This is a genomic window from Variovorax sp. CAN15, from assembly GCF_030462475.1.
Classification (GTDB): Bacteria; Pseudomonadota; Gammaproteobacteria; order Burkholderiales; family Burkholderiaceae_C; genus Variovorax.
The window spans coordinates 1-42,975 of the sequence record NZ_JASMRZ010000044.1 but is presented as its reverse complement, the minus strand read 5'-3'; the positions used below and the strand labels follow the sequence as shown (position 1 = coordinate 42,975).

40 protein-coding genes and 1 pseudogene are annotated in these 42,975 nt (G+C 66.6%); 19 read left to right on the top strand and 22 right to left on the bottom strand.

The genetic code is table 11. The features are described from left to right. The 10 genes and pseudogenes from QMO14_RS22335 to QMO14_RS22290 all read left to right on the top strand — a co-directional run. A pseudogene (locus QMO14_RS22335) lies at positions 1-1,635 on the top strand (hypothetical protein); the annotation flags it as partial. Continuing rightward, a complete protein-coding gene (locus QMO14_RS22330; protein WP_301509822.1) occupies positions 1,632-5,942 on the top strand; it encodes an OmpA family protein in 4,311 nt (1,436 codons plus the stop codon). The pseudogene QMO14_RS22335 and the gene QMO14_RS22330, both read left to right, overlap by 4 nt. Positions 5,943-5,953: 11 nt before the next feature. Then, positions 5,954-6,259 (top strand): hypothetical protein, encoded by a 306-nt coding sequence (locus QMO14_RS22325; protein ID WP_301509821.1) that lies wholly within the window; start codon positions 5,954-5,956, stop codon positions 6,257-6,259. Positions 6,260-6,266: 7 nt separating this feature from the next. Then, on the top strand, positions 6,267-6,515 hold the full coding sequence (locus QMO14_RS22320) for a hypothetical protein (RefSeq protein ID WP_301509820.1): 249 nt from the start codon (positions 6,267-6,269) through the stop codon (positions 6,513-6,515). Between the two features lie 72 nt (positions 6,516-6,587). Continuing rightward, positions 6,588-6,929, top strand: coding sequence for a helix-turn-helix transcriptional regulator (locus QMO14_RS22315; protein WP_301509819.1), 342 nt, complete (start codon positions 6,588-6,590; stop codon positions 6,927-6,929). Beyond that, positions 6,926-7,360, top strand: a complete 435-nt coding sequence (locus QMO14_RS22310; protein ID WP_301509818.1) for an ArsI/CadI family heavy metal resistance metalloenzyme — start codon at positions 6,926-6,928, stop codon at positions 7,358-7,360. The genes QMO14_RS22315 and QMO14_RS22310 overlap by 4 nt, the downstream gene beginning before the upstream one ends. Positions 7,361-7,383: 23 nt before the next feature. Further along, positions 7,384-7,893: an arsenate reductase ArsC gene (locus QMO14_RS22305; protein ID WP_301509817.1), complete on the top strand. Its 510-nt coding sequence runs from the start codon at positions 7,384-7,386 to the stop codon at positions 7,891-7,893. A 6-nt stretch (positions 7,894-7,899) separates the two neighbouring features. Beyond that, positions 7,900-8,982: an ACR3 family arsenite efflux transporter gene (gene arsB / locus QMO14_RS22300; protein ID WP_301509816.1), complete on the top strand. Its 1,083-nt coding sequence runs from the start codon at positions 7,900-7,902 to the stop codon at positions 8,980-8,982. 148 nt (positions 8,983-9,130) lie between these two features. Next, positions 9,131-9,916 (top strand): exodeoxyribonuclease III, encoded by a 786-nt coding sequence (gene xth, locus QMO14_RS22295; protein WP_301509815.1) that lies wholly within the window; start codon positions 9,131-9,133, stop codon positions 9,914-9,916. A 4-nt stretch (positions 9,917-9,920) separates the two neighbouring features. Beyond that, positions 9,921-10,433, top strand: coding sequence for a hypothetical protein (locus QMO14_RS22290; RefSeq protein WP_301509814.1), 513 nt, complete (start codon positions 9,921-9,923; stop codon positions 10,431-10,433). 282 nt (positions 10,434-10,715) lie between these two features. On the opposite strand, the gene QMO14_RS22285 is transcribed toward QMO14_RS22290, so the two are convergent. From QMO14_RS22285 to QMO14_RS22200, 18 genes are all read right to left on the bottom strand, one after another. Next, on the bottom strand, positions 10,716-10,961 hold the full coding sequence (locus QMO14_RS22285; RefSeq protein ID WP_012436242.1) for a DUF2274 domain-containing protein: 246 nt from the start codon (positions 10,959-10,961) through the stop codon (positions 10,716-10,718). Continuing rightward, entirely contained in the window at positions 10,958-12,229 is a 1,272-nt protein-coding gene (locus tag QMO14_RS22280; RefSeq protein ID WP_301509813.1) for a TrbI/VirB10 family protein, read from the bottom strand. Before QMO14_RS22280 ends, QMO14_RS22285 begins: the two co-directional genes overlap by 4 nt. A 2-nt stretch (positions 12,230-12,231) precedes the next feature. Beyond that, on the bottom strand, positions 12,232-13,227 hold the full coding sequence (trbG, locus tag QMO14_RS22275) for a P-type conjugative transfer protein TrbG (protein WP_012436240.1): 996 nt from the start codon (positions 13,225-13,227) through the stop codon (positions 12,232-12,234). Then, positions 13,224-13,928 carry a conjugal transfer protein TrbF gene (gene trbF, locus QMO14_RS22270; protein WP_012436239.1) on the bottom strand — a complete coding sequence of 235 codons (705 nt, stop codon included), beginning with the start codon at positions 13,926-13,928 and terminating at the stop codon, positions 13,224-13,226. Before trbF ends, trbG begins: the two co-directional genes overlap by 4 nt. Positions 13,929-13,946: 18 nt before the next feature. Beyond that, positions 13,947-15,299 carry a P-type conjugative transfer protein TrbL gene (trbL, locus tag QMO14_RS22265; protein WP_301509812.1) on the bottom strand — a complete coding sequence of 451 codons (1,353 nt, stop codon included), beginning with the start codon at positions 15,297-15,299 and terminating at the stop codon, positions 13,947-13,949. Between the two features lie 12 nt (positions 15,300-15,311). Beyond that, positions 15,312-16,067 carry a P-type conjugative transfer protein TrbJ gene (gene trbJ / locus QMO14_RS22260; RefSeq protein WP_012436237.1) on the bottom strand — a complete coding sequence of 252 codons (756 nt, stop codon included), beginning with the start codon at positions 16,065-16,067 and terminating at the stop codon, positions 15,312-15,314. After that, positions 16,064-18,541 (bottom strand): conjugal transfer protein TrbE, encoded by a 2,478-nt coding sequence (trbE, locus tag QMO14_RS22255; RefSeq protein WP_012436236.1) that lies wholly within the window; start codon positions 18,539-18,541, stop codon positions 16,064-16,066. The genes trbJ and trbE overlap by 4 nt, the downstream gene beginning before the upstream one ends. A gap of 19 nt (positions 18,542-18,560) precedes the next feature. Continuing rightward, complete coding sequence (locus QMO14_RS22250; protein ID WP_012436235.1) at positions 18,561-18,845, bottom strand: VirB3 family type IV secretion system protein; 285 nt, start codon at positions 18,843-18,845, stop codon at positions 18,561-18,563. Next, positions 18,842-19,234, bottom strand: coding sequence for a TrbC/VirB2 family protein (locus QMO14_RS22245; protein ID WP_012436234.1), 393 nt, complete (start codon positions 19,232-19,234; stop codon positions 18,842-18,844). The genes QMO14_RS22250 and QMO14_RS22245 overlap by 4 nt, the downstream gene beginning before the upstream one ends. Then, positions 19,231-20,268: a P-type conjugative transfer ATPase TrbB gene (gene trbB, locus QMO14_RS22240; protein ID WP_012436233.1), complete on the bottom strand. Its 1,038-nt coding sequence runs from the start codon at positions 20,266-20,268 to the stop codon at positions 19,231-19,233. Before trbB ends, QMO14_RS22245 begins: the two co-directional genes overlap by 4 nt. Then, on the bottom strand, positions 20,265-20,729 hold the full coding sequence (locus QMO14_RS22235) for a CopG family transcriptional regulator (RefSeq protein WP_012436232.1): 465 nt from the start codon (positions 20,727-20,729) through the stop codon (positions 20,265-20,267). Before QMO14_RS22235 ends, trbB begins: the two co-directional genes overlap by 4 nt. Beyond that, complete coding sequence (locus QMO14_RS22230) at positions 20,726-22,744, bottom strand: conjugal transfer protein TraG (RefSeq protein ID WP_012436231.1); 2,019 nt, start codon at positions 22,742-22,744, stop codon at positions 20,726-20,728. The genes QMO14_RS22235 and QMO14_RS22230 overlap by 4 nt, the downstream gene beginning before the upstream one ends. Before the next feature lie 217 nt (positions 22,745-22,961). After that, a complete protein-coding gene (locus QMO14_RS22225; RefSeq protein WP_012436230.1) occupies positions 22,962-23,192 on the bottom strand; it encodes an EexN family lipoprotein in 231 nt (76 codons plus the stop codon). 25 nt (positions 23,193-23,217) lie between these two features. Continuing rightward, a complete protein-coding gene (locus tag QMO14_RS22220; RefSeq protein ID WP_012436229.1) occupies positions 23,218-24,132 on the bottom strand; it encodes a LysR family transcriptional regulator in 915 nt (304 codons plus the stop codon). Between the two features lie 17 nt (positions 24,133-24,149). Continuing rightward, positions 24,150-25,082 (bottom strand): electron transfer flavoprotein subunit alpha/FixB family protein, encoded by a 933-nt coding sequence (locus QMO14_RS22215; protein ID WP_012436228.1) that lies wholly within the window; start codon positions 25,080-25,082, stop codon positions 24,150-24,152. Beyond that, complete coding sequence (locus tag QMO14_RS22210; protein ID WP_012436227.1) at positions 25,083-25,832, bottom strand: electron transfer flavoprotein subunit beta/FixA family protein; 750 nt, start codon at positions 25,830-25,832, stop codon at positions 25,083-25,085. 24 nt (positions 25,833-25,856) lie between these two features. Beyond that, positions 25,857-27,638, bottom strand: coding sequence for an acyl-CoA dehydrogenase (locus tag QMO14_RS22205; RefSeq protein ID WP_012436226.1), 1,782 nt, complete (start codon positions 27,636-27,638; stop codon positions 25,857-25,859). Positions 27,639-27,662: 24 nt separating this feature from the next. Next, on the bottom strand, positions 27,663-29,030 hold the full coding sequence (locus tag QMO14_RS22200; protein ID WP_012436225.1) for an MFS transporter: 1,368 nt from the start codon (positions 29,028-29,030) through the stop codon (positions 27,663-27,665). Positions 29,031-29,297: 267 nt separating this feature from the next. On the opposite strand from QMO14_RS22200, the gene QMO14_RS22195 reads away from it, so the two are divergent. After that, the gene (locus QMO14_RS22195; RefSeq protein WP_012436224.1) at positions 29,298-29,576 is read left to right on the top strand and encodes a transposase; all 279 of its coding nucleotides are present in this window, start codon (positions 29,298-29,300) and stop codon (positions 29,574-29,576) included. A 188-nt stretch (positions 29,577-29,764) separates the two neighbouring features. On the opposite strand, the gene QMO14_RS22190 is transcribed toward QMO14_RS22195, so the two are convergent. Beyond that, positions 29,765-30,814 carry an MBL fold metallo-hydrolase gene (locus QMO14_RS22190; protein WP_012436223.1) on the bottom strand — a complete coding sequence of 350 codons (1,050 nt, stop codon included), beginning with the start codon at positions 30,812-30,814 and terminating at the stop codon, positions 29,765-29,767. Between the two features lie 347 nt (positions 30,815-31,161). Continuing rightward, positions 31,162-32,190 carry an AraC family transcriptional regulator gene (locus tag QMO14_RS22185; RefSeq protein ID WP_012436221.1) on the bottom strand — a complete coding sequence of 343 codons (1,029 nt, stop codon included), beginning with the start codon at positions 32,188-32,190 and terminating at the stop codon, positions 31,162-31,164. Positions 32,191-32,384: 194 nt separating this feature from the next. Between QMO14_RS22185 and QMO14_RS22180 the strand changes: the two genes are divergently transcribed. The 8 genes from QMO14_RS22180 to QMO14_RS22145 are packed head-to-tail and all read left to right on the top strand — an operon-like array spanning position 32,385 to position 39,923. Next, positions 32,385-33,530 (top strand): acyl-CoA dehydrogenase family protein, encoded by a 1,146-nt coding sequence (locus QMO14_RS22180; RefSeq protein WP_012436220.1) that lies wholly within the window; start codon positions 32,385-32,387, stop codon positions 33,528-33,530. 2 nt (positions 33,531-33,532) lie between these two features. Next, complete coding sequence (locus QMO14_RS22175; RefSeq protein WP_012436219.1) at positions 33,533-34,582, top strand: CaiB/BaiF CoA-transferase family protein; 1,050 nt, start codon at positions 33,533-33,535, stop codon at positions 34,580-34,582. An 11-nt stretch (positions 34,583-34,593) separates the two neighbouring features. After that, on the top strand, positions 34,594-36,270 hold the full coding sequence (locus QMO14_RS22170) for a long-chain fatty acid--CoA ligase (protein ID WP_012436218.1): 1,677 nt from the start codon (positions 34,594-34,596) through the stop codon (positions 36,268-36,270). 28 nt (positions 36,271-36,298) lie between these two features. Continuing rightward, positions 36,299-37,480 (top strand): thiolase family protein, encoded by a 1,182-nt coding sequence (locus QMO14_RS22165; RefSeq protein ID WP_012436217.1) that lies wholly within the window; start codon positions 36,299-36,301, stop codon positions 37,478-37,480. Further along, positions 37,477-38,277, top strand: coding sequence for an enoyl-CoA hydratase/isomerase family protein (locus QMO14_RS22160; protein WP_041672598.1), 801 nt, complete (start codon positions 37,477-37,479; stop codon positions 38,275-38,277). Before QMO14_RS22165 ends, QMO14_RS22160 begins: the two co-directional genes overlap by 4 nt. Before the next feature lie 34 nt (positions 38,278-38,311). Beyond that, positions 38,312-39,094: an SDR family NAD(P)-dependent oxidoreductase gene (locus QMO14_RS22155; RefSeq protein ID WP_012436215.1), complete on the top strand. Its 783-nt coding sequence runs from the start codon at positions 38,312-38,314 to the stop codon at positions 39,092-39,094. Positions 39,095-39,127: 33 nt separating this feature from the next. After that, positions 39,128-39,499 carry an enoyl-CoA hydratase/isomerase family protein gene (locus tag QMO14_RS22150; protein ID WP_230965136.1) on the top strand — a complete coding sequence of 124 codons (372 nt, stop codon included), beginning with the start codon at positions 39,128-39,130 and terminating at the stop codon, positions 39,497-39,499. A gap of 31 nt (positions 39,500-39,530) precedes the next feature. Continuing rightward, complete coding sequence (locus QMO14_RS22145) at positions 39,531-39,923, top strand: enoyl-CoA hydratase/isomerase family protein (RefSeq protein WP_253279287.1); 393 nt, start codon at positions 39,531-39,533, stop codon at positions 39,921-39,923. Between the two features lie 47 nt (positions 39,924-39,970). On the opposite strand, the gene QMO14_RS22140 is transcribed toward QMO14_RS22145, so the two are convergent. Then, positions 39,971-41,953 carry a relaxase/mobilization nuclease and DUF3363 domain-containing protein gene (locus QMO14_RS22140; protein WP_012436214.1) on the bottom strand — a complete coding sequence of 661 codons (1,983 nt, stop codon included), beginning with the start codon at positions 41,951-41,953 and terminating at the stop codon, positions 39,971-39,973. Positions 41,954-42,389: 436 nt separating this feature from the next. Beyond that, positions 42,390-42,926: a S26 family signal peptidase gene (locus QMO14_RS22135; RefSeq protein ID WP_301509823.1), complete on the bottom strand. Its 537-nt coding sequence runs from the start codon at positions 42,924-42,926 to the stop codon at positions 42,390-42,392. Positions 42,927-42,975 lie beyond the last annotated feature (49 nt).

Genomic DNA, 42,975 nt, shown 5'->3' with positions numbered 1-42,975 from the left:
CCCGACGGCCGCGTGGTGGGCGGCGTGTGGCCGACCGACGCCGCGCAGAACGGCGCCAACGGCCCCTACCCGACGCCGGCCGCGAGCGACCCGCGCTACAGCATCAAGGTGCGCGTGAACGCGGGCGCCAACGTGCAGAAGCAGGACCTGCCCTACGACCCGGGCGGCGTGGTCTACGACAGCGTGAGCGGCACACCCGTGCCCGGCGCCGTGGTGAAGCTGGTCGGCCCTCCCGGCTTCGACCCCGCGCAGCACCTGCTCGACGGACGCGACAGCTACACCACCGGCCCCGCCGGCTACTACGACTTCTTCGTGCTGCCGGGCGCACCTGCCGGTGAATACCGCCTGGTCGTCACGCCGCCGGGCGCCTACCTGCCCTCCACCATGTACCCGGCTGCGGCCGGCGCGCTGGGCACGCAGTCGTGCGCCGCGCCCGCCAACGGACCGGCGCCCGCGCAGACCAACCCCTGCGTGGTGAGCCCCGGCGCGGCACTGGTGACCGGTGCGGGCTACTACATGGTGTTCCAGATGCCGGGCGGCGGCGGCCAGCACGTGGTGGCCAACAACATCCCGCTCGACCCGTCGAACGCCACGCTCATCGAGCTGCGCAAGACCACCTCGAAGCTGACCGTGAAGAAGGGCGAGCTGCTGCCCTACCGCATCACGGCGCGCAACACGCGAGGCACCAGGGTGCCGGGCGTGGCCGTGGTCGACACGCTGCCGCCGGGCTTCCGCTACATCCAGGGCTCTCTCAGCGTGCGCACGCTGCCCGGCGGCGTGGCGCTGCCGGTGGTGCCGCAGGTCAGCGGCCGCCAGGTCGTGGTGCCCGGCCAGAACTTCGCGCCCAACGAGACCAAGGAATACCTGATGGTCGCGGGCGTCGGTGTCGGCGTGGGCGAAGGCGAGTTCGTCAACCAGGTCGTCGCCACGCAGGGCGTGGGCGGCCGGACGCTGTCGAACCAGGCCACCGCCGCCGTGCGCGTGGTGCCCGACGCCCTCTTCGACTGCACCGACGTGATCGGCAAGGTCTACGACGACAGGAACGCCAACGGCTACCAGGACGACGGCGAGCCCGGCATCGCGAACGTGCGCATCGCCACCGTCAACGGCGTGCTGGCCACCACCGACGCCGAGGGCCGCTACCACATCGCCTGCGCCGCCATTCCGAAGGAAGGCACCGGCAGCAACCTGGTGCTCAAGCTCGACGAGCGCACCCTGCCCTCGGGCTATCGCACCACCAGCGAGAACCCGGCGGCCGAGCGCGCCACGCGCGGCAAGGTGCTGAAGATCAACTTCGGCGCCACCGTGCACCGCGTGGTGCGCCTCGCGCTGCAGGGCGCGGCCTTCGACGACGGCGCCGCCACGCTGCGCGCCGCCTTCGCGGGCGAACTCGACCGCACGGTGAAAGTGCTGGCCGAGAAGACCGCCGTGCTGCGGCTGGCCTACAAGGCCGCGCCGGGCGAGCCCGCATCGCTGGGCCGCGACCGCACCGACGCGGTGAAGGCCGCGGTGCTCTCGCGCTGGAAGCAGCTCGGCGAGCAGCGCGCCGCTCGCAACGAGCCGCCGCTCTTCAACCTGGACGTCGAGATCGAGCTGGTGCCTGCCGCCGCCTCCGAACCGGAGGCCAAGCCATGACGCGAGGAAAAGACACCGCCGCCATGACCCGACCACAGACACCGAACCCGATCGAGCGAGCCGACATGAAAAGAAAGAAGAAAGCGCTTCCGAAGCGCATGGCCCTTGCGGGCGCCGTGGCCGCCGCCTGCCTGAGCATGGGCCTGGCGTCCGCGCAGGAATCCGCCGTGCGCGGCCGCATGCTGGATCGCGCCGCGGCCGACCCGCGCGCGGTGGAGATCGACGGCGCACGCCGCCTGCCGCGCAGCAGCGAACGCGAGCTGCCCAAGGCCACCTTCGTGCTCGGCGACGAGCGCGCGGCGCAGCCGTCAGCGGTGGCCGCCGCTCCCGCTGCGACGCCCGTCGAACGCAGCCAGGCCGGCACGCCGCATTTCGATTCCGGCGCCGACGGCCTCTCCCCCGCCGACCGCGCGCAGCTCGACCGCATCGCCGGGCAGGTGAAGGGCCGCGACGGCCTGCGCTTCGAGATCGTCGGCCATACCGACACGCAGGCACTGAGCGCGAAGTCGCGCGAGCGTTTCGCCGACAACCACGCGCTGGGCCTGGCCCGCGCGCAGCAGGCCGCGCGCTACATCACGCAGCGCCTCGGCCTGCCGGAGACGGCCGCGTCCGCGAGCTCGCGCGGCCCCGACGCGCCCGTGGCGACACCCGCCACCGACCCCGCCAACTGGGCAGCCAATCGCCGCGTGGAGGTCCGCGTGTACTGGCGCGATGCGCCCGTTGCCACAGCCCCCGTCGCCGCGCCCGCCGACCCCGGCGTGTGCCGCACCTTCACCGCCTTCGGCACCGACGACGCGCCGCTTCGCCTGAGCGTGGACGGCCAGTTGCTGCCGGCGGACGGCAAGCAGCCCGCGGCCGATGGCACCACCAGCGCCGACCGCCAGCGCTGCGTCGACGTGCAGCTGGAGCGCAACCAGCTGCGCCTGCAGTACGACAACCTCTCGCAGCCACGCCGCCTGAGCGCCAGCGCATGGCCCACCACCGTGGTGGCCGGCGACACGGTGCGCTTCGCGGGCTACAGCAACTACCTGCTCTTCACATCGAAGGCCGAACTGCGCGTGTACACCGCCAACGAGGCGATGCAGCGCCGCCTGCTGGCCACAGTGCCGCTGGACGCCGGCCTGCGCGGCGAATGGCAGGTGCCCGAGGGCCTGCTCGACCGCCTGCCCGAAAGCGCGAGCGGCAAGCTCTATTACCGCGTGCGCGTGTACGACCGCCAGGGCCGCTTCGACGAGACCGATGACCTCTCGCTCACGCTCGCAAAGCGCCACAAGCCCGAGACTGGCACCCCGCCCGACGCGGCGCGGGAGCTGCTGCGCGGCTATGGCCAGAACAACATCGCCATCGCCAACATTCCGCTGAGCGCGGGCACCGTCACCGCCAGCGGCGCGGCCATCCGCCCCGGCGAGAGCGTGCGCGCGCTGGGCTTCGCGGTGCCGGTGGACGAGGCCGGGCGCTTCGTGTTCCAGCAGCTGGTGCCGCGACGCGTGCAGACCGGAGAGATCGCCGTCACCGACGCGCAGGGCGCCACGCGCGTTTACCGGCGCGACTTCGACCTGCCCACCAGCGACTGGTTCTTCGTCGGCCAGGCCGACCTCACCGTGGGCAGCAACAGCGTGAGCGGCCCGGCCGCGATCATGACCAACGACAAGAACCGCTACGGCGGTGGCGGCTGGAGCGAAGGCCGCATCGCCGGCTACGCCAAGGGCCAGCTCAACGACCGCTGGACGCTCACGGCCAGCGTCGACACGGAAGAGCGACCGCTGAAGGAGCTGTTGCGCAACCTCGACCGGAAAGACCCGACCTCCCTCTTCCGCCGCTTCGACCCGGAGGACTCGTGGAGCACCTTCGGCGACGACTCCACCACCGTCGAGGACGCGCCCACGCAGGGCCGCTTCTACCTGCGCGTGGACGACGGCCGCTCGCAGGCGATGTGGGGCAACTTCAAGCTCAACTTCGGCGACACCGAGCTCACCCGCGTGAGCCGCGGCCTCTACGGCTTCCACGGCCGCTACCTCGGCGAGGAGTCGACCTCCTTCGGCGAGGCGCGCCTGAAGGTCGACGCCTTCGCGGCCGAGCCCGGCACGCTGGCCGCGCGCGAGGAGTTCCGCGGCACCGGCGGCTCGCTCTACTACCTGCGCAACCAGGACATCACGCGCGGCGCCGAGCGCGTGACGCTGGAGATCCGCGACCGCGACTCGGGCCTGGTGCTCAAGCGCACGCAGCTCGTGCCCACCACCGACTACGAGATCGACTACCTGCAGGGCCGCGTGCTGCTGTCGGCACCGCTGCCCAGCCTGTCGGACGATGGCTCGCTGGTGCGCGCGGGCGGCTTCACCGGCATGCCGACCTACCTGGTGGTGGACTACGAATACACGCCGCTGGCCACCTCGCTCGACACGCTGGCCGTGGGCGGCCGCGTCTCCTGGTGGGCCAACGACCACGTGGGCGTGGGCGTCACCGCCTCGCGGCAGGACCAGATCGGCGGCGACCAGCGCCTGGCCGGCGCCGACATCACGCTGCGCAAGACCGAGAACACCTACCTCAAGGGCGAGTTCGCGCGCAGCCGCGGGCCGGGCACCACGCAGCTCGACTCGATGGACGGCGGCTTCAGCTTCACAGGCCGCAACGGCTCCCTGACCAACGGACTGGGCAACGGTCCCACCGGCAGCGCCAGCGCATGGCGCCTCGAAGGCCAGGCAGACCTTGGCGACTTCGACATCCGCGGCGGCGGCCGAGTGAGCGCCTATGCCCAGTCGCGCGATGCCGGTTTCTCGGCGCCGGGCCAGTACGCGAGCAACGCCACGCGCCAGGCCGGCGTGCAGGCCACCGTGCCCTTCGGCGAGAAGGCGGAGAACGGCGAGCTGCGCCTGAAGGCCGACCGCCGCGACGAACAGAACGGCTACAACAGCAGCGTGCTCGACGCGCAGTACTCGCTGGCCCTGTCGCCCGAGTGGAAGCTGGGCCTGGGCCTGCGCTACGACGACAAGACCGGCGACGCGCTCATCACCAGCCCGTCGCTTCCGACCACGCAGGCGGTGTCGGGCGAGCGCGCCGACGCGGCCGTGCAGCTCGAATACACCGGCGCCGACCGCTGGAGCGCCTACGGCTTCGCGCAGAAGACGCTGCGGCGCACCGGCACGCGGCTGGAGAACGACCGGCTGGGCTTCGGCGGTCGCTACCGCGTCAACGACAAGCTGGCGCTGCGCGGCGAGCTCTCTACCGGCGACGGCGGCTTCGCGGGCAAGGCCGGCGTCGACTACCAGTACGACGACCGTTCCAGCGTCTACATGACCTACGTATCGGACACCGGCCGCACCGACGAGAACCTCATCGGCCGCGGCGGCAGCCTGGTAACGGGCGTGCGCTCGCGCGTGGGCGACGGCCTCACGCTCTTCACCGAGCACCGCCAGGCCACCGGGGCGCAGCCGGGCCTCACGCACGCCTACGGCGTGCAGTACGCACCCGACACGCACTGGACCTTCGGCGTCAACTTCGAGAACGGCTGGGTCGGTGCCGAGACGCTCGGCGCCACGCGCCGCCAGGCCGTGGCCTTCACCAGCGGCTATTCGAGCGAGCGCCTGAAGTACAGCGGCGGCCTCGAATACCGCAAGGACCGCACCACCGCCGAGACGCGCACCAGCTGGCTGGTGAAGAACTCCTTCAGCTGGAAGGTGGACGACGACTCGCGCTGGATCGGCAAGTTCAACTGGGCCGACAGCGACAGCACCACCGGCACGCTGGCCGCCGCCAAGTACACCGAGGCCATGCTCGGCTACGCGCTGCGCCCGGCTCTGAACGACCGGCTGAACCTGCTGTTCAAGTACACCTACCTGTACGACCTCTCGTCGCCGGGCCAGGTGGTGTCGGGCGGCGTCGACTCGACGCTGGGCACGGTCTCGACCACCGGCATCGACTACCAGCAGCGCAGCCACGTTTTCGCCATCGACGCCACCTGGGACCTCAACGAGCGCTGGACGCTGGGCGGCAAGTACGCCTGGCGCCGCGGTGAGCTGCGCGCGAGCCGCGACAACTCGGCGCCGTGGTTCAAGAGCTCGGCCGAACTCGCGGTGCTGCGCGTCGACTGGAAGCTGGTGCGCAACTGGGACTGGATGCTCGAATGGCGCACCCTGCGCGCGAAGGAACTCAAGGACCGCAAGAGCGGCTGGGTCACCGCTGCTTACTACCACGTCAACGAGAACCTGAAGGTGGGCATCGGCTACAACTTCACCGACTACTCCGACAACCTCACGGACATGAGCTACCGCAGCAAGGGGTGGTTCCTGAACGTGCTCGGCAAGTTCTGACGAGGCCTCTCATGCGCGAACGCAACGACGAGATTCCCATCACGGTTCCGCTGGTCGACATCGCGCAGACGCTGGCGCGCGCGGGCCTCCTCGATACACGAGGAGACCGCTACCGGCTCTACGAGGAATGGGCCCGCGACTTCCAGGCCGACTTCGAGGCCCGCGCGGCCGCGGGCCGCGAGCCGGGCAGCACCTACCTGCGCGACGTGACCACCTTCGCGCTGCGCCGCGCGGCCGCCTACGGCTTCGCGACGCGCTGCGAGGACTACGGCCCGCGCCTTTGCAGCGAAGTGCGGCTGGTGGCCGGCGTGCGCTGACACCGAAATGAAGAAGACCGACGTTCTCGTGACGGTGATCGGCATGGCGCGCGAGGGCCTGGGCTTCACGCCCACCGACGCGCTCGCCTGCATCAGCGAGCTGATCGAACAGGAAGACAAGCAGAACCCGCTGCACGACGCCAACGTGGAACGGCTGCTGCGGCTGGGCGCCTGCGTGTGGAGCCTGAGGCACGGCATGCTGGCGCCGCCCTCCTCCAGGGGTCTGCCGCGGGAAGCGCTGAAGCAGCCGGAATAAATAGGCAGGGGCGACGCAGGCACCCGCGACATGGCGCTTGCATTCATTCAATAATTCAAATATTCTCGAATCATGGAAGAATCAAAAGCCATCCAGTCGCTCGCCGCGCTTGCCCAGCCGCTGCGCCTTCGCGTCTTTCGCGCCCTCGTCGTGGCCGGCCCCGAGGGCCTGACGCCCGGGGCCCTGGTCGAAGCGATGGGCGTGCCGGCCACCAGCCTGTCGTTCCACCTGAAGGAGCTGACCAACTCCGGCCTCATCACGCAGGAGCGCAGCGGCCGTAACCTGGTCTACCGCGCCGCCTTCGAGCAGATGGATGCACTGCTGGGCTTCCTCACCCAGAACTGCTGCGCGGGCGCCCCCTGCGCGGTGGAAGACAGAACCAGGTCCTGCAACAGCCAAGGAGCCACCCCATGAAGCGATTCCACGTTCACCTGCACGTCGACGACCTGCACAAGAGCATTGCGTTCTATTCCCGCCTGTTCGCCGCCGAGCCCGCGCGCGTCGAGGCCGACTATGCCAAATGGATGCTCGAAGACCCCCGCGTGAACTTCGCCATCTCGACCTTCGGCAGCGGCAAGGGCATCGACCACCTGGGCATCCAGGCCGAAGACGAAGGCGAGCTGCTGGAGCTGCGCTCGCGCGCCGAGCTGGCCGATCGATCCTTGCTCGACGAAGGCGAAACCAGCTGCTGCTACGCCCGCAGCGACAAGCACTGGGTGACCGACCCGCAGGGCATCGCCTGGGAGCACTACCGCACGCTCGACACGGTGCCCGTGCACGGCATTCCGCGCGAGCAGGCCTCCGCCTGCTGCGTCACCCCCGGCAAGGCCAGCGCCTGCTGCTGAGCCACCAAGAAAACCCGCCCCTCATGACCGACACCACCACCGCCCCCCTCAACGTGCTCTTTCTCTGCACGCACAACTCCGCGCGCAGCATCCTCGCCGAAGCGGTGCTCAACGACATCGGCGCCGGGCGCTTCAGGGCCTACTCGGCCGGCAGCAGCCCGCGCACGAACCAGCAGCCCAACCCGATGGCCATCGAGGTACTGCAGAAGGCCGGCATCGATACATCGGGCCTGCGCAGCAAGAGCTGGGACGAGTTCGGAAAGCCGGATGCCCCCCGCATGGACCTCGTCGTCACCGTGTGCGACAACGCAGCCGGCGAGACCTGTCCCTACTGGCCCGGCCAACCGGCGACTGCACATTGGGGCTATGCCGATCCCTCGGAGACGGTGGGCGACGACGACCGCAAGCGCGAAGCCTTCCGCCAGACCCTGCACGCCATCCGCCGTCGCCTCGAGCTGCTGGTGAACCTGCCGGCGGCCAGCCTCGACAGGATGGCGCTGCAGGCCACCGCGCGCGAACTGGCCAGGTCCTGAAGCGCGATGTCGTCCTCCATCGCACCGGCCCGCGCGGACCAGCCCGCCGCGCAGCCTTCCATCGGCGGCTTCGAGCGCTACCTCACCGTATGGGTGGCGCTGTGCATCGTCGCCGGCGTGGCACTGGGCCAATGGTTTCCGGCCGCATTCCAGGCGGTGGCGCGCCTCGAAGTCGCCAAGGTCAACCTGCCGGTGGGCCTGCTCATCTGGGTGATGATCGTGCCGATGCTCCTGAAGATCGACTTCGCAGCGCTCGGGCAGGTCAAGGCGCATTGGCGTGGCATCGGCGTGACGCTGGTGGTCAACTGGTTCGTCAAGCCGTTCTCGATGGCGCTGCTGGGCTGGCTCTTCGTGCGCCACGCGTTCGCGCCGCTGCTGCCGGCGGACCAGATCGACAGCTACGTGGCCGGCCTGATCCTGCTCGCGGCGGCGCCCTGCACCGCGATGGTCTTCGTGTGGAGCCAGCTCTGCCGGGGCGATCCGTACTTCACGCTGTCGCAGGTCGCGCTCAACGACGCGCTGATGGTCGTCGGCTTCGCTCCGCTGGTGGCGCTTCTGCTGGGGCTGTCGTCGATCACGGTGCCCTGGGCCACGCTGCTGATCTCGGTGGGCCTGTACATCGTGGTGCCAGTCGCCATCGCGCAGATGCTGCGCCGCCATCTCCTGAAGAAGGGCCAGGCGCAGCTGCAGGCCGTGGGCGCCCGCCTCGGCCGCTGGTCCATCGGCGCGCTGCTGCTGACGCTGGTGCTGCTCTTCGCGTTCCAGGGCGAGGCGATCATCGCGCAGCCGCTGGTGATCGCGCTGCTGGCCGTGCCGATCCTCTGCCAGGTGGTGCTGAACTCGGGGCTGGCCTACCTGCTGAACCGCAAGCTCGGCGTGGCGCACTGCGTCGCGGGGCCATCGGCGCTGATCGGCGCGAGCAACTTCTTCGAGCTGGCCGTCGCAACAGCCATCAGCCTCTTCGGCTTCCAGTCGGGCGCGGCGCTGGCCACGGTCGTCGGGGTACTGATCGAAGTGCCCGTCATGCTGGCCGTCGTGTCCATCGTGACCCGGTCCCGGGATTGGTACGAGCGGGGGCTGCCGCGCTGACGAACGCCTGTGGCACCATGCCCTGCCCCGGGGGCCATCGGCCTACAGGGGAAAGCGACAACCGGATACAAAACCGGACGCCCGAAAATCGGATGAGTCGATTCATCGCTGATAGAAATCGGCGCAATCAACCCCTTTGGAGAATCACTTGCGCATAGCCACCTGGAACGTCAACTCCCTCACCGCGCGCCTGCAGCACGTGCTCGACTGGCTCATCGCCAACCCGGTCGACGTGCTGTGCCTGCAGGAGCTGAAGATGACGGATGACAAATTCCCGCTCGACGTGCTGAAGTCGGCCGGCTACGAGGCCGCGGTGTTCGGCCAGAAGACCTACAACGGCGTCGCGATCCTGAGCCTTGCGCCGGTGCGCGACGTGGTGAAGAACATCACCGGCTTCAGCGACGACCAGTCGCGCGTGATCGCGGCCACGGTGGAGACGCCCTCGGGCCCGCTGCGCGTGGTCAACGGCTACTTCGTCAACGGCCAGGCGCCAGGCACGGACAAGTTCGAATACAAGATGAAGTGGCTCGACGCGCTGCGCGACGCGCTGCGGCAGGAACTGGCGGCCAACCCGAACCTCGTGCTGCTGGGCGACTTCAACATCACGCCCGAGGACCGCGACAGCTTCGACCCCGTTGGCCTGAAGGAAACGATCCACCACACGACCGAAGAGCGCAACCACTTCAAGGCGCTCCTCGACCTGGGCCTGAAAGACAGCTTCCGCATGTTCGAGCAGCCCGAGAAGAGCTACTCGTGGTGGGACTACCGCATGCTGGGCTACCAGAAGAACCGCGGCCTGCGCATCGACCACATCCTGGTGAGCGAGCCGCTGGTGCCGCGCGTGAAGGGCTGCGTCATCGACCGCGTGCCGCGCAAGTGGGAAAAGCCCAGCGACCACGCGCCGGTGGTGCTCGACCTGGACCAGGGTGCCTGAGGCCATGGCCGCGCGCAAACTGGCGCTGGTCGCCATCGCGCTGATGCTCTCGGCCTGCTCGCTGCTGAAGCCGTCGGACAAGGCCAGGGAAGACGACAAGGACACCGCGACCCCGCCCACGGGCGAGACCGCGACCAGCGGCCGCGAGGTGCCGACCGTGCGGCTCATCACCGCGCAGACGCCCGCCGTGCGCGCCTATCGCAAGATCGGCGCACGCCACCTCTACAACAAATACGCGAGCCGCATCTACAAGGGCAAGCTGCCGCCGCTGATGTATGCCGTGGTGGTGGTGGAGACCGACATCGATGCGACGGGCAAGGTGGTCAACGTCACCTTCAGCCGCACGCCGAGCCACGCGCCGGAAGTGGCGCCGATGATCGCGGAAATGATCAAGGCCGCGTCTCCCCTGCCCAACCCGGGCAAGCTCGGAGGCCACACCTACGTGGACACCTGGCTCTGGGACAGGAGCGACAAGTTCCAGATCGACTCGCTGACCCAGGGGCAGAGAAGCCGCTGAAATGAAAAATGTCCGCTGTCAAGTCTTCCATGCAGACATGCAGCGGGGCAAAAGGTCTTATGGGGTAGTAGGTTAGGCTAGATTTCAGCCGTTGTGTGCTCTTGCTGCTTTTCGAGCTAGGTGTCGCATAGGCGCTTCGCGGTGGTAAGCGCAAGGGCACCGCAGCAGGCAAGGTCGCATCGGTCGTCATAGTCCTGCACTCCCAGAAAGCTCCTCAAAAGCGAAAGCGCAGCCAGTGGGCTGCGCCTTCTTGGTGAGTGGATGGCGGATACGCCCGCATCGTCAACCCGACTTCGGCGGTGCGGCCTTGCTCCCGCTTCCCTTCCTGAATCCCCGATCCCCCGCCATGAACGCCTCCAGCATGTGCGGAATCAACGTCGTCGCATCGACCGCTTTGCCGTATGCCTGCGCGTGCAACGCGGCGTAGCGGTCGAGGTCGGCTTTCAGGCTGGCCGGGCAAGCGAAGGTCAGCTTCACATTCTCGGTCTTGGGCAGCGGCCCGAGCCGCAGCCTCTTGGTCGCGCTCATCGCATTGCACCCCGATTGAAGAACAGTGGCTGGTACGGCCGCAACACCAGATCGCGATTGACGATGATCCGCACCGGCAGGCCCGGCCGTTCGGTCAGCGTCGGCTGGATGTTCATGTTGCGCCGGATCATCTCCTGGCCGACCTGGTTGATGCTGTCCTGCGCGCTGTCGCGWCCGGCGATCACGATCCGGTTGCCGTTCTGCCGGTTCTCCGGCGCGGCCAACTCGGCACCCACGCCCAGCAACGTGGTCAACGCCGCACCCGCGAAGACGCGATCCCAGTGCCAATCGACGCCATCCTCCAGGCCGGCGTAACCGGCCGGGTCGGTGCCCGCGAGGTTGTCGAGCTTCAGCGAAGACGTGTCCGGCAGGATGACGCGGTTCCACACCACCTGCACGCGGCTCTGCCCGTAGCTCACCTGGCTGTTGTATTTGCCCAGGATGCGCGAGCCTTGGGGGATCAGCAGAAACTTGCCCGTGGCCGTGTCGTAGACCGGCTCCGTCACCGTGACGATCACGTCGCCCGGCAAGTCCGACTTGATGCCCGTCACCAGCGCCCCGGCGATCACCGTTCCCGCCATGACCTGATACGGCGAGACCGGCATTTGCAGATTGCCGGAGTTGCGGGTTTCCGTAGAACCGCCTTTCAGGAACGCCTCTTTCTGGTCTTGCCGGTTCTGCACCGCGGTGGGGTCGGCAGGCTGGGCCGCCGTCGAGGCTGGCCCGGCGGCCAGCGGGTCGAAGCCGGCCAAGGCGCTGCCAGGCGCARCCGCAGCGGCTTGCGCTGTTCCCGGTGCGGCGGCCTTGCCCTGGTTGCCCGAGCGGAAGAACACCGACGAACCCGCCGCCGCATCAGCCTCCTTGCGCCGTGCATCCTCCGGGTCGTGCCCCGGTGGCGCATACGTCGGCGTCACCGGCTGCTGCGACTTCACGATGGCCGGGCCGAGATCGCCCGGCAGCGGCGGCCCCAGCTCGGGCACCTTCGGCGGCAGCTTCGAGTAGTCGGCCGGCAGGCCATCCAGCCCTTCGGACTTCGACACGCGATCGACGTTGTACAGCTCGGTCTGCTCGCCCGCGCCACGCCGATGCGGCTGCAATGACCAGATCGTGGCCCCCAGCACGGCGACCGACAGGCCGCCGACGAGGATGGCCAGCGTGCGCCGGTTCAAGCGTGTGACCGGACGCGGCTGGGCGCGCAGCGCCACCGCCTCGGGTGCTACCTTGCCCGCCTGCGGCGCGGCGAGGTCAGGAGTGTCGTCCTGGCTCATGGTCAGTTCCTCCGCGCCACGCCATCCGTGCGCTCGATCCGCACCACGTCACCGCCATCACCGCCCAGGCGCAGTTCGGCCGCGCCGAACAGCCGATCCACGATGTAGTACGGCGGGCGGAAACGGTAGTTCACCAGTTGCCCGTCGCCCTGCGCGCCGATCACGAACAAGGGCGGCAACTCGCCTTGCGCGATGCCCGGCGGGAACTGGATATAGACCTTCTCGCCGTCATCGAAGGCGCGCAGCGGCTTCCACGGCGGATTGCTGCCCGACACGGCGTAGCGGAAGCGGATCTTCTCCAGCGACAGGCCGGTATCGACCGGCGCGGCGGCGCTGGCCGCCTGCGACTGGCGCTGCAAGGCCAGCATCTTGTCCTTGGGATATTCCCAGGACACCGACGCCATCCACGTCTTCTCTGTCGATGTCAGTTCCAGCAGGTAGGTGCGCCGGCTGGTGGTGATGACCAGATTCGTCTTCAACCCCGAGCGGATCGGCTTGACCATCACATTGACGCGCAGCGCATCACCGCTGCCGCTCGATGTGTCCCCGACGATCCAGCGTACCGTGTCGCCCGCCGCCACCGTCACCAGCTCCTCACCGGGCTGGAGCGCGATTACCGTCACGCGGCCTACGGCCGCATAGACCTGATACAGCGCGCCGTCCGTGAAGGGCCAGACTTGAATTGCGTTGACGTAGCCCTCGCGCGTCGGTGCAATGCGCGCTTCGGCATTGGCGCGGGACACGCGCACGGTTTCATCGGCGGGTTCCGGCGTGGGCTTGGCATCCGGCACACTTTTCATCTGCGCCGGCATCGGCAGCACCTGCGGCACGGTCACCACCTCCACAGGCGCAGGCGGCTCTGGCAGCGGCTGGGCCTGTACCGGCTCATCAAGCGAAATGGTCGGCGGCGGCTTGCCCTGCGTGGCGCAGCCAGAGAACAGCACGGTCGAAGCCAGAAGCATCACCGGCAAGACGGATTTACGGAAAAGATCATTCATGGTTTTGCTCCTTCGTTTCCTTCCAGTTCGCGGCTCCACGACAGGCCGTTGACGTAGATGCCCAGGGGGTTCTTGCGCAGGCGCTGCTCGGTGCGCGGCGTCTGCTGCACGATGGAAACCACGGCGTTCCAGCGTTCGGTGCGATCCAGCGCGCCATTGACGAAGCGCGTCTCCGTCCAGCGCACGTTGAAAGACGTGTCACTGGCGCGGGTCACGCTGGTGATCTGCACCGTCACTGACTCCTTGCCGATGCGCGCGAACGGATCGTTCACGCGGGCGTACTCGTTGAGCACAACAGCGCCCTTGTCGGTCGTGTAGTCGTAGGCATCGAGCCAGTTCTGCCGCACCACGATGGGGTCGATGGACAGGCTGCGCACCAGGCCGATGAAGCGGCCCAGGTGGTAGGCGATCTGCGCATCGCTGGGCCGGTACGGCGTGGCGGCCTCGCCGACCGCGCGCACCTGGCCCGCGTTATCCACCTCGATGACGTAGGGCGTGACGATGGATTGCGCGGAGCGCCAGACCAGACCACCGGCCATCAGCACGGCCAAGGTGAGGCAGCCAAAGGCCATGAAACGCCAGTTTCTAGCCTGCACGCGGGCCGAGCCGATGCGCTCGTCCCAGACTTGCGCGGCGGATTGGTACGGGGTGGCAGGCTGCGGCGTGTCGGCGTAGCGCACCTGCGGTCGTTTGAATCGCATGGGAGTTCTCCTTGAAGATCAGGATTCGGAATCGCGCAGGCTTGGCCCCTGGCTGGAGCTGCCGCCATCGCCGCCGCGCAGCGTGTGGGCGGCGGTCGTAGCGGCATGGGTGAGTTGCTGCCTGCGGTGCAGGCGCTTGGCCCAGGCGGGTTGTTCGGTGGATGGGGTTGGCTCGTTTGCCGCCTGGGCGGCACCGGCCCCAGACGCCGATCCGGCGTCGTCGGGTCGAAAGGCCGCCGCCATGCGCTCCTTCATCGAACGCGCGCCATAGGCCACCTTCTGCCCGGCCGCCTGCGCGCCGGTCTTGGCGACATTGCCCACGCCGGCGGCAGCGCCCTTGAGGCCACCGCCGGCGGATGCAGAACCTGCCTGAAACGCTGACCGGGCGCTGCTCGCGGCTCCGGTGGCGGCACGCGCTCCGCTACCGGCCAGCTTGGCGGCTGCGGGCGCCATGCGCGCCCCGGCGGCGACTGCGCCGCCGACGCCCGTGGCCGCAGCGCCCACGGCAACGGCAGCGCCGGCCGCGCCCAGCGCCGCACCGGCCATCGCACCCGCGCCGAGTTGCGGCCCGCCGGACACCAGCCCGGTCGCAATGCCCGGCCCGAAAATGCCCAAGGCCAGCAGCGTCAGCGAGGCCAGCATCACGACCACGGAGTGGTCGATGGATGGCTCGGCGGGCTGTACCTGAAACTCCGCGAACAGCCCCGAACCAATGCCCACGATCACCGCCAGCACCAGCACCTTGATGCCGGACGACACCACATTGCCCAACACCTTCTCGACTAGGAACGCCGTCTTGTTCCAGAGGGCGAACGGCACGAGCACGAAGCCCGCGAGCGTGGTCAGCTTGAACTCGATCAGCGTGACGAAGAGCTGCACCGCCAGCACGAAGAAGCTGACGATGACCACCAGCCACGCGAGGAACAGCACGACGATGGGCGCGATATTGATGAACACCTCGGGGAAGCCCGCCATCTCCCGGATCTGGTCGAGGATGGGCGCCGCCGCGTCGATGCCGGCCTTGGCCAGCCGTCCCGGCTGCAGGAAGTTGCCCATGCTCAAGGTCGAGCCGCTGGCCGTCAGGCCCAGCCCGGCGAAGGAACGGAACAGGATGCCCGCCAGGGTGTTGAAGTTGCCGATGATGTAGGCGAAAGCACCCACGTATAGCACCTTGCGGATCAGCTTGGCGATCACGTCCTCGCCCTGGCCGGTGGCATGCCCCATCGCCCAGAACAGCMCGGCCAACGTCATGTCGATGACGATCAACGTTGCGGTCAGGAACGCCACCTCGCCCTGCACCAGGCCGAATCCCGAGTCGATGTAGCGCGAGAAAACGTCGAGGAAGCGGTCGATGACCGAAACGTCGTTCATGGCCCGGCTCCGTCAGCGGCTGTAGAAGTTCACGGGCTGCGGCGTGTACGGCGTGCCAGTGCCCACGAAGCGCCGATTCACCTCGCGGCCACGCTCCACTGCGGCGGCCTGCCGCGCCAGCTCCAGCGAGGCCGCGCGGTCCTGCGTGATCTGCAAGCGCTGGGTCTGAATGGACTGCTTGGCCTGCAGGGCCAGCAACTGGTTCATGGCCTGCATCGCCTGGAGAGCGCCCACGGCGGACTGGCTCTTGCCCACGAGGTCGGCCAGCACGCCCTCGTCATCGCTCAGGTTCTGCGAAGCCTGGGCCTGCATCTGCATGGTGGTCTGAAGGCCAGTGAGCGTGTTCTTCCAGCGCTCCTGCGCATCGCGGTACATCTGATTGCCGCTGACGGTGGCGGAGTACTGTTCGGGGTACAGACGCTGGAACATCTGGTCCATGTTCGCCACGTCGTAGGCCATGCCCTTGGCCTGGGCGATGAGCCGCTGGGTGGTCGCCAGGTTGGCGCGCAGCTGGCCCACCACGCTGGACGGCAGGCTGGCCAGGTTGCGCGCCTGGTTGATGAGCATCTGCGCTTCGTTTTGGAGCTGGCGGATCTGGTTGTTGATCTGCTCCAGCGTGCGAACGGCGGTGAGCGTGTTCTGCACCAAATTGGTCGGATCGAACACGATGTCGCCAACGCCGAACAGTGCATGCGCGGGCTGCGCAATGCCGAAGGCGAGCACGCAGGCGGTGGTCAGCGCGGCGAGATTGTGGGCATGGGGTTTCATGGCAGGTTCTCCTGGGAATGGCTGGGGATGGGGGCGGCACCCGGCGCGGGGCCGGGGAAATCGCGCAGCAGATCGGCCGCCCAATCGAGGCTGCGGTGGCGCAGCCATGCGGCTGCGAACGGGGTGGAAGCGGAAGGTGTGGAGGTGCTGGCGGCAGCGAGCACCGCGTCGATGTCGCGCTGGTCCTGCGCCGTGGATGCGCCCGCGAAGGCCAGCGTCGCCGGTCCCAGGTCGAGGTCGAACAGGCGATTGCCGAGGCGGGATTGGTAGTAGTAGTCGCGCTTGGGCTGCGCGGTGGCGACGATCTCGATCTGGCGCAAGTTCAGCCCAAAGCCTTCGTAGATCGTGCGAATCTGCGGCTCGGTCGCCTGCGGGTTCGGCAGGAAGATGCGGCTCGCGCAGCTTTCGATGATCGCGGGCGCGATGCTCGAATCCTTGATGTCGGCCAGGCTCTGCGTGGCGAAGATGACCGACACGTTCTTCTTGCGCAACGTCTTGAGCCACTGGCGAATGCGCGCGGCAAACACCGGGTCATCGAGGAACAGCCAGGCTTCATCGAGGATCAGCAGCGTGGGCGCACCGTCAAAGCGCTCATCGAAGCGCGCAAAGAGGTAGTGCAGCACGGCCATGACGGCGGCCTTGCTGTGCATCAATTCCTCCATCTCGAAGCACTGCACGGAGCCAGCGCCCAGGCGATCCGAATCCGCATCCAGCAGCTTGCCGTGGGCGCCGCCCAGCACGTACGGCGCAAGCGCCTGGCGCAGCGCATTCGATTGCAGCAGTACCGACAGGCCCGTCATCGTGCGCTGTTCCATCGGCGCACCGGCGAGACTGCCGAGCGCCGACCAGATAGCGGCCTTCTCTTCGGGGCCGACGGCCACGCTCTCATGCCGCAAGCGCCCTTCGATCCATTCGGCGGCCCAGGTGCGGTAGCCCTCGCGGTCGATGCGGGCGAGAGGCTGAAACGCGATCTCGCCATCCATCCCGAGGTCGTAGTGCTCACCACCCAGCCCGAGGATGGTGGCGCGCATCGAGCGCCCCATGTCGAAGGCAAAGATGCGCGAGCCGCGATAGCGCCGAAACTGCATCGCCAAGGTGGCGAGCAGCACCGACTTGCCCATGCCCGTAGGGCCAGCCACCAGCGTGTGGCCCACGTCGCCGATGTGCGTCACCAGCCGGAACGGCGTCGCGCCCTCAGTGCGCGTGACGATCAGCGGCGGGCCGTCGAGGTGCGCGTTCTTCTCCGGCCCGGCCCATACCGCCGACACCGGCATCAGGTGCGCCAGGTTCAACGTGGAGACGATGGGCTGGCGGACGTTGGCGTAGGCATGGCCCGGAATGGACGACAGCCACGCATCCACGGCGTTGAGCGTTTCGGGGATGGTGACGAAGCCACGCCCCTGGATGACGCGCTCCACCCTGCGCAGCTTCTCGTTGGCCACGGCGGCATCCGCGTCCATGACGGTGACGGTCGCTGTCACGTAGCCGAAGGCCACTTGATCGCTGCCCAGCTCCTGCAAGGCGGCATCGGCATCGGTGGCCTTGTTGCTGGCGTCGGTATCGACCAGCGGGCTTTCCTGCTGGAAGATCGTCTCGCGCAGCAGCGCGATGACGTTCTTGCGTTTGGCGAACCACTGACGGCGCAGGCGGGCGAGTTCTTTTTCCGCCTCGGCTTTGTCCAGGCAGAGAAAGCGCGTACTCCAGCGATACGCGAAGCCCAGACGGTTGAGGTCGTCCAGAATCCCCGGCCAAGTCGAGATCGGAAAACCGCGCACCGACACCACGCGCAGGTGCTGGTCGCCCAGCATCGGCGCCAAGCCACCGATCAGCGGCGCGTCGGCCAGCAGCGCATCGAGGTGGAATGGCACCTCGGGCACGCCCACGCGGTAACGCCGTGTAGACACGGTGGCGTGCAGGTAGGTCAGCGTCTGGCTATCGTCGAGCCAGGCGATCTCCGGCATCACGCCGTCGAGCAGGTCAAAGATGCGTTCCGTCTCCGCGATGAAGGCAGTCAGGCGCTCGCGCCAATCGACGCCTTCGGTCAGCCGGTTCTCGTACAGCAGGCCCGCGGCACGGGCACGGGCCTCCTCGGGCGGCAGGTACACCAGCGTGAGGTGGTAGCCGCTCTCGAAGTGATTGCCCAAGTCCTCAAAGGCGGCCCGTCGCTCCTCGTCCACCAGCCACGACAGCGGCTCGGGAAACTCCGAGTGCGGGTAGTTGGCGGCGGGCCGGCGCTCGGCTTCGATGAACAAGGCCCAGCCCGAACCCAGCCTGCGCAGCGCGTTGTTCAACCGTGCTGACGTAGAGATCAGCTCGCCCTGCGTGGCACTGTCGAGGTCTGGCCCCCGAAAGCGCGCCGTGCGCTGGAAGGAGCCATCCTTATTCAGCACGACGCCCGGAGCGATCAGCCCGGCCCAAGGCAGCCAGTCAGCCAGCAAGGCCGGGCGCTGGCGGTATTCGGCAAGGTTCAGCATGCGATATCTCCCTTTGCCCCTACACGTCCAGCAGCGGCCGGTGCTTGATATGGCGCGCGAAGACTTGCATGAACCGCGGATCGACACGCGCGCCCCAGACCGCCAACGCATGGCCGGCGATCCAGAGCACCAGGCCCGGAATCCACAGTTGCAGGCCCAAGCCCACGGCCGCGGCCAAGGTGCCATTGGCAATCGCCACCGTGCGCGGCGCGCCGCCCAGCAGGATCGGCTCGGTCAGCGAGCGGTGCAGTGGCACTTCGAACCCCGGAGCGAACCCCTGCACGCCATCGTGGGCCGCGCTCATACGACAGCCCCGCCCGAGAAGCTGAAGAACGACAGGAAGAACGAGGACGCGGCAAACGCGATCGACAGACCGAAGACGATCTGGATCAGCTTGCGAAAACCGCCCGAGGTATCGCCGAAGGCCAGCGCCAGGCCCGTGGCGATGATGATGATGACCGCGATGATCCGGGCCACCGGACCCTGGATCGACTCCAGGATGGATTGCAGCGGCCCCTCCCAAGGCATCGAGGAACCGGCGGCCTGCGCGGTGCCTGCGAGCAGCAGCATCAGCGCCGCGAGCATCAGGCCCTGCAGGGCTGGGCGTGCCAAGCCATCCAGCCGCGCGGGACGGCAGCGCAGGGCAAGCGGGTTTGCAGAAATACGGAAAGCAGGAACGATCATCTGCGTCATGGCAGTTCTCCAGGTTGGTCAGGGGACAGGGAAGAAAGGTCGGACTGCGACAGCAGCTCCGGGAATGGAGCCTCCAGCGCATCCGCCAGTTGGTAGCCCGCGCCATCGAAGCCGACGACGCGGGCGATGCTCTCGATGCGGCGCTTGCGTCCGCGCCCGGCGATGTGGATGACCACGTTGACCGCTTCCGCGATCAGCGCACGGGGCGGGTTCTCCGCCACTTCGAGAATCAGTTGCTCCAGGCGCAGCAGCGCGCCCAGCGCGGAGCCGGCGTGGATGGTGGCGATGCCGCCGGGGTGGCCCGTGCCCCATACCTTGATGAGATCCAGCGCCTCGGCACCACGCACTTCGCCAACGATCACGCGATCCGGGCGCAGGCGCATGGAAGAGCGCACCAGCTCGGTCATCGACACCACGCCCTGGCGCGTGCGCAGCGGTACGTGATCGCGCGCCGCGCATTGCAGCTCCACCGTGTCTTCAAGCACCAGCACGCGGTCACCGGTAGCGGCAATCTCGGCGAGCAAGGCATTGGCGAGCGTGGTCTTGCCCGTGCTGGTGCCGCCTGCGATCAGGATGTTCTGGCGCTCGCGCACGGCGCGCACCAGCAGGCCCGCCTGCGCGGCGGTCATCATTCCGTCCTCGATGTAGCGCGACAGTGGGATCACGCCAAAGGCGCGCTTGCGCAAGGCGAAGGCCGGCCCCGGCGCGGCGGGCGGCAGGATGCCCTCGAAGCGTTCGCCCGTCTCGGGCAGCTCTGCCGTCAACAACGGCTGGCCCCGATGAACTTCCGTGCCAACGTGAGCTGCAACGAGGCGGATGATGCGTTCGCCATCGGCCTCGGACAGTTCCACGCCCATCGGCGCGCGGCCCGTGGACAGACGATCCACCCAGAGCGTGCGATCGGGGTTGAGCATGATTTCCACCACGTCCGGGTCTTCGAGCGCGGCAGCGATCAGCGGCCCCATGGCCGTGCGCAGCATCTGGATGCGGCGATCCAGCGAGGTGGCCGTGAAGGAGGAAGGAACGGCGCTCATAAGGCACGCTCCTGGGCATCCGCGACGGCCGCAGCGCCCTCCGGTCGCGTCGGATCGGTGTGCAGTTCCTCCACCACATCCCGCACCAGGCTGCGCCCGCGCAGCAAATGGCGACCGAGCTGCTCGACGAACTGCTCGAAGCGGGCCTTGCCCTGGGCGCGAGCGGCATCCTGATGGGCCTCGGGCACGGGTGTGCTCACCGTGAGGAAATAGCGGATGAACAGCGCCAATGTTTCGATGGCAATGTTCTGGTCGCGCTCCAGGCGCTCGGCGTGGCGCGACAGGCGGTCCAGCCGCTTGGCAATTGCCGCCTCGCGCTGGTCGGCCGCATCGGGCGACAGCCAGGAGGCCAGGGCCGCCGCGACGATGCTGGACTTGGACACGCCCTTCTTGGCGGCCAGTTCATCGAGCCGCTTGCTGTGCTCCGGCTGGATGAACACATTGAGGCGGTGTTGGGTCATAGGTCGATTCCGTCGTCAGGGTCGAGGGAAGCCAGCCGGGCCGTGCGCTGCAGGGCCGGATCGAGCTGGCGAGGAAGGGGATGCGGCATGTCGTCGTCATCGAGCAGCCCGAGGTCGGCTGCGGGCGCAACCAGGTCGGGGTCGTAGGTGACGGCTTCGGAAAGTTCGGGCTGGCGGCGTGGGCCGCTGTCGTCGGCCGAACCCAGGTTCTCCAGCCCATCGGCGGCGTCGGCCGTCGGTGCGACCGGCATGGCGGGAATCGCCAGCCCGCTCCAGTCGTCGGCGCGTTCCGGTGGCACATCGGCATAGCGCCCCTGCATGGACAGGGTTGCAAGCACCGGCGGCGGAAGCACGCGCCGCTTGAAATTGCTGTCCGCGTAGTAGCGCAGCTTCTTGGCCTTGATGGGCGCCACGCTGGACACCATCACCACGGCCTCGTCGGGCGGAAGCTGCATTACCTCGCCCGGCGTGAGCAGCGGACGTGCCGTCTCCTGGCGCGACACCATCAGATGCCCGAGCCATGGCGCGAGCCGGTGGCCGGCGTAGTTGCGCTGCGCGCGCAGCTCGGTCGCGGTGCCCAGCGTTTCGGAGATGCGCTTGGCGGTGCGCTCGTCGTTGGTGGCGAACGTCACCCGGACATGGCAGTTGTCCAGGATCGAATGGTTCTGGCCGTAGGCTTTGTCAATCTGGTTGAGCGACTGGGCGATGAGGAAGCTGCGGATACCGTAGCCGGCCATGAAGGCCAGGGCCGTCTCGAAGAAGTCGAGCCGTCCGAGCGCGGGGAACTCGTCGAGCATCAATAGCAGCTTGTGGCGGCGCGCGATGCCGTCGCTGCCGTCGAGCGATTCCGTCAGCCGTCGCCCGATCTGGTTGAGGATCAGGCGAATGAGCGGTTTCGTCCGCGAAATGTCCGAAGGCGGCACCACCAGGTACAGCGACACCGGATGCTCGGCCGCGATCAGGTCGGCAATGCGCCAGTCGCAGCGCGAGGTGACTTCGGCCACCGTGGGGTCGCGGTACAGGCCGAGGAATGACATGGCGGTGCTCAACACGCCGGAACGCTCGTTGTCCGATTTGTTCAGGACTTCGCGCGCTGCCGATGCCACCACCAGATGCGGCCCACCACCGATGTGCGGCGTGGTCATCATCCGATGCAGGGTCAGCTCGAAGGGACAGGCCGGGTCGCTGAGGAAGTTGGCGACTCCGCGCAGCGTCTTGTCTTCGCCTGCGTAGAGCACGTGCAGGATGGCCCCAACCAGCAGCGCATGCGAGGTCTTCTCCCAATGGTTGCGCCGCTCCAGTGCTCCTTCGGGATCGACCAGAATGTCTGCGATGTTCTGCACGTCGCGCACTTCGTGCGCGCCGCGCCTCACCTCCAGCAGTGGGTTGTAGGCCGACGACTTCGCATCGGTCGGGTTGAACAGCAGGCAATGCGAGAAGCGCGAGCGCCAGCCGGCGGTGATGCTCCAGTTCTCGCCCTTGATGTCGTGAATGACGGCCGATGCAGGCCAGCTCAACAAGGTGGGAACCACCAGGCCCACGCCTTTGCCCGAGCGGGTGGGCGCGAATGTCAGGACGTGTTCCGGGCCTTCATGGCGCAGGTACTGCTGGCGATGCAGGCCGAGGAACACGCCCGCAGGCTGGTCAAGGCCCGCCTTGTGGATGTCCTCCGCATTGGCCCAGCGGGCCGAGCCGTAGGTCGTGACCAGCTTGGACTGGCGCGAGCGCCAGATCGACATGCCGATGGCAACTACCATCGCGATCAGGCCGCTGCCTGCGGCAATGGCACCGCCCGCGTCGAAGATATGCGGCGCGTAGGCGTCGAAGAAGAACCACCACTCGAACAGGCCCCAGGGGTGGTAGACCGGCGTACCGAAGAAGTCGAACCACGGCGAGCCCAGGCGTAGCTGGTAGCCCAGGGCCGCTGCTGTCCATTGCGTGGCGCTCCATACGCCAGCGATCACGATGCCGAAGACGACGGCAATCTGACCGAACAGCACGTTCGTTCCTTGCATTGGTCAACCTCCCACTACGGCACAGGAACGTGCCGTAGTGCCGAGGATCAAGGCGAGCGTGCAGGCCGGTCAAAGACCGTTATGGCGGGGATTCAGGCCAAAAGAGCCAGACTTCTTGCGGTGGCGAAGACAATAAAAATGCCGCATGCGCGAGCGCGCTGCGGCGTGATGAGGTAACTGCGAGAACTTTGTCGCGGCGCCGCGACGGAAGGTTACCTTATTGGGACTTCTGCTCCGGCCGGTCACCAAAGAAGCGGCGATTCGCGGCCTCGGCGGCACGTCGGCAGAGTTCTTCGCCGGCCTTCGCGCGCTCTTCCTTGCACAGGCGCTGGACTTCCTTGAGACGCTCAGGATGGGCCACGAGGAAGTCCACGGTTTCCGTCGGTTGGGATGGCCCACAGGAGGCTGTCAGTGCAGCGGCCATCAGCAGCGACAGGAATCGGGGCATGGCTTGGGTCCTTTCAGCAGGTGGATCAGGAGTCCTCGGCGGCGCTGGAGCCATCCGCCGAATCAATGGAGTCCACTCGTGCGATGAACCGAGCCAGCATTTCGGAGGGCTCCACGTCACGGTGCAGCAGATACGTGGCCAGCATCTGCGACTTGCCCGCCAAGCGCCGGGCCACAACACCTGGCCCACGGCCGGATGCAATGTGCGCGGCGCCCGCCAAACCAAGTGCCAATCCGGCGGAGACTAAGGTCATCATCACCTCATAGGACGCCACGCGCTGGGCGATCAGTGGCTGTTGCTCGTAGCGCTGCAAAACGCGATCAACTTGGCGTGCATGGCCTTCGCATATCGCCGGATCGCATAGCGCCAGCGGATAGCGCAGCACTTCTTCCAACGGAACGTGCTTGTGGGCCAGCACAGGATGGCGAGCTGGGACCGCCACCATCAGCTCGTCTTCCCACGCAGGCCTGACCACAATGCCGTCGCCCACCTCTTCGGCCATCGAAAAGCCGACGTCATACAGGTCATCGTGCAGACCCTTGATCTGTTGGTCCAACGGCATCTCAAATAACCGAATGTCAATCTCTGGATCTTCCTCTCGGCACCGTGCCAGCAGCGTCGGCATTCGCGAGGGCGTGATGCCATCGGACAAAGCGATGCGCAACTGTCCCTGAAACCCACTGGCGGCGGACTTGACGCCGTCACACGCCTGTTTCAGAGCTTCGAAGATTCGCGGCACCCGCTCCAGGAATGCCATTCCGGCAAAGGTCAGGCGGGTGCTTCGCGTGGTTCGCGTGAACAGTTGCGCCCCGAGCTCTTCCTCTATCTCCTTGATGGTGCGCGACAAAGGGGACTGATCGATGTGCAGCTTTTCCGCTGCGCGGCCAAAGTGAAGTTCTTCGGCCACCGCTATAAAGCAACGCAAATGCCGAAGCTCCATGGTGTATCTCATCCAAGTTAAAAGGCCTTGACGAGTTCCGGCACAGCCGCGAACAGGTCCGCCTCCAGCCCGTAGTCGGCCACGCTGAAGATCGGCGCCTCCGGGTCCTTGTTGATCGCCACGATCACCTTGGAGTCCTTCATGCCCGCCAGGTGCTGGATCGCCCCCGAGATGCCCGCCGCCACGTACAGCTGCGGCGCCACGATCTTGCCGGTCTGGCCCACCTGCAGGTCATTGGGCGCGTAGCCCGCATCCACCGCCGCGCGGCTCGCGCCGATGGCCGCGCCCAGCTTGTCGGCCAGCGGGGTGATGACTTCGTCGAATTTTTCCTTGCTGCCCAGCGCACGGCCGCCGGAGACGATGATCTTGGCCGCCGTCAGTTCGGGCCGGTCGCTCTTGGCGATTTCGCTGCCCACGTAGCTGCTCTTGCCGGTGTCTGCCGCTGCGGTTGCCGTTTCCACTGCTGCGTTGCCTCCGGTCGCCGCTGTGGCGTCGAAGCCGGTGGTGCGCACGGTGATGACTTTGGTGGCGTCGCTGCTTTGCACGGTGGCGATGGCATTGCCGGCGTAGATGGGGCGTTCGAAGGTGTCGGCGCTCACCACCTTGGTGATGTCGCTGATCTGGGCGACGTCGAGCTTGGCGGCCACGCGGGGGGCCACGTTCTTGCCGCCGGCCGTGGCCGGGAACAGGATGTGGCTATAGTTGCCGGCGATGGCCAGCACCTGGGCGGCCACGTTCTCGGCCAGGCCGTGGGCCAAGCCTGCGGCGTCGGCGTGGATGACCTTGGCGACACCGGCGATCTGGGCGGCGGCTTGTGCGGCAGCGCCGGCATTGTGGCCGGCCACCAGCACGTGCACGTCGCCACCGCAAGCGGCTGCAGCCGTCACGGTGTTCAGGGTTGCGCCCTTGATGGATGCGTTGTCGTGTTCAGCAATAACGAGTACCGACATTTAGATCACCTTCGCTTCGTTCTTGAGTTTTTCGACCAGGGCGGCCACGTCAGCCACCTTCACGCCGGCGCCGCGCTTGGCGGGTTCGGTCACCTTCAGGGTCTTCAGGCGCGGGGCGACTTGAACGCCGAGGTCTTCGGGCTTGATGGTGTCCAGCGGCTTTTTCTTGGCCTTCATGATGTTGGGCAAGGTGACGTAGCGCGGTTCGTTCAGACGCAGGTCGGCGGTGATGACCGCGGGCAGCGTGAGGCTAAGGGTTTCCAGGCCGCCGTCCACTTCGCGGGTCACGGCTGCCTTGTCGCTGGCGAGCTCGACCTTGGAGGCGAAGGTGGCTTGCGGCAGACCGGCCAGCGCCGCCAGCATCTGGCCGGTCTGGTTGCAGTCGTCGTCGATGGCCTGCTTGCCCAGGATCACGAGGCCGGGCTGTTCCTTGTCGATCAGGGCCTTAAGCAGCTTAGCCACGGCCAGCGGCTGCAGTTCTTCATTGGTCTCGACTAGGATGCCGCGGTCGGCACCGATGGCCATGGCGGTGCGCAGCGTCTCCTGGCATTGAGACACGCCGCACGAGACGGCGACGATCTCCGTTGCCGCGCCTTTCTCCCTGAGCCGCACAGCCTCTTCGACGGCAATCTCGTCGAAGGGGTTCATGCTCATCTTGACATTGGCGATGTCCACGCCGCTGCCATCGCTCTTGACGCGGACCTTGACGTTGTAGTCAACCACCCGCTTGACGGGAACCAGGATTTTCATGGGAGGGTTTCCTTTCAGGATCATTCAGAGTTGATCGTCCGCCAGGGCCAGCGTGCTGGCGGCGCCGCCCGTGACGATGTCGCGCAGCATCGGCGCCTGCACCAGGACATGCGCCGCGTAATGGCTGGCTGTGGCGCGCTTGGTACCGAGAAAGCCCGCATCGCCCGCGCCCGCCGCGAGTTGCGCGGTAGCGGCTTCGGCCATGCGCGCCGACAGCCAGCCGCCGATCACGGTGCCCGCCAGCCGCAGGAAGGGCACGGCGCCCGCCGCGCACTGCGCGGGTTGACCGTCGTGGGCCAGCAGCCAGTCGACCGCTTCGTCCAGCGCCTGGGCAGCGGCTGCCAACGCGCGGCCGATCTGCGCCAGCACTGCATCGGGCGATTCGACCAACCGGCGCGCATCGCCGTCGATGCGGCCCAGCAGCGCCTTCAGCGTGCGCCCGCCCTCGCGTGCCAGCTTGCGGCCGATCAGGTCGTTGGCCTGGATGCCCGTGGTGCCTTCGTAGATGGTCGTGATGCGCGCGTCGCGCATGTGCTGGGAGGCGCCGGTTTCCTCGACGTAGCCCATGCCGCCATGCACCTGCACGCCGTCGGACGTGATGCCCTGCGCGCTGTCGGTACACCAGCCTTTGACCACCGGTATCAGCAGGCCGACCAGGGCCTGCGCCTGCGCGCGCTCCTGCGCATCGGCGTGGCCCGCGGCGCGGTCCATCTGACCGGCGCAGAAGTAGGCCAGCGCGCGCATGGCCTCGGTGCGGGCCTTCATGTCCATCAGCATGCGCCGCACGTCCGGGTGGCCTGCGATGGCGGTGCTGCCGCTGATCAGCGGCTTGCCCTGCACCCGCTCCAGCGCATAGGCGCGTGCGCGCTGGTAGGCGCGCTCGGAAATGCCCACGCCTTCCAGGCCAACGTTCAGCCGCGCGTGGTTCATCATGGTGAACATGCAGGCCAGCCCCTGGTGCGGCTCGCCGACCAGGTAGCCGATAGCGCCGCCGCTGTCGCCAAAACTCATCGACGCCGTGGGGCTGCCGTGGATGCCCATCTTGTGCTCAATCGACGTGCAGGCCAAGTCGTTGCGTTCGCCCAGGGTGCCATCGTCGTTGACCAGGTACTTCGGGCACAGGAACAGCGAGATGCCTTTCACCCCCGGTGGCGCATCGGGTAGGCGCGCCAGCACCAGGTGCACGATGTTCTCGGCCATGTCGTGCTCGCCCCAGGTGATGAAGATCTTGTTGCCGCTGACGTGGTAGTGGTCGCCCTCGTGTACGGCACGGCTGCGCAGCGCGGCCAGGTCAGAGCCGGCCTGGGGCTCGGTGAGGTTCATGGTGCCCGTCCAGCGGCCCTCGACCATGGGTGCCAGGAAGCGGCGCTGGAGTGCGTCGCTGCCATGGTGCGCAATGGCCTCCACCGCGCCCAGCGTGAGCATCTGGCACAGGCTGAACGCGAGGTTGGACGACTTCCACATCTCCAGCACGGCGGTGGAGACCAGCGTGGGCAGGCCCTGGCCGCCCCATTCGGTGGCAGCGGGCATGCCGTTCCAGCCGTTCTCGCAGAAGCTGGCCCAGGCTTCGCGAAAGCCGTCGGCGGGCGTGACCCGACCATCGTGCCAGCGCGCGCCCTGCACGTCGCCGGGGCGGTTGAGCGGATCCAGCACGCCAGCGGCGTAATTAGCCGCCTCCTGCAGGATGGCCTCGACCAGGTCGGGCGTGGTTTCTTCATGGTCGGGCTGGGCGCAGATCGCGTCCAGGCCGCCGACCTCTTTCATGGCGAACAGCATTTCGCGCAGGGGGGCTATGTAGACAGACACAGCGAATTTCCTTGATGGCTACGATCAGGCGTTTTGCGGCGTCTGTTGCGACGGGCGCAACTCGCGTGCAGCCTCTTGCGGGCCCACCGACGCCGGGCCGCCATGCCTGATGAACGCCAGGGCGATCGAGCCGATGATTCCGAAAGCCCCGATCACCAGGAAGTTCTGCTCCAGCGGCAGCTCAAGCGCAACGATCTGGCCGATTAGCAGCGGCGCCGCGATCGCGCCCAGGCGCCCCACGCCGGAGGCCATGCCGATGCCGGTCGAGCGGATGGACATCGGGTAAAACTGCCCGCAGTAGGCATAGGCCACCAATTGCGCGCCGGTGGTGCAGGCGCCGACCGCGCCGATGATCAGATAACGCAGCTCGGTCGAGGTCTGGAACGTCATCAGGTACAGCAGCACGCCGCCCAGCGCATACATCCCCACCAGCACCCACTTGATGTTGAACTTGTCGGCGAGCCACCCGCCTCCCACGGCACCGATGATGGCGCCAACGTTCAGCGCGATCACGAAGCTGAGGGCAGACCCCAGGCTGTAGCCAGCCATAGCCATCAGCTTGGTCAGCCAGCTGCTGAGCGCATAGACCATGAACAGGCCCGAGAAGAAGGCGATCCAGAACAGCACCGTGCTCGGGCCTCGCCCGTCCTGGAACAGCCGGGAGACCGGCGCACCCGCCACGCGGTCGGCGGTGGGCACGACGAACTGGGCGTCCGCCGGGTGCTTGACTCCCGGCTGGAGATTACGGGCCACTTCGGCCAGTTCGCCGTTGCGGCTGCGCGAGATCAGGTAGGTCATTGATTCCGGCACCAGCTTCAAGATGAACGGAATCAGCAGGACCGGCACACCCGCTGCGATGAAAACGACCTGCCAGCCGTACTCGCCGATCAGCTGCTTGCCGAGCACCGCGGCCAGGATGCCGCCCAGTGCGTAGCCCGAAGTCATCAGCGCCGTCATCAGGCTGCGGATCTTCTTGGGCGAGTACTCGACCATCTGTGCCACGATGACCGGCAGCACACCGCCAATCCCCAGGCCCGCGATGAAGCGCACCACGCTGAAGCTGATGGGATCCTTGGTGAATCCGGCGGCCGCGGTGAACACGCTGAACAGCATGACGCCAATGGAGAGGGCCCAGCGCCGACCAATCCGGTCGGACAGCGTGCCCAGAACCATGGCGCCGAACATCATGCCGAACAGGGCCGAACTGGCCATGAAACCGGCAGTCGATGCGTTCACGCCCATCTGCTGCATGATGGACGGCAGGGCGATGCCCACCACGGCGATGTCATAGCCGTCGATGATGAGAATCAACAGGCACCACAGAAGCACCTTGGCATGAAAGCGGTTGAAGCGAGCGTCGTCGGCGAGCTTCTGCATGTCGATTTGGCACACGTGTTTGTCTCCTTTGAGTTAGGCTCTGGATCGTGGGGCGGCGGTCATCGCCGCTCCGCTACATGTCGTCCAGCGCACACAAGGAATCCTAGGTGCCGGTGCTGCGAGCCGCGATGACGAAGCGCCCCGATCGAATGACAAACGGCCCCTTTCTGAGAGCACTGTTCAAGTGCGCCAAGAGGTCAGGCGTCAAGCTGAATATGGTCGCCGCGTGCGGCTGATATTCCAGCACGAAGGGCGCTTCTGCCTGCTGGGAACACCCCGGCAGTGTTGGGTGCCCAGGGGCTCACGCCCCATCGTCGGCGCACGCCTCAACGCCAGACCCTGTACGCCTTCGCCGCCGTCAGCACGCACGATGGCGTGATTGACTCTCTGGTGCTGCCCTGGGCCAACGCTGAGACGATGCAGGTGTTCCTGGCCGAGATGGCGCGACGCCATGCCGTCGAGTTCATCATGATGGTCATGGATCAGGCGGGTTGGCACATCGCGGGTCACTTGGATGTGCCACAGAATATGCGCCTAGAGTTTCTGCCAGCCTTGAGCTGAACCCGGTCGAGCATCTGTGGAAGGTGCCGTGCCAGGATTGGTTTGCCAACACGGTGTTCAAAGAACTGGAGGCCGTACACGACGCGCTGGTGCAAGGACTCATTGCTCTCGAAACACATCAGCAAAGAACCCAGTCAATGACAGGCTTGATTGGGTTACTTCTATATCCTTGAGGGCAAATTAGTGCATCAGGCGAGCCGATAGCGCATTGCGCCGTCTTCGTCTTCTGCAGACACGATTTCCCCACGCTGGTCGAGATAGTTTAGGTGGGCGAGCGTCTCTCCGGTCGCGAGGTTGAGGTGCATTTGCTCCGCAACAATGGACGAACGGTACAGGGCGCGAACCAGGTCGATGACCCTCAGAGGCTGCGCAAGTTGTTGCCTGACGCGGTCGGTGCCTCTGACGGTGCTCGCACGCAGTTGCTCCAACCGTAGGTGCAGGCCATGGAAAGGTTCGTTGTGGGCAGGCAGAATCAGGGCGCTCCCAGGTACGCGTTGCATCAACCGGTCGATGGAATCGAGCCAACCCTGCAGAGGATTCGCATGCGGCTCGGTGGCGTACACGGAGGTATTGGAACTGATCCTGGGAAGAACCTGATCCCCCGATATCAGCAAATCCAGTTCGCGCGAGTAGAAGCACGCGTGCTCGGGGGAATGTCCTGTGCCGACGATGACTTCCCATTCCTGGTCCCCGATCCGCAACATCTGGCCATCCGTGAGCCGCACAAAGCTGTCAGGCAATGGATGGATCATTTTACCGAAGTCACCGAACCGGGTGCGGTACTCATCCACCTCGGTGTCGCTCCATCCGGCCCTCCGATAGAAGCGAACGCCATCGACTGGCGCTTCCCGCCCCGTATCGGCAAGCATCACCCGACAGCTCAAATACTCGTCTCGTGTCATCCAAAGCGCGCATTCGAAGCGACGTGTCAACCATCCCGCCATGCCCACATGATCCGGGTGCATGTGCGTCGCTATCACACGGGAGATGGGTCGGCCGGCTAGCGGCCCCTGCGGAGCGAGCAAGGCGAGCCACGCGTTCCTGACGTCCACGCTGCGAATGCCCGTGTCCACGACCGCCCAACCAGGACCGTCGCTCAATGCCCAGAGGTTGATGTGATCCAGGGAAAACGGCAGCGGCATGCGCAGCCACAGCACACCAGGCTTGATTTCCGTGGCTTGGCCAGGGAGTGGGAGATCCGAGAACGGATACGAGAGTGCCGGGGCTGCGTCGGTCATGATGCTTGATTTACATTCTGGCAGTGCTGCTCCTAATGGCGCAGAGCCATCACTCCTATGCAGTGCGAGCTCAGTTTTAGCTTAGGAAGCTTAGAAGTCAGCCTCAACGGTGGCAATGACGAATGACCTCGATAGGCTGATGGAAAACGTCTGCTTCCTGGCACAGCCTGTCGCTGCGCTGCCGTCGGTGCAACTGCCCCAACGGCGGCAAACAGTCTCTTGAGCGCACGAGAGCCTCGCTCGAGGTAGGCCAGGGCCCCGGCAGCTATGAAGGCACCGATCTTCTCGGTGGCCGGCTACAGCCTCGTGGCCGAGCCGGAATCCGTCGAATGCCTCTATGTAGGGTTCTACCTGCTGCGCGAGCGGGCACGGTAGGCTCCCGGCGCGCTGCCGGTCCAGACCTTGAAGGCGCGCTGGAAGGCGGTGCTGTCGGTGAAGCCCAGGTCGGCGGCGATGGCGACGAGCGAGGCTTCGCTGCTGGTCAGGCGCACGATCGCCATGTCGCGCCGCAACTGGTCCTTTAGCGCCTGGAAGGAAGTGCCCTCGGAGGCCAGGTGCCGTTGCAACGCGCTCACCGACAAGTGCAGGCGCTGCGCGGTGACGACCAGGTCGGGCCATTCCGGGCTGGCCCGCTGCAGCACCATGCGGACCCGCGCGCTGGCGCTGCGCTCGTTCAGGTAAGGCCCCACCACGTTGCCCGGCGTGGCGCGCAGGAAGGACTGCAGCGCGTCCCGATCGCGCCGCACCGGCTGTTTAAAGGCATCGGCGTCGAACCAGGCGGCCGTGCGCGGCTGCCCGAAGCACAGCGTGCCGGAAAAGATGCGCCCGTAGCTCATCGCATGGAGCGGCAGCGCAAAATTGAAGTCGAATCGCTGCGGCACCAGCCGGCCGCCGTGCAGCCACAGCAACAAGCGCCAGAACACGCGCAGCAGATGTGCATGAAGGAATTCGGCATGTGCGCCCGGGCCGCCGCGCATCTCCAGCGCGAAGCCCCCCAGCGCGCCCTCGGTCACGGGCACCAGCGTCACGTCGTCCTGCAGCAGGGCGAAGGATTCGCTCAGGCGACGCAGGGCGCATGACAACGAATGGGCAGTGAACGCGCTGCGCACCATTAGCGCGAAGCTGCCCGGGCGCATGGGTCGCTCATGTAGGTAGCCCAGGCACTCGTCGTTCAGGCTGTCCTTGACAGCGATAAATAGCGCGTTGAACTGCTCCACGGTTACGCGCGAATCCTTGAGCTCCAGCAGCGATTCGCTGATGCCGGCGCGCCCCAGCACGCCCTTCAGCCATTCTTGCGTGGCCAGCCCCTTGCCGCGCGCGCCGTCCAGCAGGCCATGCACGGCAAAGATAGGAGCGGTGAAGACGGGTTGCAGCATTGCGTGTGATCGAAGGAGCCAACGCCGGTCGCGCGGGCCAAAAGAAGTTATTTGTCAGTTGATTGAGGCAATCCGCTATCGCCCTCGCAGGGGCCAATTACTACGATTGTCGCATCCCCAAAAACACTTCGGCAGTGGCGCTGTGCGGAACGCCCGGTGCGGGGTCAGAAGCCAACATACAAGGAGACATGCCCATGCTGCCACAGCTGTATCGCCACGCCTGGATGGACCACGAGATCGACGCTTTTCGCGAGCAGGTGCGTCGCTACGTTGCCGCCGAATTCACTCCCCGGCTCGACGAATGGCGCCGCCAGGGCTACATCCCGCGCGAGGTCTGGCGTCCGTTCGGCGGGATGAGCTTTCTGCTGCCCGAGATGCCCGAGACCTATGGTGGTGCCGGCGCCAGCCTCGCCTACCAGCTGGTGGTGCAGGACGAACTGGCCAAGGCCGAGATGCCGGTCAATATCGCGGTGCACACCATCGCTTCGCATTACATCCTGGACTTTGGCACCGAAGCGCAAAAGCAGCGCTGGCTGCCCAAGGTGACGAACGGCGAGATGCTGGCCGCCATCGCGATGACCGAGCCGGGCTGCGGCTCGGATCTGAAGGCCATCTCCACCCGGGCCCGGCGCGACGGCGACTACTACGTGATCGACGGCGCCAAGACCTTCATCACCAACGGCTTCACCGGAAACCTGCTGATCGTCGCGGCGCGCACCAGTGGCGCGGGCAGCAAAGGGGTGTCGCTGTTCGTACTGGAGACCGAGAACCTGCCAGGCTTTCGTGTGGGCCGCCTGCTTGAAAAGATCGGCATGCAGGCCTCGGACACGGCGGAGCTCTTCTTCGACAGCGTGCGCGTTCCAGCCGACCAACTGCTGGGGAGCGTTGAAGGCCAAGGCTTTGGGCAACTGATGGGCGCGCTGCCCTACGAGCGCATGGTCATTGCAGTGCCGGCGGCGGCCGTCATCGACCGGGCGTTGGAGCTCACCATCGAATACACGAAGCAGCGCAAGATATTCGGTGCGCCTCTGTTCGACATGCAGACAACGCGCCAAAAGCTGGCCGAGATGGCGACCATCGCGCATGTGGTGCGCAGCTTCGTCAACGACTGTACACAGAGACTGCTGGACGGCACACTCGACAACGAGGCCGCCTACATGGCCAAGTGGTGGTGCACCGAACAGCAGTGCCGCGTGGTGGACGAGTGTCTCCAATTGTTCGGCGGCTACGGCTACATGGCCGAGTATCCGATCGCGCGGATGTATGCCGCTTCGCGAGTGCAGAAGATCTACGGCGGCGCCAACGAGGTCCTGAAAGACCTGGTTTCGAGGAAGCTGTGAACATGCCGCACACGCTGCAGTTGCCTCTGCACGGCGTCCGTGTGGTGGAGTTTGAGGGCATCGGTCCAGGCCCTCTGGCCGCCAGGATGCTGGTCGACATGGGCGCCGAGGTGATCGCGCTGGCACGGGCCGAGCAGGCTGCTGGGGCGCAGCGGCTGGGCGGGGCGGTGGAGAACCCGCTGCACCGCGGCAAGAAGGTCGAGGTCATCGACCTGAAGTCGCCCGGTGGCAAGGCGCGCGCACTGGAACTGATTGCCCAGGCCGACGCTCTGATCGAAGGCTTTCGCCCAAGGGTGATGGAGCGGCTGGGCTTCGGCCCCGCAGATTGCGCGGCGCTCAATCCCCGGCTGGTCTATGGCCGGATGACGGGCTGGGGCCAGGACGGGCCACTTGCCCAGGCCGCGGGCCACGACCTGAACTACGTCGCGCTGACAGGCCTGCTGTCGCTGTCGGCGCACAGGGGGCAGGCGCCCATCGTGCCGCCCTCGGTACTCGGGGATGGGGCCGGGGCGCTGGGCATGGCCTTCGGCGTCGCCTGCGCGCTGGTCGATGCGCGCGCCACCGGCCACGGCCGGGTCGTGGACGCCGCGATCATTGACATCGTGGCCATGCTGGGCACGCTGGTGCATTGGATTCGCGCCAATGGGCAAATTGACGGCGCGCAGCCGAGCCCGTTTCACGATTCGCCGTTCTATGACGTATACGCTTGCGCTGACGGCGGCTTCATCAGCCTCGCAGCAGTGGAGCCAGCGTTCCACGCGCTTCTGCTGTCGAAGCTGGGCCTTGCTGACGTGAACCCCGCCGAGCAGTACGACGCGGCGACGTGGCCAGCGCTGAAAGAGCGGATCGCAGCCTTTATCCGCAGCCAACCCAGGGCGCACTGGTGCGCGCTGCTCGAAGGCAGCGACGCCTGCTTTGCGCCCGTGCTCAGCCTCGCCGAGGCGGTGCGGCATCCGCATAACGCAGCACGGGGCATTTACCAGATCACCCCATCCGGCGCCATCGAAGCGGCCCCGGCCCCACGGTTCCAGGCACTCGACACAACTACCTAGGAGACAAGCACATGACCGACACCATCCAGCCCACCAAGCCTGTCCGCGGCTGCCCGTCCACCACGGGCAACGAGCGCCAACTGAACACCACAACGCTGATCCGGCACGCTGCGCGCACCCACGGGGACCAGGAGATCGTCTACCGCACACCCGATGGCGGCTGGGATCGCTACACCTATGCCGATTGCTACGCGCGCGTCTGCCGCAGCGCCAATGCACTGCGCGCTCTCGGCGTCGAGCCGGGCGACCGGGTCGGCATCCTGGACTGGAACAGCCGACGCCACTTCGAGCTGTACTGGTCCATTCCCGGCCTGGGTGCTGTCATGTTGCAGATGAATCTGCGCCTGGGCCCAGAGGACCTGGGCTACGTGGTCGACCACAGCAAGGTGTCCTACGTTTGCGTAGACGAGTCATTGCTACCCCTTGCCGAATCCGTCGCAGCGAATTCGCCCCAGATCAAGGGCTGGATTGTCATGACCGACAAGCCGCTGGACCAGATCAAGACCACGCTGAAACCGCTGCTGCACTACGAAGACCTGCTGGCCGCCGCCGACACGAAGATCGACTGGCCCGAGATCGACGAAACCTCGGCCTACAGCGCCTGCTACACCACCGGCACCACGGGCAAGCCCAAGGGCGTGTACTACTCGCACCGCGGCATCTACCTGCACTCCACGGCCATGGCCACCAATCTGGGCATGACGCTGGACGACTGCGTCATGCTCATCACGCCCATGTTCCACGGGCAATGCTGGGGCCTGCCGCAGGCCGCCACGCTGCTCGCCGACAAGATCGTGCTGCCGGGCCGCTACGTTGCCGAAGACACCAAGCCGCTGGTCGATGCCATGATCGCCGAGGGCGTGACCATCGCCAATGGCGCACCGGCCATCTTCCAGCCCATGCTGCAGTACATCGAGACGATGCCGGTCAAGCCGGACTTCAGCCGCATGCGCATGCTGTCTGGCGCCACGGAGCCGCCGCTGTCGATGATGATCGGTTTCTACGACCTCACGGGTGCTGAGGTGGTGCACGCCTACGGCGCCACCGAAGCCACGACGCTGGTGACGATGAACCGCCTCAAGTCCACGCTCAAGAAGCGCTTGACCGAGGAAGAGAAGTGGAACCTCAAGCGCAAGCAGGGTCTGGTGCTGACCGGGGTGGATATTCGCATCCTCGATGCCGACGACAAGGACTTGCCGCACGACGGAAAGTCAGCGGGCGAGATTTGCCTGCGCGGCCCCTGGATAACGGCCAGATACCACGACATGCCTGATTCCGCAGACCGTTTCCTGGAAGGCGGATGGTGGCGCTCGGGCGATGTCGGCACGGTGGACGAGAACGGCTACCTCAAAGTCACCGACCGCATCAAGGACGTGATCAAGAGCGGTGGTGAATGGATTTCTTCCATCGACATGGAAAACCTGCTCATGGGCCACCCGGCCGTGCGCGACGCCGCGGTGGTCGGCATTCCCCATGCGAAGTGGCAGGAACGGCCGCTGGCCCTGGTGGTGCTGAGGCCCGGCCAGCAGGCGACTCAGGAGCAATTGCAGGAACACCTGACCAGCGCCTTCGCCAAGTGGCAGTTGCCAGATCAGGTCCTGTTCGTCGAAGCCATCCCCAAGACCAGCGTCGGCAAGCTCGACAAGAAGCGCATCCGCGCCGAGCATGCGGGCCGCTACGCCGAGTGAGCCAACCTTTTTGCACCAGGAGAAGAACATGAATGACCATGAACCCGTCATCGTCGGTGCGTTGCGCACCCCCGTGGGCAAGCGCGGCGGGCGCCTGCAGAAATGGCACCCCGTCGATCTGCTGGGCGAGACGCTGCGCCAGCTGGTCGAGCGCTCCGGCATCAACCCCGCCGATCTGGACGATGTGATCGTCGGCTGCGTGCTGCAATGGGACCAACAGCACGGCAACCTGGGCCGTCATGCCGTATTGGCGGCGGGGCTGCCCGAATCCGTCCCGGCGGTGACGGTTGACCGGCAATGCGGCTCCGGCCAGCAGGCGGTGAGCTTTGCCGTGCATGGCATCCAGGCGGGCGCTTACCAACTGGTCATCGGCGCCGGGGTGGAATCGATGTCGCAGGCCCCCATGCCGCCGTCATTCAAACCCGGCGCGCCGCTGGGCTCGCAATACAGCCCGCGCGAACTGGCGCGCTACCAGGACAACCCGCTGCTGGCGCAAGGCGCTTCGTCGGAGTTGATGAACAAGCGCTTCGGCCTCACGCGCGAGGCCCTGGACGCTTTCGCCGTGCGCAGCCATCGGCGCGCCACCGAGGCTTTGCAGGCTGGCCGAGTCCAAGACCAACTGGTGCGACTGAACGAAGACCCAGCCGACCCAGACAGCCCGCTCGTCACTGCCGACGAAGGCGTGCGTGCCGACCCGAACCCCGAGAAGATGGCCACGCTCAAGCCCGTGTTTGCCGCCGACGGTGCCACCACGGCCGCCAACTCGTCGCAGATCAGCGATGGCGCCGCCGCGCTGCTGATCGCCAGCCGCGCCTATGCCAAGCAGCATGGCCTGAAGCCGCGCGCGCGCTTCGTCAGCACCGCCGTGGCGGCAGCCGACCCGGTGATCCAGTTCACCGCTGTTCTCGATGCCACCCGCAAGGCGCTGACGGAATCGGGTCTGACCCCGGCCGACATTGACCTGTTTGAAGTCAACGAGGCCTTTGGCGGCGTGCCGCTGATGTTCCAGCAGGAATTCGGCATTCCGGACGATCGCCTCAACGTCAACGGCGGCTCGGTGGCCATCGGCCATCCGCTGGGTTCCACCGGCGCGCGCATGCTCACCGACCTGCTGTGCGAGCTGGAGCGGCGGGGCGGCCGCTATGGCCTGCAGACCATCTGCGAGGCTTCGGGCACGGCCAATACCACCATCATCGAGCGGCTTGGATGAGCGGAGCCACCATGAGCGAAGCCAGCGAAGTGCTCGTCAGCCGCGATGGCGCCATCGCCACCTTGACCATCAACCGCCCGCGCGCGAAGAACAGCTTGAACCGCGCGGTATTCGATGGCCTGCGTGCGCAGCTTGTGCAACTGCGCGACGACGATACCGTGCGCGCGGTCATCATCACCGGCGCCGAGGGCGTGTTCTGCGCCGGGGCCGACATCACGGCCTTCGATGCGCTGCGCGCCGAGCCACTGCTGGGCGATCGTGCGGCAGCAGGCGGCCACTTTTGGTCGGAACTGGAGCGCTTCCCCAAGCCCGTCATCGCAGCGGTGGAAAAGCTCGCGCTGGGCGGCGGCACAGAATTAGCGCTGGCCTGCGACATCGCGATCGCTGGCGAGTCTGCCAATTTTGGTGTGCCGGAAGTCAAGCTGGGCGCCATTCCGGGTGCCGGGGGCACGCAGCGCCTGATCCACGCTATCGGTAAGTCCAAGGCCATGGCCCTGTTGCTGACCGGCGATTTCATCGACGCCCGCAAGGCTTGCGATGCAGGCATGGTCGCCGAAGTGACGGCTGATGGCCAGGCCCTGCCGACGGCGTTGGCGATGGCCAACCGGATTGCAGCCAATTCGCCGCTGGCCGTGGCGCTGGCGAAAGATGCGGCACTGGCCAGCTTTGAGACTCCGCTCGCGCAAGGCCTGGAGCATGAGAAGCGTAATTTCCTCGTCGCTTTGCGTTCGGCCGACAACCTGGAAGGGCAAGCGGCATTCCTGGGCAAGCGCACCCCCCACTTCACGGGCCAATAACGCCTGTCTATCTGTCATCCATCGAGGAAAAACCATGCAACTGAACTCCGACATCTCGGCCATCATCACCGGGGGCGCTTCCGGCCTGGGAGCCGCCACGACCCGGCGTTTGGCCAGCCGTGGCGTCAAAGTCGCCATCTTCGACATGAACGAAACCGTCGGCCAGGCGTTGGCCAGCGAACTCGGCGGCGTTTACTGCAATGTGGACGTGACATCTGAGGAGCAGGTGGACACCGCCTTCGCCAAGGCCCGTGCGGCCATCGGGCAGGAGCGCATTCTGGTCAACTGCGCCGGTACTGCCGATGCCGTCAAGACTGTCAGCCGCGACAAGAAAACCGGCGAAATCCGCCCATGCGCGGCAGATCGCTTCAATCGCATCATTCAGATCAACCTGGTGGGCACCTTCCGTTGCATCGCCAAGTCAGCCGCGGGTATGTTGACGCTCGCGCCGCTGACCGATGGCGAGCGCGGCGTCATCGTCAACACCGCTTCGGCCGCCGCGCAGGACGGCCAGGTCGGCCAGGCCAGCTATGCGGCCAGCAAGGCAGCCATCGTGGGCATGACCCTGCCAATCGCGCGCGACATGATGGACGAAGGGATCCGGATCAACACCATCATGCCGGGGATCTTCGGTACACCGTTGCTGCTGGGTCTGCCGGACAACGTCAAACAGGCGCTGGCGGCCAGCGTGCCCTTCCCCAAGCGTTTAGGCGACCCCGATGAATTCGCGCAGGCCGTCGAGTTTCTCGTTACTTGCGGCTACATGAATGCCGAGTCCATTCGTGTGGATGGTGCCATTCGCATGGCGCCGCGCTGACGCTGAAATTTTGATCAATCAGGGAACGTCAGCATGCCTGGAAATCCGGTAATTCTCGAAAAGAATGGTGCCGTCGCGACCATAACACTCAACTCGCCAAAAAAAATGAATGCGTTGAGCACGTCGGTCGTAAACGTGCTCGCTGGTGTCATTGCAGATGTCGAACGCGATGGCTCGATTCGAGCTTTGCTGCTGCGCGGCGAGGGCCGGATGTTCAGTTGCGGAGGCGACATCGAAGAAATGGTGGCCGCAGGCGATGCGTTGTCTACCTTGGTCGATGACGAACTGAGAGTGGCCGAAAGCATGATTCCTCAATTCGCCAGCCTGCCGTTCCCGGTAGTCTGCGCCGTACAAGGCGCGGTAGCCGGAGGCCGGAGGCGGTCTCGGGCTTGCCTTGGCCTCTGACTACCTGATTGCCGCAAGTGGGACGAAGTTTGTGGCGGCCCATACCGGCCTCGGATACGCGGGGGATTTCGGCATCAGCTGGCTACTTCCACGCGCAGTGGGTGGACGACGCGCACGAGACATGATCTTGACCAATCGCGTAGTCAGTTCGGACGAGGCCTTGGCCTGGGGATTGGTCGAGAAAGTGGTTCCTGGCGAGAGCCTGCTGGGCGAAGCGCGGCGTATGGCGGTGCAATTTTCGGTCGGACCAACGCAAGGTTATGCGGGCGCCAAGCGCCTGCAACTCGCTGCCTTCGAGAGTGATCTGGCGACCTCATTGAGGCTGGAGGCGGCCGAAATGAATCGAGCCTCGAAAACCACAGATTCGCTGGAAGCGGTTCACGCGTTCGTCGCAAAGCGAGTCCCGCAGTTTGCCGGACGCTGAACGGCTGTAGACGCATCCGGTCGGTAGGTGCTCAATCGCTGCTGGCGTCAGGTAACGGATAAACCCTGCTGCCGTCGGATTTGCCAGGATAGGGTGCCACCATGTACCTGCCCAGAAATCAGCATGCCGAGTCGTTGTTCGATGACCGGCGTCCATGGCACCAAGCTGAACCCCATACCATCATCGAGCATGGCAAAGCGGCCACTGGCGAGCATGAGGCTGCGCCGGTAGATGCCGGTCACGCGCTGGCCATCGGCCGCCAGACGGTGTTCCAGCCCGGTTTCGGTGGCAATATCCTTGGCAGCCCGAATCACATCCCGATCGCGTAGTGTCGCCAATAGATTGCGCGCGAGGATTACGCGCTGCCCGCGCCGCTCTGCCAGCCCCTGTTCGGCCAGGAATTCGGCGCGCTGCTGCATCGCCTGGTTGACCTCGCTGCCAAAGCCCAGGTTGCCCAGGCCCGAGCCGCCGCCGATCAACTGCTGGTCGAGCCAGGTGGCTCCGATCACGCGGGCCTGCCGCTCGATGGGCAGGTGCGATTTCAGCTCCACCGCCACGCCGCCCAGGCGCTGCGCATCGTAGCGACGGCCCTGCTCGGGCAAGTCGTCCGGCACCTTCCATAGCCCCTCGGCCACCCGTTCCACGATACCGGCACGGCGCAAGGCTTCCAGCCGGCGGACGTGGGACGCGACCACTTCCTGCGGATCGCGGCCGGGCACGGCCTGACCCTGCGCGATGGCAAGGTGGTGGTCGGTGCGGTACAGGCCATCGCTCGCCAACGCGGCGATGTTCTTGTCGGCCGCGCGCACGTCAGCCGATCTCCTTGCCTCCACCACGGCGCCGGTCGGATAGTTCGCCAGCTCGTCGCGGGCGTTGAGCGCAACGTAGTGGGCCTTGCCGTCCACGCCGTCGATGACCAGATAGCCCCGGTCGTGCAGTTCGTCGGCCAGCCCCTTCGCGGCCACGCGGCCGAGGATGGTTCGGCCATCGTCCCCAGGCTCGAACACCGCCAGTTCGCGTGGCTCGCCGCGCATGGCCCGCTGCATGGTGCGGATGATGTCGCCGCGCTCGCCCAGGGCGCGCAGGGTCTTTTCCGCATCGTTGTGGACGGTCCACGTGCCGGGCTGGGCCTCGTCGGCCAGGCCCAGGCGCTGCAAACGCTGCAACCTGCCGATCAGCAGCAGACGCTGGCGTTGCAGTCGGGGTTCGTTGAGCCGTTCGACATGCACCATGCCATCGTCGCCGGCCTCGCGCTTCAAGGTGCGATCCAGGCTCGTCCACCGCTCCTGATCCACCTCGCGCCGCAAGGTCTGCTGGATCTCCAGCTCGGTGCGCGGCCCCAGCCATTCGGTCGCCAGTTCGGCGGCGCGATGGCGGAACCCATCGGCGATGTAGTCGCCCGCGATGATGAGGTCTTTGCCGGTGTCGTCGCGCCCGCGCACGACGATGTGCGTGTGCGGGTTGTCGGTGTTCCAGTGATTGACGGCCACCCAATCGAGGCCCGTGCCAAGGTCGGCCTCCATGCGACCCATGAGGTGCCGGGTATAGGTGCGCAGGTCTTCCAGCTCCGCGCCATCTTCGGGCGAAAGGATAAAGCGGAAGTGATGCCGGTCGTCGGCGCAGCGTTCCTTGAACGCATCGAGGTCGGCGGCATCGGTCTGCGGCCCGTAGGCTTGGCCCGACTCGCCATCGCGGCCCACACCATCGCGCTCGATATAGCGCAGGTGCTTGGCAAGCGACTGCGGGCTGGCTCGGTGCTGATTGAGCAGCAGCGTCTTGATGGTCACACGCCGCGACATGGACGTGAGCTTCGCCCCCGCGAAGCGCGCCGCCGTGTGGCCGCGTCCCAAGCGTGAGCCGGGCCGCTGGCCGGAGCCGGCACTCTTGCTACTGCCACCAGGACGGCGCACCGAGGACTTACCGCCGCTGGCCTTGCCCGCCTGCTTGAGTACCTTGGAGACGAAGCTCTGGCCCCGGTTCTTCGGGGCGCTGGGACGGATGCGGAAATCGTCGTCGCGGCGGTCGGTCATGGCTGTGCTCCTTGCAAGTTCTGGCGTGTCCGGGCGTGCGAAGCACGCGGACATGCCCGCATCGGCGCGGGCTTCGCGCCCCACGCGGCACGGTGGCGAAGCCGCTGCGTGTCGCGCCACCCCCATGTGCAGACTGGCTTTGCGGGCCGACAGGTGCCGCACCCTTTTGTCTTGCCTTCCGCATTTGCCTCTCGCATCCGCTCCCGGCAACTGCGGCCCGGTGGCAAGGCTGCACCAGCAGCCAGCGCACCGGCGAACACGGCGATGGCCGCAGGCCAGCCGTGTTCGAGGCAAGACGCCTGCACGTGGGACGGCTGCGCCGGAGGCAGCGCGAAGTGCCGCGCGGATGCGCTCGCACTGCACGCACGACGACACCGCGACAGCAGCCCGAACGACACGCCCAATAGCACGACGATGCGCAGCGAATCGGCGGCCGTCATGGGCGCGACTCCAACCAGACCGGACGCGCAACGCCGATCACGGCGGCTGCGCTGACCGGCCCGAAATACCGGCTGTCGAACGACGCCGGATTGGTGACACTGAGCAGGAACAGCTCGCCAGGCCGAAGGCGGTGGCACTGCTGCCAGGATGGCAGCGGCCGGCCCCAGCGATCGGCAGACAGCACGGCGGCCGAAGGCACGCCGTCGATAAGGACTCTGCCGTCGGCGATACACACCTCCTGCGGCGCCACCGCGCCCACGCGCTTGAGCAACGGGATGCGCGTCGGCAGGTAGCCGCGCTGCGCAGCGAGCGCGGCAGCCTCGGCAGGCAGCGGCACCAGCACGATGCTGCCCACGGACAAAGGATGTGGCGGCGAGCTGGTGCGATGGTCGAGCGGATCGACGCGATACCAACCGACCGCCACGCTGTCGGACGGGTTGTAGGTCAGGCGCGGCAGTGGATGCACGAAGGACGCGGCGCTGGCCGTCGCGGCCAAGTGGTTCATTCCGGCGTGGTTCGTCGGCGCGGGCATCAACATGGCCGTGGGGGTGATCAAGGCGGGGTATTCGGTGGCCGAGGAG

Coding starts and splice junctions, on each gene's coding strand:
- QMO14_RS22140 (WP_012436214.1), bottom strand. CDS start 41,953: ATGACCGACCGCCGCGACGACGATTTCCGCATCCGTCCCAGCGCCCCG.
- QMO14_RS22170 (WP_012436218.1), top strand. CDS start 34,594: ATGACCGACACCATCCAGCCCACCAAGCCTGTCCGCGGCTGCCCGTCC.
- QMO14_RS22320 (WP_301509820.1), top strand. CDS start 6,267: ATGAAGAAGACCGACGTTCTCGTGACGGTGATCGGCATGGCGCGCGAG.
- QMO14_RS22230 (WP_012436231.1), bottom strand. CDS start 22,744: ATGCAAGGAACGAACGTGCTGTTCGGTCAGATTGCCGTCGTCTTCGGC.
- QMO14_RS22290 (WP_301509814.1), top strand. CDS start 9,921: ATGGCCGCGCGCAAACTGGCGCTGGTCGCCATCGCGCTGATGCTCTCG.
- QMO14_RS22235 (WP_012436232.1), bottom strand. CDS start 20,729: ATGACCCAACACCGCCTCAATGTGTTCATCCAGCCGGAGCACAGCAAG.
- QMO14_RS22330 (WP_301509822.1), top strand. CDS start 1,632: ATGACGCGAGGAAAAGACACCGCCGCCATGACCCGACCACAGACACCG.
- arsB (WP_301509816.1), top strand. CDS start 7,900: ATGTCGTCCTCCATCGCACCGGCCCGCGCGGACCAGCCCGCCGCGCAG.
- QMO14_RS22315 (WP_301509819.1), top strand. CDS start 6,588: ATGGAAGAATCAAAAGCCATCCAGTCGCTCGCCGCGCTTGCCCAGCCG.
- QMO14_RS22150 (WP_230965136.1), top strand. CDS start 39,128: ATGCCTGGAAATCCGGTAATTCTCGAAAAGAATGGTGCCGTCGCGACC.
- QMO14_RS22185 (WP_012436221.1), bottom strand. CDS start 32,190: ATGCTGCAACCCGTCTTCACCGCTCCTATCTTTGCCGTGCATGGCCTG.
- QMO14_RS22285 (WP_012436242.1), bottom strand. CDS start 10,961: ATGAGCGCGACCAAGAGGCTGCGGCTCGGGCCGCTGCCCAAGACCGAG.
- QMO14_RS22220 (WP_012436229.1), bottom strand. CDS start 24,132: ATGGAGCTTCGGCATTTGCGTTGCTTTATAGCGGTGGCCGAAGAACTT.
- QMO14_RS22225 (WP_012436230.1), bottom strand. CDS start 23,192: ATGCCCCGATTCCTGTCGCTGCTGATGGCCGCTGCACTGACAGCCTCC.
- trbJ (WP_012436237.1), bottom strand. CDS start 16,067: ATGAAACCCCATGCCCACAATCTCGCCGCGCTGACCACCGCCTGCGTG.
- QMO14_RS22310 (WP_301509818.1), top strand. CDS start 6,926: ATGAAGCGATTCCACGTTCACCTGCACGTCGACGACCTGCACAAGAGC.
- trbE (WP_012436236.1), bottom strand. CDS start 18,541: ATGCTGAACCTTGCCGAATACCGCCAGCGCCCGGCCTTGCTGGCTGAC.
- QMO14_RS22305 (WP_301509817.1), top strand. CDS start 7,384: ATGACCGACACCACCACCGCCCCCCTCAACGTGCTCTTTCTCTGCACG.
- QMO14_RS22250 (WP_012436235.1), bottom strand. CDS start 18,845: ATGAGCGCGGCCCACGATGGCGTGCAGGGGTTCGCTCCGGGGTTCGAA.
- QMO14_RS22135 (WP_301509823.1), bottom strand. CDS start 42,926: ATGCCCGCGCCGACGAACCACGCCGGAATGAACCACTTGGCCGCGACG.
- trbF (WP_012436239.1), bottom strand. CDS start 13,928: ATGCGATTCAAACGACCGCAGGTGCGCTACGCCGACACGCCGCAGCCT.
- QMO14_RS22210 (WP_012436227.1), bottom strand. CDS start 25,832: ATGAAAATCCTGGTTCCCGTCAAGCGGGTGGTTGACTACAACGTCAAG.
- trbG (WP_012436240.1), bottom strand. CDS start 13,227: ATGAATGATCTTTTCCGTAAATCCGTCTTGCCGGTGATGCTTCTGGCT.
- trbB (WP_012436233.1), bottom strand. CDS start 20,268: ATGAGCGCCGTTCCTTCCTCCTTCACGGCCACCTCGCTGGATCGCCGC.
- QMO14_RS22175 (WP_012436219.1), top strand. CDS start 33,533: ATGCCGCACACGCTGCAGTTGCCTCTGCACGGCGTCCGTGTGGTGGAG.
- QMO14_RS22155 (WP_012436215.1), top strand. CDS start 38,312: ATGCAACTGAACTCCGACATCTCGGCCATCATCACCGGGGGCGCTTCC.
- QMO14_RS22215 (WP_012436228.1), bottom strand. CDS start 25,082: ATGTCGGTACTCGTTATTGCTGAACACGACAACGCATCCATCAAGGGC.
- QMO14_RS22190 (WP_012436223.1), bottom strand. CDS start 30,814: ATGACCGACGCAGCCCCGGCACTCTCGTATCCGTTCTCGGATCTCCCA.
- QMO14_RS22245 (WP_012436234.1), bottom strand. CDS start 19,234: ATGACGCAGATGATCGTTCCTGCTTTCCGTATTTCTGCAAACCCGCTT.
- QMO14_RS22160 (WP_041672598.1), top strand. CDS start 37,477: ATGAGCGGAGCCACCATGAGCGAAGCCAGCGAAGTGCTCGTCAGCCGC.
- QMO14_RS22325 (WP_301509821.1), top strand. CDS start 5,954: ATGCGCGAACGCAACGACGAGATTCCCATCACGGTTCCGCTGGTCGAC.
- QMO14_RS22165 (WP_012436217.1), top strand. CDS start 36,299: ATGAATGACCATGAACCCGTCATCGTCGGTGCGTTGCGCACCCCCGTG.
- QMO14_RS22180 (WP_012436220.1), top strand. CDS start 32,385: ATGCTGCCACAGCTGTATCGCCACGCCTGGATGGACCACGAGATCGAC.